The organism is Ihubacter massiliensis, from assembly GCF_024125305.1.
GTDB lineage: Bacteria > Bacillota > Clostridia > Peptostreptococcales > Anaerovoracaceae > Hominibacterium > Hominibacterium faecale.
Map to the genome: position 1 here is coordinate 3,741,092 of NZ_JAMXVH010000001.1, position 57,671 is coordinate 3,798,762.

The 57,671-nt window shown below is 47.7% G+C and carries 41 protein-coding genes and 4 pseudogenes (1 of these 45 cut by a window edge); 34 read left to right on the forward strand and 11 right to left on the reverse strand.

Features of this window, described 5'->3' with window-relative positions; all coding sequences use genetic code 11:
- Nucleotides 1-113 precede the first annotated feature (113 nt).
- Entirely contained in the window at nucleotides 114-1,535 is a 1,422-nt protein-coding gene (hydA, locus tag NIA71_RS17100; RefSeq protein ID WP_253021050.1) for a dihydropyrimidinase, read from the reverse strand.
- Nucleotides 1,536-1,714: 179 nt separating this feature from the next.
- Nucleotides 1,715-3,307, reverse strand: coding sequence for an NCS1 family nucleobase:cation symporter-1 (locus tag NIA71_RS17105; protein WP_148395405.1), 1,593 nt, complete (start codon nucleotides 3,305-3,307; stop codon nucleotides 1,715-1,717).
- Between the two features lie 180 nt (nucleotides 3,308-3,487).
- Here NIA71_RS17105 and nth point away from each other — a divergent pair, with 180 nt between their 5' ends.
- From nth to NIA71_RS17135, 6 genes are all read left to right on the forward strand, one after another.
- On the forward strand, nucleotides 3,488-4,129 hold the full coding sequence (gene nth / locus NIA71_RS17110; RefSeq protein ID WP_148395406.1) for an endonuclease III: 642 nt from the start codon (nucleotides 3,488-3,490) through the stop codon (nucleotides 4,127-4,129).
- Nucleotides 4,126-4,632 carry a prolyl-tRNA synthetase associated domain-containing protein gene (locus NIA71_RS17115; RefSeq protein WP_253021051.1) on the forward strand — a complete coding sequence of 169 codons (507 nt, stop codon included), beginning with the start codon at nucleotides 4,126-4,128 and terminating at the stop codon, nucleotides 4,630-4,632. Before nth ends, NIA71_RS17115 begins: the two co-directional genes overlap by 4 nt.
- 175 nt (nucleotides 4,633-4,807) lie before the next feature.
- Nucleotides 4,808-5,587 (forward strand): molybdate ABC transporter substrate-binding protein, encoded by a 780-nt coding sequence (gene modA, locus NIA71_RS17120; RefSeq protein ID WP_253021052.1) that lies wholly within the window; start codon nucleotides 4,808-4,810, stop codon nucleotides 5,585-5,587.
- 5 nt (nucleotides 5,588-5,592) lie between these two features.
- Complete coding sequence (locus NIA71_RS17125) at nucleotides 5,593-6,396, forward strand: ABC transporter permease (protein ID WP_148395409.1); 804 nt, start codon at nucleotides 5,593-5,595, stop codon at nucleotides 6,394-6,396.
- On the forward strand, nucleotides 6,393-7,109 hold the full coding sequence (locus NIA71_RS17130; protein WP_253021053.1) for an ATP-binding cassette domain-containing protein: 717 nt from the start codon (nucleotides 6,393-6,395) through the stop codon (nucleotides 7,107-7,109). Before NIA71_RS17125 ends, NIA71_RS17130 begins: the two co-directional genes overlap by 4 nt.
- Nucleotide 7,110: 1 nt before the next feature.
- The gene (locus tag NIA71_RS17135; protein ID WP_253021054.1) at nucleotides 7,111-7,854 is read left to right on the forward strand and encodes a Rossmann-like domain-containing protein; all 744 of its coding nucleotides are present in this window, start codon (nucleotides 7,111-7,113) and stop codon (nucleotides 7,852-7,854) included.
- 360 nt (nucleotides 7,855-8,214) lie between these two features.
- Here the strand turns inward: NIA71_RS17135 and NIA71_RS17140 are convergent, their stop codons facing one another.
- Both NIA71_RS17140 and NIA71_RS17145 read right to left on the reverse strand, forming a co-directional pair.
- Nucleotides 8,215-8,709 (reverse strand): SEC-C metal-binding domain-containing protein, encoded by a 495-nt coding sequence (locus NIA71_RS17140; RefSeq protein ID WP_148395412.1) that lies wholly within the window; start codon nucleotides 8,707-8,709, stop codon nucleotides 8,215-8,217.
- A 7-nt stretch (nucleotides 8,710-8,716) separates the two neighbouring features.
- A complete protein-coding gene (locus tag NIA71_RS17145) occupies nucleotides 8,717-9,688 on the reverse strand; it encodes a homoserine dehydrogenase (RefSeq protein WP_148395413.1) in 972 nt (323 codons plus the stop codon).
- A gap of 176 nt (nucleotides 9,689-9,864) precedes the next feature.
- Between NIA71_RS17145 and trmL the strand changes: the two genes are divergently transcribed.
- From trmL to NIA71_RS17180, 7 genes are all read left to right on the forward strand, one after another.
- The gene (trmL, locus tag NIA71_RS17150) at nucleotides 9,865-10,335 is read left to right on the forward strand and encodes a tRNA (uridine(34)/cytosine(34)/5-carboxymethylaminomethyluridine(34)-2'-O)-methyltransferase TrmL (RefSeq protein WP_253021055.1); all 471 of its coding nucleotides are present in this window, start codon (nucleotides 9,865-9,867) and stop codon (nucleotides 10,333-10,335) included.
- Between the two features lie 93 nt (nucleotides 10,336-10,428).
- Nucleotides 10,429-11,868: an RNA polymerase factor sigma-54 gene (rpoN, locus tag NIA71_RS17155; protein ID WP_253021056.1), complete on the forward strand. Its 1,440-nt coding sequence runs from the start codon at nucleotides 10,429-10,431 to the stop codon at nucleotides 11,866-11,868.
- Nucleotides 11,869-11,915: 47 nt separating this feature from the next.
- Nucleotides 11,916-12,932, forward strand: coding sequence for a type I glyceraldehyde-3-phosphate dehydrogenase (gap, locus tag NIA71_RS17160; RefSeq protein ID WP_148395415.1), 1,017 nt, complete (start codon nucleotides 11,916-11,918; stop codon nucleotides 12,930-12,932).
- A 171-nt stretch (nucleotides 12,933-13,103) separates the two neighbouring features.
- Nucleotides 13,104-14,291, forward strand: a complete 1,188-nt coding sequence (locus NIA71_RS17165) for a phosphoglycerate kinase (protein WP_269476810.1) — start codon at nucleotides 13,104-13,106, stop codon at nucleotides 14,289-14,291.
- Nucleotides 14,288-15,034, forward strand: coding sequence for a triose-phosphate isomerase (gene tpiA, locus NIA71_RS17170; RefSeq protein ID WP_253021057.1), 747 nt, complete (start codon nucleotides 14,288-14,290; stop codon nucleotides 15,032-15,034). The genes NIA71_RS17165 and tpiA overlap by 4 nt, the downstream gene beginning before the upstream one ends.
- 15 nt (nucleotides 15,035-15,049) lie before the next feature.
- The gene (eno, locus tag NIA71_RS17175; RefSeq protein WP_148395417.1) at nucleotides 15,050-16,339 is read left to right on the forward strand and encodes a phosphopyruvate hydratase; all 1,290 of its coding nucleotides are present in this window, start codon (nucleotides 15,050-15,052) and stop codon (nucleotides 16,337-16,339) included.
- Between the two features lie 92 nt (nucleotides 16,340-16,431).
- Nucleotides 16,432-17,217, forward strand: a complete 786-nt coding sequence (locus tag NIA71_RS17180; RefSeq protein ID WP_253021058.1) for a response regulator transcription factor — start codon at nucleotides 16,432-16,434, stop codon at nucleotides 17,215-17,217.
- Nucleotides 17,218-17,252: 35 nt separating this feature from the next.
- Here the strand turns inward: NIA71_RS17180 and NIA71_RS17185 are convergent, their stop codons facing one another.
- Nucleotides 17,253-18,656, reverse strand: coding sequence for an MATE family efflux transporter (locus NIA71_RS17185; protein WP_253021059.1), 1,404 nt, complete (start codon nucleotides 18,654-18,656; stop codon nucleotides 17,253-17,255).
- Nucleotides 18,649-19,497, reverse strand: coding sequence for a carbon-nitrogen hydrolase family protein (locus tag NIA71_RS17190; RefSeq protein WP_253021060.1), 849 nt, complete (start codon nucleotides 19,495-19,497; stop codon nucleotides 18,649-18,651). Before NIA71_RS17190 ends, NIA71_RS17185 begins: the two co-directional genes overlap by 8 nt.
- A 397-nt stretch (nucleotides 19,498-19,894) precedes the next feature.
- On the opposite strand from NIA71_RS17190, the gene secG reads away from it, so the two are divergent.
- The 12 genes from secG (at nucleotide 19,895) to NIA71_RS17250 (ending at nucleotide 44,506) form a co-directional block, all read left to right on the forward strand.
- Nucleotides 19,895-20,128 (forward strand): preprotein translocase subunit SecG, encoded by a 234-nt coding sequence (secG, locus tag NIA71_RS17195; RefSeq protein ID WP_148395421.1) that lies wholly within the window; start codon nucleotides 19,895-19,897, stop codon nucleotides 20,126-20,128.
- Nucleotides 20,129-20,242: 114 nt separating this feature from the next.
- Complete coding sequence (locus NIA71_RS17200; RefSeq protein ID WP_148395422.1) at nucleotides 20,243-22,267, forward strand: sodium-translocating pyrophosphatase; 2,025 nt, start codon at nucleotides 20,243-20,245, stop codon at nucleotides 22,265-22,267.
- Nucleotides 22,268-22,761: 494 nt separating this feature from the next.
- Complete coding sequence (locus NIA71_RS17205; protein WP_253021061.1) at nucleotides 22,762-27,594, forward strand: SpaA isopeptide-forming pilin-related protein; 4,833 nt, start codon at nucleotides 22,762-22,764, stop codon at nucleotides 27,592-27,594.
- Nucleotides 27,595-27,605: 11 nt separating this feature from the next.
- Nucleotides 27,606-28,667, forward strand: a complete 1,062-nt coding sequence (locus NIA71_RS17210; RefSeq protein WP_253021062.1) for a Cna B-type domain-containing protein — start codon at nucleotides 27,606-27,608, stop codon at nucleotides 28,665-28,667.
- A 14-nt stretch (nucleotides 28,668-28,681) separates the two neighbouring features.
- Nucleotides 28,682-29,338 carry a TasA family protein gene (locus NIA71_RS17215; RefSeq protein ID WP_148395425.1) on the forward strand — a complete coding sequence of 219 codons (657 nt, stop codon included), beginning with the start codon at nucleotides 28,682-28,684 and terminating at the stop codon, nucleotides 29,336-29,338.
- Nucleotide 29,339: 1 nt separating this feature from the next.
- Nucleotides 29,340-30,083: a hypothetical protein gene (locus NIA71_RS17220; RefSeq protein ID WP_253021063.1), complete on the forward strand. Its 744-nt coding sequence runs from the start codon at nucleotides 29,340-29,342 to the stop codon at nucleotides 30,081-30,083.
- Nucleotides 30,084-30,458: a hypothetical protein gene (locus tag NIA71_RS17225; RefSeq protein ID WP_253021064.1), complete on the forward strand. Its 375-nt coding sequence runs from the start codon at nucleotides 30,084-30,086 to the stop codon at nucleotides 30,456-30,458. It begins immediately after the preceding gene.
- Nucleotides 30,455-30,946 (forward strand): signal peptidase I, encoded by a 492-nt coding sequence (locus NIA71_RS17230; RefSeq protein WP_253021065.1) that lies wholly within the window; start codon nucleotides 30,455-30,457, stop codon nucleotides 30,944-30,946. Before NIA71_RS17225 ends, NIA71_RS17230 begins: the two co-directional genes overlap by 4 nt.
- Nucleotides 30,933-31,433, forward strand: coding sequence for a hypothetical protein (locus tag NIA71_RS17235; RefSeq protein ID WP_148395428.1), 501 nt, complete (start codon nucleotides 30,933-30,935; stop codon nucleotides 31,431-31,433). The genes NIA71_RS17230 and NIA71_RS17235 overlap by 14 nt, the downstream gene beginning before the upstream one ends.
- A 350-nt stretch (nucleotides 31,434-31,783) precedes the next feature.
- The gene (locus NIA71_RS17240) at nucleotides 31,784-37,117 is read left to right on the forward strand and encodes an Ig-like domain-containing protein (RefSeq protein WP_253021066.1); all 5,334 of its coding nucleotides are present in this window, start codon (nucleotides 31,784-31,786) and stop codon (nucleotides 37,115-37,117) included.
- A 570-nt stretch (nucleotides 37,118-37,687) separates the two neighbouring features.
- Entirely contained in the window at nucleotides 37,688-41,959 is a 4,272-nt protein-coding gene (locus NIA71_RS17245) for an Ig-like domain-containing protein (RefSeq protein ID WP_253021067.1), read from the forward strand.
- A gap of 135 nt (nucleotides 41,960-42,094) precedes the next feature.
- Nucleotides 42,095-44,506, forward strand: coding sequence for a fibronectin type III domain-containing protein (locus tag NIA71_RS17250; RefSeq protein ID WP_253021068.1), 2,412 nt, complete (start codon nucleotides 42,095-42,097; stop codon nucleotides 44,504-44,506).
- Nucleotides 44,507-45,092: 586 nt separating this feature from the next.
- Here the strand turns inward: NIA71_RS17250 and NIA71_RS17255 are convergent.
- From NIA71_RS17255 to NIA71_RS20110, 4 genes and pseudogenes are all read right to left on the reverse strand, one after another.
- Nucleotides 45,093-45,452 (reverse strand): recombinase family protein, encoded by a 360-nt coding sequence (locus NIA71_RS17255; RefSeq protein WP_253021069.1) that lies wholly within the window; start codon nucleotides 45,450-45,452, stop codon nucleotides 45,093-45,095.
- A gap of 93 nt (nucleotides 45,453-45,545) precedes the next feature.
- Nucleotides 45,546-45,758 (reverse strand): hypothetical protein, encoded by a 213-nt coding sequence (locus tag NIA71_RS17260; protein ID WP_148395432.1) that lies wholly within the window; start codon nucleotides 45,756-45,758, stop codon nucleotides 45,546-45,548.
- A pseudogene (locus NIA71_RS17265) lies at nucleotides 45,742-46,068 on the reverse strand (plasmid recombination protein); the annotation flags it as partial. The gene NIA71_RS17260 and the pseudogene NIA71_RS17265, both read right to left, overlap by 17 nt.
- A pseudogene (locus NIA71_RS20110) lies at nucleotides 46,054-46,351 on the reverse strand (cysteine-rich VLP domain-containing protein); the annotation flags it as partial. The pseudogenes NIA71_RS17265 and NIA71_RS20110, both read right to left, overlap by 15 nt.
- 352 nt (nucleotides 46,352-46,703) lie before the next feature.
- Between NIA71_RS20110 and NIA71_RS17275 the strand changes: the two are divergent.
- The 4 genes and pseudogenes from NIA71_RS17275 (at nucleotide 46,704) to tnpA (ending at nucleotide 49,243) form a co-directional block, all read left to right on the forward strand.
- Nucleotides 46,704-47,195 (forward strand): nucleotidyltransferase domain-containing protein, encoded by a 492-nt coding sequence (locus NIA71_RS17275; RefSeq protein ID WP_253021070.1) that lies wholly within the window; start codon nucleotides 46,704-46,706, stop codon nucleotides 47,193-47,195.
- 53 nt (nucleotides 47,196-47,248) lie between these two features.
- Nucleotides 47,249-48,016 (forward strand): annotated as a pseudogene (locus tag NIA71_RS17280) (helix-turn-helix domain-containing protein).
- Nucleotides 48,017-48,063: 47 nt separating this feature from the next.
- On the forward strand, nucleotides 48,064-48,567 hold the full coding sequence (locus tag NIA71_RS17285) for a hypothetical protein (protein WP_148395434.1): 504 nt from the start codon (nucleotides 48,064-48,066) through the stop codon (nucleotides 48,565-48,567).
- 252 nt (nucleotides 48,568-48,819) lie between these two features.
- A pseudogene (gene tnpA / locus NIA71_RS17290) lies at nucleotides 48,820-49,243 on the forward strand (IS200/IS605 family transposase).
- Nucleotides 49,244-49,786: 543 nt separating this feature from the next.
- Here tnpA and NIA71_RS17295 read toward each other — a convergent pair.
- Nucleotides 49,787-50,386 carry a TetR/AcrR family transcriptional regulator gene (locus NIA71_RS17295; protein WP_253021071.1) on the reverse strand — a complete coding sequence of 200 codons (600 nt, stop codon included), beginning with the start codon at nucleotides 50,384-50,386 and terminating at the stop codon, nucleotides 49,787-49,789.
- 178 nt (nucleotides 50,387-50,564) lie between these two features.
- Between NIA71_RS17295 and NIA71_RS17300 the strand changes: the two genes are divergently transcribed.
- From NIA71_RS17300 to NIA71_RS17320, 5 genes are all read left to right on the forward strand, one after another.
- Nucleotides 50,565-52,637, forward strand: coding sequence for an efflux RND transporter permease subunit (locus NIA71_RS17300; protein WP_148395436.1), 2,073 nt, complete (start codon nucleotides 50,565-50,567; stop codon nucleotides 52,635-52,637).
- The gene (locus NIA71_RS17305) at nucleotides 52,630-54,279 is read left to right on the forward strand and encodes a hypothetical protein (protein ID WP_253021072.1); all 1,650 of its coding nucleotides are present in this window, start codon (nucleotides 52,630-52,632) and stop codon (nucleotides 54,277-54,279) included. The genes NIA71_RS17300 and NIA71_RS17305 overlap by 8 nt, the downstream gene beginning before the upstream one ends.
- A gap of 99 nt (nucleotides 54,280-54,378) precedes the next feature.
- The gene (locus NIA71_RS17310; protein ID WP_148395438.1) at nucleotides 54,379-54,651 is read left to right on the forward strand and encodes a hypothetical protein; all 273 of its coding nucleotides are present in this window, start codon (nucleotides 54,379-54,381) and stop codon (nucleotides 54,649-54,651) included.
- Nucleotides 54,652-55,046: 395 nt separating this feature from the next.
- Nucleotides 55,047-56,978, forward strand: a complete 1,932-nt coding sequence (gene rnr, locus NIA71_RS17315) for a ribonuclease R (protein ID WP_253021073.1) — start codon at nucleotides 55,047-55,049, stop codon at nucleotides 56,976-56,978.
- Nucleotides 56,979-57,671: the 5' portion of a glutamate decarboxylase gene (locus NIA71_RS17320; RefSeq protein WP_148395440.1), read on the forward strand. It continues 690 nt past the right edge of the window; 693 of the gene's 1,383 nt are visible here — the first part of the coding sequence; the start codon lies at nucleotides 56,979-56,981; the stop codon falls past the right edge of the window. It abuts the gene before it with no gap.

Consider the following 57,671-nt stretch of genomic DNA (forward strand, 5'->3'; position numbering starts at 1 on the left):
AGCATAAAGAAGCTGCGAACATTTTTGATTCGCAGCTTCTTGTGTTTTTGCCGGGACCGTTCCATATCAGAAATGCATGCTTGCAGAACCTTGTACGGCTAGCATGATATGGGCTAAAGCATTGGCGTCTTATGTTTAATCTTATTGCACTTCACAAATTTTCCGTCGCCCTTCTTGCCGAGGAATTCGCCGTCTTTGTAAACCAGATTTCCTCTGCTGTAAGTGGCCACAGGATACCCTTTAACCGGTACGCCTTCCCAGATGGTATGATCCGTGTCGCCATGCATAGCTTCATTGGTGATGGTGAAGTTTTTCTTCGGATCGTAGATTACGATATCCGCGTCCAGTCCCACCTGAAGAGCGCCTTTTTGTGTATCCAGTCCGAACAGTTTAGCCGGATTGGAAGCACACAGTTCAACTGCTTTATTGAAGGTAATTCTGCCCTTGTTTGCCTCAGACAGAACATAAGGATACATGTTTTCAATACCGGCACAGCCATTAGGAATGGTGGTGAAGTTTCCTGGAGTACCGTCCTTCTGGGTGATTCCCCAGTCCTTTTCTGCCTTTGTGAACGGGCAGTGATCGGTGGCGATGGTGGAGATATCGCCTCTCTTAATTCCTTCCCACAAAGAATCCTGAGATTCTTTCCCCTTCATTGGCGGAGAGCATACGAAGTCGCGGGCGCGAAGTCCCTGTTCCGGAATGCCTTCCTTATAAACTTTGCTGGTGAAGTACAGATACTGAGGACAAGTTTCTGCAAAAATGGGATAACCCTGATCCCTGGCTTCTGTTACTGCGTCCATGCCCTGTTTGTTAGCCAAGTGAACGATATAGAGAGAAGTTCCGGCCATTTTAGCCAAATTGATGGCTCTTACATCCGCTTCGCCTTCAACAGCCTCGTTTTTAGCCATATAATGCCACCAGGCGTCCGTTTTGCCCTCAGCCAGGTACTGGGCGATGAGAACGTTGTTGACTTCTCTGTTTTCAGCGTGCACGCCGACCAGTGCACCGATGTCTTTGGCTTTGAGCAGAGTTTTGTAGAACTGTCCGTCATCTACGCCGAAATCATATACCATGAATACTTTAAAGGAGGTTACACCAAACTTAACGGCATCCTCCATGGAATCCAGCATTTCATCCGTTGTGACATCACCCACACCAATGTGGAACGAGTAGTCCACTGCTGCTGTTGGAGCAGCCAGATCATTTCTGCGGTTGATTGCATCCAGCATAGGCTCACCCTGCCCCTGGAGGACAAAATCGAATACCGTGGTCGTTCCGCCGCATGCAGCCGATCTTGTACCGGCATAATAATCGTCGGTGGAAATGGTTCCGCCGAAAGGCATGGCCAGATGAGTATGTCCGTCAATGGCGCCAGGAAGTACCAGCTTGCCTTTAGCGTCTACCACTTCCGCGCCCTTTTCCGGCTTCAAGTTTGCTCCGATTGCTGTGATTTTACCGTTTTTTACAGCCACGTCCGCTTTGAAGCTCGACTGTGCTGTTACGACGGTGCCGCCCTTGATTAATAAATCCATAATACAACCTCCTTTTACTTGGATAAGAGTAGAAGCCCTTGGTTTCAAAGGCTTCTACGGTATCATTATTACGTAGGAAATATCCTCAGGATATTTCCGAAGTATCAACAAAGTCTACTTCTTTAAACAATCGGCGAAGCCGACTTTGTTCTTTAAGTCTTTGTGAAAACTAATCCTTGTTATGCTTCTATTTTTTCGATAGTTTCAAACTCTTCATCAGAGATATTGGAATCCTTGGCCATGCTGGTTTTCATCAGCAGTACATATACGACGAAACCAACGATGAAGGACCAAATGTAGTTGATGGAGTTGATGTAAGTAATTAATGTCCAGAAGCCATTGCTTGCAGTGGCCGGCTGGAAGTAAGTGATCAGCGGAATGATGAATGCTACGACCCAGGCGATGATAGCGGCCTTGTTAAAGCCGTTGCCATACCAGTATCTGCCTTCTTCTCCCTTGAACAGTGCTGCGATTTCCACCTTCTTTTTCTTGCAAACGAAGTAGTCTGCGATAAAGATAGCGGCGATCGGTGAGAGGATTGTTCCGTAAGCGTTCATCCAAGTGAAGTATGCTCCGCCGGAACCATAGATCCACCAAGCCTGCAGGATGAAGAACGCGATCAGGATGGTAACAACAACGCCCTTCTTGTAGCTGATCTTCTTCGGGTTGATGTTGGAAATTCCGTTGGCCGGCGCTACTACGTTGGCCGCTACGCAAGTGGTTACGGTAGCTGCTACTACAGCCAGAGCTGCGATAAATACGATGAGCTTGTTATCGATCCGATAGAATACGGCTGTCGGGTCGAACATGGCCTGGCCGTCAACCAGCTCAGTTGCTCTTGCAAAGAACGCACCTACGAATGCGCAGAATGCCATTGGAATCGGCATGCCGTACAGCTGGCCTCTGAACTGATCCTTCTGGGATCTTGCATATCTGGAAAAGTCCGGGATATTGAGAGCCATGGTCGCCCAGAAAGCGATGTTGCCCATCAGGCCTCCCAGGTAAACGAGAGCAAACCCGCCGCCCTTTTCAATCAATGCATCATTGTTCGGTGAATTCAGTACGTCGGAGAAGGAATAGCCTGCTTCTCCCGCATACATTGCGGCCCAGATCAGAAGAGCGATCATAACTGCGATGAGCAGCGGTCCGCCGATGTTCTGGACCCATTTGATCTGATCCATACCTTTATAAGCTACCCAGCCGATAAAGATGATGAAAATGATGTAACCGATGAACTGACCGGCTACAACGGTCTCCATGCCGCCCCAGGAAGGAAGGCTCATTGTCCAGTCTTCATGGGCAAACTTGGGAATCACGCAGCCAATGATGGCCGCTACGGCACCGCCGCCTACCCAGGCCTGAACGGAAGTCCAGCCGCAGGCGGTGATCGCCCTCAGGATTGCCGGTATCTGGGCGCCTCTGCCGCCGAAGGTCAGTCTGGCAAAGAGCGGGAACGGGATACCGTATTTGGTTCCGACCTGCGAGTTCAGCTGAATCGGGATCAGAACGATGATGTTACCTAAGGCTACATTGATGATAGAAAGCCATGGGGATACACCCATACCGATAAGTCCGGATGCCAGGGAAAGGGATGGGATACAGATCGACATACCAACCCATAACATCGAAATGTTGTATGTAGTCCAGGTTCTCTGGGATACTGAAGTGGGAGCCAGGTCTTCATTGTAATACTTGGAAGACAATAGTTCCGCTTTGGCAGTATCCGTCAGTTCGTATAGTCCGTTGCGAACTACTTGTGTGTGCGTTGACATTTAAACACCTCCATATTAAATTTTTACAAAGCGTAAATTATTTCATAACCAATTATACTATAAATTGTCAGAAATGTAACTAGTTTTTTTTAATTTTTTAGAAAACTCAAAATATTGGTTGGAGTTGAAAACAATATGTTATCCATGTATAATCATACCCAGACGTAGAGGAGGTATCGTATGAGCTTTACGAAAAAACAGGTAAATGAAATACTGGATAAGTTGGAATTGCAATATCCGGACGCTGATTGCGCATTGGAGCACGGCAGCGTTTTTCAGCTTTTGGTGGCGGTCGTTTTATCGGCGCAGACCACAGATAAGAGTGTTAATCTGGTAACAAAAAAACTTTTTGAAACCTATCCGGACGCCCATGCTTTGGCGCAGGCCTCACAGGAAAATCTGGAGGATATCATCAAACGGATCGGCATGTATAAGAACAAATCGAAGAATATTCTGGCCCTGGCGAGGATGCTGGTTGAAAAATATGATGGACAAGTTCCAGAAGATTACGACCTGTTGATTGAACTGCCAGGGGTGGGGAGAAAAACCGCCAATGTGGTGCTGGCAGTGGGATTCGGCCATCAGCGGATCGCCGTAGACACCCATGTTTTCAGGGTTTCCAACCGAATTGGTCTGGTCGATGAAAAGGACGTTTTGAAGACGGAGATGGCGCTGATGAATAGCTTGCCGGAAGAGCGCTGGTCCCGCTCTCATCACAGCTTGATTTTCCACGGACGTTACTGCTGTCACGCTAGAAATCCAGACTGTGAAAATTGTGTAATCGGTTACATATGTAAAAAGAAGGGTGTAAGTGTAAAATGACAAAGCAGGACGCTCGGCTGGGGGTATACAAAGTGCTGGATGACTTGGGGGTTTCTTACCAGATTCATGAACATCAAGCTTTTTTCACAGTGGCGGAAGCAGATGAAAAGGGCTATGTGCTGCCAGGTTTAAATCTGAAAAATCTTTTTATAAAAAACAAGAGGGGACCGGAGCGGTACCTTGTCATATTGGACGACCATCGCAAGCTGGATTTTAAAGCATTTGCCAAGTTTACCGGCTGGGGCAATAAGGTCACATTTGCGGGAGATGATGAGCTAATGGAATACCTTGGTCTTACTCCTGGATCAGTGAGCCCTTTTGGACTGATTAACGACTTGCAGCATCGGGTGATTGTGGTGCTGGCAAAATCGATCGGCCAGGCAGCCGGTGATATGACGGTCAATTTTCATCCCAACGATAATACGGCAACGCTGTCACTGACTAAAAACGATTTTCTCAAGTTTCTGGAGCATATGGGAAATACCGTGATTTTCGAAGTATAATCGTTTAAATCTGAGCTTGGTCAAAGGGATACATGGTATAAACGGATTCCCGTCTCCATGTATCCCTTTTTGATCAATTTTTTTTGGAAAATGTTGCCTTGACAACATACTTTTCTCGTAATCCTTGGTACACTGGGTGGTGTTATTAAGAAAAAAGAGAAAGGATGTTTACACCATGAAAAAACTAGTTGCTATTGTTATGATGCTGACGATGACGGTCGGTTTGCTTGCTGGATGCGGAAGCGGCGACGGAGACAATCAGGAGACAGGCGGAAGCAAGAACCTTGAAGGCAAAAGCCTGATGATTTACTGCGGCGCGGGAATGAAAGAGCCGTTTCAAAAAATCTCCGATACCTTTCAGGAAAAGACCGGATGTCAAATGAAGGTTACCTTTGCCAATGCGGCACAAATTCAAACACAGATCAACACTTCCAAAGAAGGTGATATGTTCATTGCCGGATCAGCGGAAGAATTAAAACCGGTAAAGGAAACAGTCAGCAAAAGCGAAGATTTGGTAAAACATATTCCAGTGATCGCTGTTCAGAAAGGAAATCCGAAAAACATAAAAAGTATCAAAGATTTAGCCGGCCATTCCGTGCGCGTACTAATTGGAGATCCGGATTCCACCCCGATTGGAAAGATTGCGCAGAAAGCCTTTGCTGATGCCGGAATTAAGGATCAGGTCAAGCTGGCCGCTACAACAACAACTGCTCCGCAGATGACTACTGCCCTTTCCGCAGGCGAGGCGGATGCTGCCATCGTCTGGAAGGAAAATGTCAAGGGCGACAACGTCGAGATCGCAGAGGTACCGGATATGGAAGCTTACATAAAAACCATTCCCGCCGCGTCTCTTTCAACGACAAAGGATGCGGATACGCTGAAAGCGTTCGAAGCGTTTCTTGGAACTAAGGAAGCAAAAGACATCTGGACCGAATTTGGATATGAGCTGGTATAACCCTTATGAAACGCAGATTCCAATTATTTGAATGGTTTGCCATTGGCGTTTTGATTTTGGTAACTGCATTTATTACGATTAGCTTGCTGGCGGTGATTTTAGGGGGATTTTCCGCTCTCAGGGAATCCCTCTTTTCTGATGAAGTCCAATTTGCTGTCAAATTGAGCTTGGCCACCGCAACCATATCCACAGTAGTATGTATGCTTTTGGCGCTGCCCTGCTCCTACGTGCTGACTAGAAAGCGTTTCCCGGGAAGGCAGCTAATTGAAGCTATTATTGAAGTGCCGTTGTCGCTTCCATATCTTGTTCTGGGGCTATGCCTATTAATTGTTTTCTCCTCTCAAGCAGGACAGCTCTTAAAGGCGGCTGGATTCCGGGTTGTCTTTGACGCTGCAGGAATTGTGATTGCCCAGATCATGGTCAATCTGCCTTTTGTGATCAAGCTGGTGACATCCGCCTTTTCTGAGGTAGACCTTCGCCTTGAATTCATTGCAGGGACACTGGGCGCAAGCAGGTGGAAACGCTTTTATACCATTACATTGGGATTGTGCCGGAACGATCTGCTGTCCGCTTGTATTTTAGCCTGGTCCCGGGGACTGGGTGAATTCGGGGCAACCCTCATGCTGGTAGGGGTAACGCGAATGGTGACGGAGACATTGCCGGCTAGTATTTATCTCAATATCTCCACCGGCGACAACGATATGGCTATGGCTTCCGCAACCATATTGATCGCTATATCTATGGCAACTCTGATCTTCAGCAGCAGGCTGGAGAAAAAGAACAAAAGAGTAACGAGGAAAGAAGTATGAACAGAGTAGAAGTCAGGAAGTATCACATTCGGCGGGGCGATTTTTCCCTCAAGTCCATCGATCTTGCGGTGGATGAGGGGGAAATCTTTGCGGTTGTGGGCAAAACCGGTTCTGGCAAGACGATGCTGCTGGAATCGATTGCGGGTTTCTATGAGGACGGGACAGGCGAGATGCTCATAGATGGTATTTCGGTAAGCTCCATTCCGGTGGAAGAACGGCGAATTGGATTTGTTTATCAGGACTACGGACTGTTTCCTCATATGAGCGTATTAAAAAATATTGCCTACGGACTGACGATGCAGAAACAAAAGAAATCGGAGACTCTGCAAAAGGTTCAGCAAATTGCCGGACTCTTTTCCATTGGACATATTCTGCACCAATATCCGGGAACATTGAGCGGCGGCGAAAAACAGAGAGTAGCCATGGCCCGGGCGTTAATTACAAATCCCAGACTGCTGCTGCTGGATGAACCTTTTAGTGCATTAGATCCAGAAACAAAGAAAGCCCTATACAAACAAGTGAAACATATAAGCGCTCATTATCAATGTCCGATTATTTTTGTTACCCACGATTTTGAAGAGGCAGCATTTCTCGCTGACCGTATCGGAATTATGGAAGCAGGAAAGCTGTGCGCCGTCAGGACCCCGGATACGCTTTTTTCTTCCTATGACAGCGAGTCAATCCATCGATTTCTTGGAATTAAAGGAGAGTAACATGGAACAAAGAGAATTTTTTGAATATCTAAAAGCTCGTTTTGAACAAGTGTTAGAGAAATATGAGCTGAAATCAGAAACCATTGTCATCCGTTCAAAAGCCTTGTCTCCGCTGGAGGCAATCGGTAAAACCCAAAGAAAAGATTATCCGATCCTGACAGGAAAGGAGGTTATGCTGGAGGCTGACTATAAAGGCGCCAAAGGACAGGCCTTCACCGATGCTCCGGCACAGTTTCAAGGGTCTTTGAAAGAGATTCTGAGTCTGGGGCTGGCTGATGATTCCCACGCAAGAGGACTGTTCATCGCTGCAATGAATGCAGTGATGCGTTATTTGGGACTTGCAGAAAAGACGGTCCATTGTAAAGAACAGGAACCGGAGGAATGTGCAAAGCAGGCTGCATGTTATATAAAAGAGCATTACGGAACTCCCAAGATCGCACTGGTGGGATATCAGCCGGCCCTTTTGGAAAATCTGTCAAAGGAATATCCGCTTAAAGTGCTGGATTTGAATCCGGAGAATATCGGGCAGCTGCGTTACGGGGTAATGGTGGAGCATGGAGTTGAGGACTTTCAGGCGGTTGTAAAAGATTGGGCGGAACTGGTACTTTGCACAGGCAGCACCCTTTGCAATGGTACGATCCTGAATTTTTTGAATTTGGATAAAGAGGTGCTTTTTTTCGGCACGACCCTGGCCGGTGCGGCTGAGCTTTTAGGCTGCAAGCGGATGTGCTTTTGTGCGAAGTAGGGTGATGGGGACTGCTTCTTGGCGGGCCAGAAGTTTACCGCGGGTTCTCGGTTTTGGCCGATTGGGGCCGCCAAGCCCAAGGAGCTTTTGCTGCTGTAGAGCAGAGTATCGGTATTTAAATAAAACGGCTTCGTTTTTAATACTCTTTCTAAAAACCAATTAAAAAAGTATCAGAATCCAATGATTTAAAGATGGATCCTGATACTTTTATCTGCGCAGAGCCCTAAGCAGGTGCATAAAAGGCTGAAAACTATCAAAGTCAAACGATTTTCTCAGCTATTTTGATAACACTGCTTCTAGCAGGGCACTCCCCTCTTGGAGTGGGAGATCCGGGAAAAAGACCGGCATTTCTTATGGCCGTTATCTTCCGCAGCACTTCTTATACTTTTTGCCGCTTCCGCAGGGGCATGGGTCGTTGCGGCCGATTTTTTCACCTTTTACAACGGTCTTTGATTTTTTATATGCCTTAACAATTTCCTGCCGTTTTTCTTCTGACAAGAGCTTTTCCCACTGAGGCAGACCATACAAATAATCGGCGTCAGCTGCCAGCATATTATAGTAAAGCTTTTCCAGATCAATGTCCAGTTCCACCTGAGAATCTTCGCCGTAGTTCTCAAAATCGTTGCCCTTACGAAGGCTGGAATTGATTCCGTCTAAAAATCCCATGAAGATAACTGGACGAACCTGATACTTGTCCGCAAGTTCTTTAAGTGGAGCGGATATTTTTTCCCCAGGGTTGTCCAACAGATCACTGTAAATCTTTGTTTCCGCCTCACTGTATTCTGTCCAAAAATCTTTGAATGAGGCATCTGTCTGATTCTCAATCAGATCGCGCCATTGTTCGTACAAAGTCATGTTCCTGTTACCTCCCGCATAATTTTGCTATTTCCAGCACATCGCCCATCACAGCACTGCCGGTTGGCAGCGGGCCGGCGCCTTTTCCATAAAACATCAGCTCGTCCACCGCGTTTCCGCGTACAAAGACAGCATTGAATTCATTATTGATCGTTGCCAGAGGATGTGAATTGGGGATGCGTGTAGGTTTAACGCTGTATTCCAAACCATTTTCTGTTTTTTTAGCAGAAGCAATCAGCTTGATTTTGCAGCCGTTGACTGCAGCGTCGGTAATATCGGCTCTGGTAATGTCGGTGATGCCGGTAGTTGGTATATCTTCTGGTGCGACATAGGTATCGAAAGCAAGTGCCATCAAAATCGACAGCTTGTTAGCCACATCGATGCCTTCCACGTCAGCCGTGGGATCGGCTTCGGCAAAGCCTTTTTCTTGGGCCTTTTTCAGCACATCGCCATAGGGCAGTCCGTATTCGGTCATCTGTGTCAGAATATAGTTGGTCGTCCCGTTGAGAATACCAAGGATTTCCTCGAACTGATTGGAACGGAGCACAGTGGTGATGGCGTTGAGAATCGGGATACCGCCTCCCACACTGGCTTCAAATCGGAAGTCCACATGGTTTTCTTTAGCTGTTTTCATCAAGCGGTCAAAGTTAGCCGCTACAGCCGCCTTGTTGGCCGTAACCACATGCTTGCCGTTTTTCATTGCGGAAAGCATGAAGGTGGATGCAGGCTCAATACCACCCAGGAGTTCGATGACGATATCTATTTCAGGATCCTGGAAAATCGAATCCGGGTCCTGCGTGAACTGTTCCGGTACAACCGTTATGTCGCGCTTGCGATCCACATCCCGCTCTAGGATTTTGGTAATTTCAATTTTGCATTCAGCAGCAGCTTCAATCTGCGCTTTATTCATTTCCAAGGTTTTATATGTGCCGGTTCCAATGTTGCCCAGACCCAGCAAACCAACCTTTACTATTTTCATTCAGAATACCTCCTACGATCTCAAAATGCATTGACTAAAATTATATAACAAAAAAGACGATTTGTCTTTAGAAAATTAGAAATTTTTGCGATTGGTTACAAAGTCATTGACTTTTATCAATCGAGCCGCCACAATGAAAGGAGTTGCGCATAAAAATCTTGAATAGGAGGAACAATATGGCAATACACATCGTTCTGGTAGAACCGGAAATCCCGCCTAATACGGGAAACATCGCCAGGTCCTGTGCGGCGACGGGCAGTGTGCTGCACCTGGTAAAGCCGCTGGGGTTTTCCATTGATGATAAAAGCTTAAAACGGGCAGGACTGGATTACTGGCCTTTCGTAACCCTGAAAGTCCATGAGAGCCTGCAGGTGTTTTTAGACACATATAAAGGAAGGAATATGTACTTGGCTACCACCAAAGGCCCTAATCTTTATACAGAGGTGGAATACCAGGATGAGGATATGATCCTGTTTGGAAAAGAGACGGCAGGACTGCCGCGGGATTTTATCAAAGCCAATGAATCCCGGGCCATACGTATACCTATGAGTGAAGACACTAGACTGCGATCCTTTAACCTCTCCAACTCAGCGAACATCATCCTATTTGAAGCACTGAGGCAATTAGGTTTTCCTAATTTAAGCTAAAAGCTCTAGAAAAAAAAACGTGGTTATGGTATAATTATTGCGTAAGTGTTGTGAAAAATAAAGTGAATTTCTTGATTTGACAGAGGTGTATGAATGAGCATGAGACTTGGATATGATCTGACAATTGAACAAACACAAAAACTGGTGATGACCCCTGAATTGATTCAGGCAATTCAAATTCTGCAGTTCAACACCCAGGAGTTGGATTCGTATGTGCAGGAACAATTGCTGACCAATCCTGTTCTGGAACAGGGAGCATCTGCGCCGGGGGAATCACAGGAGCATGGTGAACAGGAAAGCGGATCCAGGGAAGATGCCGCACCGGAAAAAAATGACCAGGATGGTGAAATCGATTGGAAGGAATACCTAAAAGACCGGCAGTACGATGATATCAGTTACCGGCAATGGGAGTACAAGGATCCGGAGGAAAAAGAAAATTCTTACGAGCAGTATACCACCTATGATGTCACCCTGCCGGAGCACCTGATGTTCCAGCTGCAGTTTGCTTCCCATAAAAGGGGCTGCCGCAATGTCGGCAGGTATATCATTGAGTCGTTGGATGAAAACGGATATATGACGCTGTCGGTGGAAGAGATCGCTAAAGTTACCAGTGTTCCGGAGAATAAAGTTGAGGAGGTCCTCGATATCATACACACCTTTGATCCGGCGGGAGTAGGGGCGAGGAATCTAAAAGAATGTCTGCTGATTCAGATGGAGCATAAGGGGCTGCTGACTGAAGAATATGAACTTGTAATCAATGAGCACCTGGAGGATTTGGCGGCTAACCGACTGGGAGCGATTTCAAAATCCATGGGCATTCCTGTTAAAGAGATTCAGGAAATGGCGGATGTGATTAAATCTCTGGAACCAAAGCCGGGACGCCAGTTTGCCAGTCAGACGGATACCAGATATATCGTGCCCGATGTTTTAGTGGAACGGGTGGATGACGACTACGTGGTAACGGTCAATGACAGCAGCACGCCTCATTTGATGGTCAGCTCCTACTACGAGAAACTGCTGACAGAGGCGGAGAAGGACTCCAACCTGTCCAAATATCTTACAGATCGGCTCAATTCAGCAGTCTGGCTTATCAAGAGTATCGATCAAAGAAAACAGACCATCTATAATGTGGTCAAAGCCGTAGTCAAATACCAGAAGGACTTTTTCGACAAAGGGAGCAAATACTTGAAAACCCTGACGCTGAAGCAGATTGCCGAAGAAGTGGGCATCCATGAATCAACGGTAAGCCGTTCCATCAACGGTAAGTACCTGCAAAGTCCAATGGGCGTTTTCGAAATTAAATACTTTTTCTCCGGGGGCGTTTCAGGCGACCAGGGAGAAGGCATTTCCTCAAAAAGCATAAAAAGTTTTATTAAGGAAATTGTGGACAACGAGGATCCAAAATCGCCTCACAGCGACCAGGATATGGTTAAGATGCTGAAGGATAAAGGTATTGATATTTCCCGAAGGACAGTGGCAAAATACAGGGATGAGATGAACATATTGTCCTCATCCAAACGAAGACGGTATTAATTAATACATTTAAATATATTTTTTAGTTAATCGAGGAGGATTACAAAATGGCAATTAAAGTCGGTATTAGTGGTTTTGGTCGTATCGCAAGAGTCGTGATCCGCGCAGCTATGGATGATAAAGATATTGATATCTGCGGAATCAACGTACGTAACGCGGACAAGGAGTACATGGTGTACATGCTCAAATATGACACTATCTTCGGCCGTTTTCCAAAAGACCTGGCTGTATATGAAAACGGGATTGTAATTGATGGCAAGAAAGTTCCGGTATACAGCGAGAGCGATGCCGCTAATATTCCGTGGAGCGAATGCGGGGCAGAGTATATTGTAGAAGGTACCGGAGCATACAACACGACGGAAAAAGCAATGGTACATATCAACCAGGGGGCAAAAAAAGTAATCATCACAGCACCGGCAAAGGACAAGACTACACCGACCTTTGTAATGGGCGTTAACCATGAGAGCTATAAAAAGGATATGCACATTGTATCCAACGCTTCCTGTACCACCAATTGTCTGGCACCGCTGGCGAAAGTCATTGAAGATAACTGGGGAATCGAACAGGGGCTCATGTCAACGATCCATGCAGCTACTGCAAAGCAGAAAGTGGTAGACGCCCGTTCTCTGAAGGATTGGAGAACTGGAAGATCTGCCTTTAACAATATCATTCCGTCCACCACAGGCGCGGCCAAAGCCGTAGGTCTGGTTATCCCGTCTCTGGTTGGCAAAATGACCGGTATCTCCTATCGTGTGCCAACAGCCGACGTTTCGGTAATCGACCTGAATATTATGACAAAAAAATCCGCTTCCTACGAAGCGATCTGCGCCAAGATCAAAGAAGCTTCCGAAACGACCATGAAAGGTGTCATCGAATATATCGATGATGAAGTGGTATCCAGCGACTTTATCGGCGATCCGCACACTTCCATCTTTGATGCCAGAGAAGGAATCCAGCTCAATGATAAATTCTTTAAACTAATTGCATTCTATGATAATGAATATGGATATTCCAGCAAAATCCTGTCGCTCATAAAACACATGAACAGTGTAGATACTAAATAGAGGAAAAGGGACTCGATCCCATGCAATACGACAGCCGATGAACAATCGGCTGTTGTGCTATAAGAGCGCCTCACGGCCCGTCAAAAGATCCGCTACCAAGGGCCGAGACACGGGCAGCACGGCCAAACAGGCCCATAGAAGATTGATTTACATTTGAAAGGGAGTAGAATTATGAAAAAAACAGTAAGAGATGTGGAAGTAAAAGGAAAGAAAGTTCTGCTGAGATGCGACTTCAACGTACCCATGCAGGACGGAAAAATTACAGATGATATTCGTATCACCGCGGCATTGCCAACGATCGAATACTTGATCGACCACGGAGCAAAGGTGATTCTCATGTCCCATATGGGCAGACCCAAGGGTGAGGCGAATATGGAATATACACTCAAACCAGTGGCAGAACGGCTGGAAGAGCTTTTGGGAAAAGAAGTTTTTTTTACCAGCGTTCCTGAGGTTGTGAGCCAGCAGATCATCGATACGGCAGCGGCTTTAGAAAACGGCCAGGTCATGCTCCTGGAAAACGTCCGCTTCCGCAAGGAAGAAACGAAGAACGAGCCGGGGTTTGCCAAAGAACTGGCCCAGCTGGGAGAACTGTTCGTCAACGATGCCTTCGGCACCGCCCATCGCGCCCACTGCTCCACAGCCGGTGTGGCCGACTACCTGCCGGCTGTATCCGGTTTTCTCATTGAAAAAGAAGTAAAATTCCTTGGAGATGCGCTGGAAAACCCCAAGAGACCCTTTGTGGCCATCATGGGCGGCGCAAAAGTCGGGGACAAAATACCGGTCATTGAGAATCTCTTGAAGAAAGTAGACACGCTGATCATCGGCGGCGGAATGAGCTACACCTTCTTCAAGGCCATGGGACTGGAAATCGGGACCTCCATCCTGGACGAACCCAGCATCGATCTGGCCGGAGAATTGATGAAAAAGGCAGAGCAGGCCGGCGTGAAGCTGCTTCTCCCCGTGGATGTGGTATGCGCCAAGGAGTTTGACAACAACAGCGAAAAGAAAGTCTGCGACAGGGATCAGATACCGGCGGATATGATGGGCATGGACATTGGTCCCAAATCGGTCCAACTAATCAGCGAGGAACTGGCAAAAGCAAAGACGGTAGTCTGGAACGGCCCGGCCGGCGTATTTGAAATGCCCAATTTCGCAGAAGGAACAAAAAAAATCGCAGAAGCCTTGGCAAACAGCCAGGCAGCGACTATAATAGGTGGTGGCGATTCGGCAGCAGCTGTGGAACAGTTCGGCTATGCGGATAAAATGACTCACATTTCCACCGGCGGCGGCGCATCGCTGGAATTTTTAGAGGGTAAGGTATTACCTGGGATTGCAGTATTGGAGGAAAAAGAATGAGAACACCATTTATCGCAGGAAACTGGAAAATGTTCAAAACAGGGAGAGAAGCCGTAACCTTTGCCGAAGAATTCAAAGAACTATACCAGGATACGGACGTAAAGACCGCGATCTGTGCGCCGTACGTGTATTTGGGCCTTTTGAAGAACCTGTTTTCCGGCACAGACATCAAGGTAGGAGCGCAGAATGCGTTTTATGAAGATGAAGGCGCTTTCACCGGCGAAATATCGGTGCAAATGCTGGAGGATGTAGGTGTGGATTACTGTATCATCGGCCACTCCGAACGGAGACAGTATTTTGGCGAAACTGACCAAACCATCAACCGCAAGTTAAAGAGGCTCTTTGCTGGTACAATTACGCCGATTCTATGCGTTGGAGAAAATCTTCAGCAGAGAGAACAGGAAGAACAGTATTTGGTAGTAAGGGATCAGCTGATGGGCGCACTTGCGGGAATCGCTCCCGAGCAGGCTGTAAAACTGGTCATTGCATATGAGCCGGTTTGGGCGATTGGTACAGGAAAGACCGCGACTCCTCAGCAGGCTGAGGATATGTGCGAATTTATCAGAAACGCAGTTGAAGCTCTATATAACGAAGACGTTGCCGATAAAGTGGTAATTCAGTACGGCGGCAGCGTTAAGCCGGCCAATGCAACGGAGATCATGAACATGGACAATATAGACGGCGCTCTGGTAGGCGGCGCCAGTCTCAATGCAAAAGATTTTATGGAAATTATTGATTTTTAGAAGGAGGAGAAGAACATGCCATTTATTGAAGATGTAATCGCACGGGAAGTGCTGGACTCAAGAGGAAATCCTACAGTAGAAGTTGAAATTATGCTGGATGACGGCAGTGTGGGAAGAGCGATGGTACCGTCCGGCGCATCCACAGGCGTTCACGAGGCAGTTGAGCTGCGGGACGGAGACAAGAGCCGTTATCTGGGCAAAGGTACTTTGCAGGCGGTAGAGAATGTAAACACCGTAATTGCCGATGAGGTGATCGGCTGCGACGTATTCGATCAGGTGGGCCTGGATAGACTGCTCATCGACCTGGACGGAACTCCCAACAAGGGTAAACTGGGCGCCAATGCGATTCTCGGCGTTTCCATGGCTGCGGCCAGAGCGGCGGCTGAATCTCTGGGACTTCCGCTGTTCCAGTACCTGGGCGGCGTCAACGGAAAAGTTCTTCCTACTCCCATGATGAATATTTTAAACGGTGGTTCCCATGCCGATAATACCGTCGACATTCAGGAATTCATGATCATGCCTGCCGGAGCTCCTACGTTCAGAGAAGCGCTGAGAATGGGCGCGGAAGTATTCCACAGCCTGAAAGCCGTATTAAAAGGCAAGGGCCTCAATACAGCCGTGGGCGACGAAGGCGGATTTGCTCCAAACTTGTCCACCAACGAGGAAGCCATTCAGGTCATAATCGAAGCCATCGAAAAGGCCGGTTACAAACCTGGCGATGATGTGCGCATCGCACTGGACGTTGCTGCCAGCGAATTCTACAATGCAGAGAAAGACATTTATGCTCTGACTGGTGAAGGCGTGAGCAGAACAGCGGCGCAAATGGTTGAATACTACGAAATGCTGGCGGATAAGTATCCAATTGTTTCCATCGAAGACGGATTGGCGGAAGACGACTGGAACGGCTGGAAGCTGCTTACCGAAAAGCTGGGCAAAAAGATTCAGCTGGTGGGCGACGACCTGTTTGTCACCAATACCGAGAGACTGGCAAGCGGAATCGAAAAGGGAATTGCCAATTCTATTCTCATCAAGGTCAACCAGATCGGAACACTGACCGAAACCTTTGACGCCATCGAAATGGCGAAAAAAGCCGGTTACACAGCAGTTGTGTCCCATAGAAGCGGTGAGACGGAAGATACGACCATCGCCGATATCGTTGTCGGACTCAATGCCGGACAAATCAAGACCGGGTCCCTTTCCAGAACCGACCGGATCGCCAAATACAACCAGCTGCTTCGCATTGAAGAGCTGCTGGGCGACTCAGGCCTGTACGCGGGATTTGATGCCTTCTATAATCTGAAATAAATTGAAGCGTAAAGTAACTTTGCGGGCAGCGTGTGCTGCCCGTAATCTTTTTTCAGAGTACCATTATGATTGAAGAGGGCAGGTGTGTCAGGATGCTGGAACAAAAAGAATATGATATTTTGAACGGTATTATTAAAACTGTATACCAAACAACCAACTCACAGGCCATGCGCAGACAGGTGCTGATGGACTTGAAAAAGCTGACCGGCTGTAAATTTTCAGTATTTAGCCTGGGCCTTCTGCGAAATAAAATCGTCTATCTAACCGATAGTGTGATCGTCAGCGATTTCGAGAAAGAATTTGAAGATTCGTTTATTTATCTCAGCGAAACAAAATATGAGATGTCGGATTATGCTTCCTGGATTTTTCTGATTCCGGAGTCGGTGGTCTATAAAGATTCTGACCTGGTCAATGACCAGCTGCGGAAAAAGACGCCCTATTACAAAGACTATCTGCTTGCCAGCGGACTGCCCCATGTGGCAGGGATCTCCATTGTGGAAAACGGCAAATTTCTTGGAGCGCTGACCCTGTACAAAGCGGAGAAAGCCGGTGATTTTACGGAAAAGGATCTGTTTGTCCTTGAGTTTCTCCGGCCCCATCTGGAAACGCGGCTTTCAACCGATGACCTGCGGGCAGGAAGCAACAAAAATAACATATCCTATCTGCTGAAAAGCAATTATTTCATGACAACACGGGAAATCGAGATCCTGGGCCTGGTCTTTAAAGGAAAGCGCAATGACGAAGTTGCAGATTTACTGGGGATTGCAGAAAACACTGTCAAAAAACATGTGAGCCATATCTACGAGAAACTGGAGGTCTCCAGCCGGTCCCAGCTGGTTCAGTTTGTCCTCGATCATGATATGGCTCACTTGTGGTAGAAACCATCCGCAGAAAAAGGGTGTGAAAGATTTTTCTAGCAGGCGGCTATATCAGGTGCAGCGCCTTCAAGGGTATCCAGCCTGCGGCATTCTCTGCGAATGAAGATCAGGCAGAGGATAAACGCGAGGGCATCGGCTGCCGGCTGTGCAAACCAGATTCCCTTATACCCGAAGATTGCAGGAAGAAGGAAGAGCAGTGGTGTGGAAAAAGCCACACGGCATAAAGCGCAGACCAGCGCCGGCCGGATCATTTCGATGGCCTGGAAGTATCCGCTGGTGACCAGGGCGAGACAACCGAAGGTGAATAACGGCAGGAATACATGCATGATGGCGACGGTCGCATCGATCAGCTCCGGATCTTCGCCGACAAAGAAGGTCACGACCGGTTTTGCGAAAACAAAGATGATTGCCAGCAAGCAGCTCAGGGCCAGAACAGACTGGAAGGTGGAGGTTTTTAACAGCTGTTTTACACGGATGAAATTCTTCATGCCGAAGTTATAGCTGGCAATGGGAAGCAGCCCGGAAATCAGTGAGTTGCAAAGGAGCATGATGATGTAGACAATATAAGCGTTGATCGTTCCAAATGCCGCAATTTCCAGTTCGCCCCGTCCATAGCTGACGATCTGGCGATTGACAATGATCGTTGTCAGAATAACGCACAGTTCGATGAGAAAAGGCGCAAAGCCGATCTTCAAGGCGCTGCCGATGATGGAAAACTTCAGTTTGAAATCGCGCAGATGAATTTTCATACCGCCTTTGGCCAGCTGCAGATAGGGCACCAGTGCAAAAGCAAAGCCTACGCAGATTACCCAGGAATATGCCGAAGCTTCCATACCAAATCCCATCCGCATCAGGAGAATGTATTCGAGGATGGTCGCAACGATCGCAGGAGCGATGTAGGAGATGGCCGAAGCCAGAGGTTTGCCGATGGCCCGGGTATAATAGTATACTGCCGTACCTGTAATGGAAAAAGGAATGCAGATAAAGTACGGAATTGCATACGCTCTGGCATGGGGCAAAATGTCCGGGGTGGAACCAAGGAACATCAGCAGCCGGTCCATGTTGAGCAGGCACAGAGCAGCCAGAACCAGGGAGAAGAGGAAGGTGAAGATGGTGACCATTGCATAAGTTTCCCGGGCACCTTCAGAATCACCTTCGCCCAGCTTACTTGCGATGACCGTTGAACCGCCTATGGCAAACAGTGCGCCCAGGGCGATGGTGACGGTCCAAAGGGAGGTAACGATGCCAATGGTGGCAAGGCCGATCGTTCCCTGGCTGTTTCCAACGAAGAACCCATCGGCAATAACCGATATAGCCTGGGCGATCAGGCCAATCAGGCCCAAAAGGGAGTATTTCCAAAACAGCGGTGTGATTTTTTTGGTGGCAAATTCGTGCGCTTCCGTTTCAGGAACAGCTTGATATTCTTGATCGTTACTCATATTTAGCACCGTGTCCTTTCCCAAGAAGCATTCCGTAGGTTTCCGGGCGGCGGTCTTTCAGCAGGGCATAATAGCCGGCCCGCAGCGGTTCCTTGTCCATATAATTGAAGCTGGCTGAAACGATGGCTTCTTGATCTTCAACAACTTCTGACAGCAGCTGGCCATTGGGGCCGGTCAGCTTGCTTCTTCCGAAAAAGTCCAGAATTTCTTCAGCACCAACCTGATTGCAGCAGGCCGTATAAATAACGTTGTCAAAGGCCCGCGCTTGCTGAACCAGATCCCAATCATGCTGCTGGGGCTTTTCCCAGGCTGCCGGAATCAAAATATAGTCCGCGCCTTTTAAGGCCAGGATACGAGCTGTTTCAGGGAAAGCGCTGTCCCAGCAGATCATGATCCCGATGGTGCCGATTTCAGTTTGGAAAACCGGATAGTCCGAGTTGCCGGATTCCACGCCAGGCTTTTCTTCTTCCACCAGATGCATTTTGCGGTACTGGCCCAGCACCTTCCCGCTGCGGTCGATCAGTGCGGCTGAGTTGTAAACCTTGTCCGTATCCGGATCTTTTTCAATGAATCCAAAGACGAGGAAAACGCTGTGGTCTCTGGCATAATTGGATAATTCTTTAATGGATGGACCCTGCATGGTTTCGGCAATGCTGCGGCAGTCTTCCGGTGTGCATTCACAGCCGGTAGTAGCCAGTTCCGGAAACAGGATCAGGTCTGTATCCGGATATTTTTGCAGAGCCATGTCTGCAAGCTGCTTCATTTTATCCAGATTCTTTCGTTTTTCATTGGTCAGCGAGTGCATCTGCGCACAGGTAATACGGATCGTTTCTTTTTTCATATGGTTGTTCCTCCAAAGGTGATTTATTGGCTCTTAGCTGCTAAGAAATTTGTTAGGTTAATTTTATCGCTCCGTAAAACCCTGTGAAATGTACCTGGGAAGTATTTGTTGCCGAAAAAAATAACACAAAAGTAGTATCTGAAAATTCATACTTGACAGATAACGTGCTTTGTGTTGCTTTAAAAGGAGCCGCCTGAAACCTATTTTGATTACGATAAACCAAAAGGCATGAGCAATCATACTTGGTGCGGCAGCCCCTCTGGCTGAACTTTTCCCAGGATGATTTCCAGCCAATAACAGGCCGCAGTTAGAAAAGAACCATGTTGTGACAAAAAAACTTGAATTCTTTTAGGCCATGTGATAAAATTTAGAAGTTAGTTTACAAGGAGGTAAGAAAATGCAGACAATTCTCATGGTAGTACTGGCCATTGCAAGTGTTATTTTGATCATAAGCATTCTGCTGCAATCCAGTAATAGTGCCGGTTTGTCGGGCTCTATCGGAGGAGGAGCAGAGCAGCTTTTCGGTAAGAAAAAGAGCCAGGGATATGAGGGCATCCTCAACAAAATATCCACGGTGGCAGCGGTTCTGTTTATTGTGCTGTCTCTTATTCTCGTTATGCTTGAGGGTTAGGGTTAGCGGTTAATTCGTTTCGTTTAATTTTATTATTATATTTCACTTTTACATAAGAGGTGTCATTGGCGCCTCTTATAGTTGTGTTAAAAGTGAGAGGGAGGTATCATTTTTATGGACAACTTATCAATTATTGCTCCTATTGCGGCAGTCATCGGGCTAATCGTAGCCTTCGGCCTGTCATCATGGATCAGCAAAGTGGCTGAGGGTAATGATAGGATGAAGGAAATCTCAGGCTACATTCGCGAAGGCGCCATGGCGTTCCTGAGAAGAGAGTATAAAGTCATGATCATTGTTATCATCATACTCTTTATTCTGATTGCTGTATGCATCAAACCGCTTACTGGCGTGCTGTATGTAGTGGGTGCGCTCCTGTCTGTTCTGGCCGGATTCTTCGGCATGAACGTTGCGACAAAAGGTAACGTAAGAACAGCTAACGCGGCCAATGAAGGCGGTATGAACAAGGCTCTCAAAGTAGCCTTCCGGTCCGGTGCAGTAATGGGCCTGTGCGTGTCTGGTCTGGGACTTTTAGGCCTGGGTGTCATCTTTGTTATTATGGGCATTTCTTCGGCAGACGTTATCACAGGTTTTGGTCTGGGCGCTTCTTCAATGGCTCTCTTTGGAAGAGTTGGCGGCGGTATTTACACAAAGGCGGCCGACGTTGGTGCTGACCTGGTAGGTAAAGTTGAAGCAGGTATCCCGGAAGACGATCCAAGAAACCCGGCTGTTATCGCAGATAACGTAGGCGACAATGTAGGCGACGTTGCCGGTATGGGATCCGACTTGTTTGAATCCTATGTTGGTTCTATCATTTCCGCAATTACACTTGCGGTTATTATCCCGCACGTAACTCCAATGTTCGGATCATCCTTTGAGCTGGATCCGGTCGTTGGTTCTGTATTCCCGCTGGTGCTGGCGGCTATCGGCCTGATCGCATCGGTTATCGGTATCCTGCTGGTAAGAGGCAAGGAAGGCGGCAACCCTGCTGCTGCGCTCAATATGGGAACTTATATCAGCGGCGTTATCGTAGTGATCGCTTCTCTGATTTTAAGCAAGACCATGCTGGGCAACTTCAACTCAGCGATTGCGATTATTGCTGGTCTGATTGTTGGTATTGCCATCGGTAAAATTACTGAAATTTATACTTCTGCAGATTATAAATCCGTTAAAAAGATCGCAGACCAGTCTCAGACCGGTTCAGCGACAACAATTATCAGCGGGCTGGGCGTTGGAATGCTGTCCACCGTATGGCCGATCATCTGCATTGCAGTGGGTATTTTCGTAGCAAACGGCTTTGCCGGATTATATGGTATTGCTCTGGCAGCTGTCGGAATGCTGTCCACAACCGGTATGGTTGTAGCAGTTGACGCTTATGGTCCTGTATCCGACAATGCCGGCGGTATCGCTGAGATGTCCGAGCTTCCTGCGGGCGTTCGAGAAATCACGGACAAACTGGACTCCGTTGGTAACACAACCGCAGCCATCGGTAAAGGATTTGCGATTGGTTCTGCGGCTCTGACAGCTCTGGCTCTGTTTGCTTCCTTCTCGCAGGTTGCACAGATCAGCGCAATTTCATTGCTGGATCCAATGGTAATCATCGGTCTCTTCATTGGTGCTATGTTGCCGTTCCTGTTCTCCGCTATGACGATGAACTCGGTAGGTAAAGCGGCGAACCAGATGATCGAAGAGGTAAGAAGACAGTTCAGAGAAGATAAGGGCATTATGGAAGGTACTTCTAAGCCTGACTATGCAAGATGCGTAGATATCTCCACAAAAGCAGCGCTGAAAGAAATGCTGGCTCCTGGCCTGATGGCAATTATCGCGCCTCTGGCAGTTGGTGTTGTTCTGGGCGTTGAAGCGCTGGGCGGCATGCTGGCTGGCGCGCTGGCTGCAGGCGTACTGCTGGCGATCATGATGGCTAATGCAGGCGGTGCCTGGGATAATGCGAAGAAGTATGTTGAAGAAGGACATTACGGCGGCAAGGGTTCCGATACCCATAAAGCTACTGTCGTTGGAGATACGGTCGGTGACCCGTTCAAGGATACATCCGGTCCGTCCATCAACATTCTGATCAAGCTGATGACGATCGTAGCAGTCGTATTTGCGCCACTGTTCGTAAGTATCGGCGGACTGATCTAATTGAAAAACAATTGAATGTAAGTTATTTAGGGCGAGCTCTTCGGAGCTCGTCTTTTTGTGTGGGGAGAGAAGCAGGAGTTGGGGATTTTTGAGTAAACAATGGAAGGTAAGAAAGAGATGGACTTGTTGCGGAAAAAAATGAAACTTTCATGTAAAATTTACGCCATTTTCTACGATAGCGGCCTCTCAAATCTGCCGGGAAGCTGCGTAGGCCGCTTTCTGCCAAGAACAGGCCCCATAACCCTGTAACTTAGAGAAAAGAATGCCGCTTTTTACAAAAGTTTTCCGGAATATGGGGCTTTGGCGGTTTGAAGGTGGGATGTGGATATCCCGGGAAAACTTTCATACTAATCTGGACAATATAATGTGACTGTAAAATCCAATAAAAGTAATAATTTCCAAAAAAACTTGACAAAATATGTAAATTACTGCAGAATGTAAATATATTACAGATTACTGCAAAGAGAGCGAAAAGTTCAAGGAGGATTTTGGAGATGAGAAGAGTCAGGGCGAAAGACGCCGGTCGGATTCATACAAATGCGGGCTGTAACAGACAAGCCATACTTCTGCTGGCACTGATCGCAGTGCTGCTGCTGTCCTGCATGCCGCAGCAGGCCAGCGCCTTTACCATAAACGGCGGCAGCTACAAAGCGCTGATCTCTTACCCAGGGGTGAAAACCTTTAACTACGCAGTCAAGCCGGTTCGGGAAAATCTGATCGCCGCCGACATGGTGGATCCGGAATACAGCTTTAAGACCGGCTCCAAAGCAGTGGATGAATACTTCGGCTCAACGGCCACTTATACAGACCGAAGCGGAACCAAACGCAAAGGCTTTTATCTCAATAAAAACAGCAAAGGAAAATGCGGCGTCCGCTATAACAAGCTTTTTCAATACAACAACACTTGGGTTGACGTTAAGACTACCTTTACCAACTGGTCCCTCAAGGACAAGAAAAAAGCTTTCGCTGCAGGCGGGTTTTGCAAGATTTGGTGGACCAATGTCAAATGGCTGAAGATGAAACACGAATTTTTCCTGTCTGGCACCAACACGCCTGTCCAGGTCAACGGGTTCTTTTCCTTCAGCGATGTGGACGATGCCCAGGGCCTGGCAATCCCCAGCGGCCAGATAAAAAAACTTTGGGTGAACTCCAAAGGAACGATTCTTAAATATAAAAAAGAAGATGACCTGCTGTTAATCCAGTCGGATGATGTTTTGATCCCCAACTTGGGCACAGCAAACTACAGCCCTGCCAAAGCGGCAACAGCCACTTTTTCTTATCAGTTCAGCGGCAACAGCCATACCCAATACGTACTGGACGGCAACGCCGACGGCTCGGATAACGTCATTGGATTTGATGCGGCCAAATACATTCCATCTATGATCCCCCAGCCCAAACCGCCTGCCATCGAAAAAACCGTATCCGATCAGGATGAAAAGGATGTTTCCAACAATATAGTCCCCACCATCCGCGATGCCTGGACCTACACGCTCAATGGTCTGGTGCCCTTGGAGACAGAGCCGGGAAACTTCTATCAAGGCTTTTCCATGAACGATACCTTGGATAGTTGTCTGGAGATTCAGGATGTCCACATATATAAAAATAAAAGCGAGGACGTGTCCGGTCAATTTACCATAAACATCAGCGGACCGACGGTATCTGCGGCAGCTAAAAACTGCAGTACAGCTTCATTTTACGGATGTAATTACCAGCTGCGTATCACTGCAGGCATAAAGAGCGGAGCTACAGAAGAGATATTGAGGAATCATGGCCATTACGACAGCGGCAGAGGCGCAATTCGCTTTTCCAACACCGGCAGGGTGGTGTATCAGGCAGGCGGCAGCCAGACCGTGCGTACCACCAATACAGTAACGACAGAAATTCCTCTGCCGGTTCTCTCCATTACAAAAGAAACCTCGAAAAAAGAATACCGGGTGGGCGACCCCATCGATTATACTGTGAGGGTTACCCAGACCAAGGCCAATTCAGCGGCGCTGGATCTGTATATAAAGGATGATAGCCTTCCAAAGGAGGTCAAAGTGCTGGCCGATACACTGCAAGTCTCCGGCATCACAGGGTATGAACTGACACCTCTGGAAAACGGCTGTCTGCTCAAGGTGAAGCGGCTGAATTACGGGCAGACAGCAGTCATCCGCTATCAAGCCAGAGCAGAAAAGGCAGCCGCCCATCGGGACATCGATAATACGGCGCTCACGGGCGCTCTCCTTGCCCGGGAAAAGACAGCGACAGCAGCTGTTCATATAAAGCCCTACAACATTGAAGGGCAAAAGATTTGGGATGACCATGAGGACCAGGACGGCCTGCGTCCCCAGTCCCTTAAGGTGAAACTGATGGCAGACGGGCAGATGGCAGATACACTTTCGATCAGCGAAGAAACGGAATGGAAATATGTATTTGAAGATTTGGAGCCTTTCGATGAACAGGGCCGCAGGATTGATTACACGGTAGAAGAAGAGCAGATTCCAGGATACACATCAAAGCAATTGGGATATGATATGGTGAATCATCATACCCCTGAGCAGATTACCATTGAAGGCGCCAAGCTTTGGAACGATGCGGATGACCTGGATAAGCTCCGGCCGAAAAGAGTGATCGTCTATCTGATGGCGGACGGAAAAAAATACGCATCAAAAACCATTTCCACGGCGGAAGACTGGAAGTATTCCTGGACCGTGGATAAATACCGGCCCAGAGGCGTACCCATTGATTATAAAGTGGAGGAAAAACCTGTAGAGGGTTATGAGGCAAGCGTATCAAACTATGACTTGGTAAATACCCATGTCCCTTATCAGATACACCTGGTCAAATATGAAAAGCTGGAAAACGGCGAAAAAACAGAAAAGCCGCTGGCAGGCGCAGTCTACCTGGCTTACCGGCAGGGAGAAAAAGATGAGAATGGCAACTTGCTTCCGGACAAATTCCTGGGCAGATACACGACGGATTCCAGCGGCAGCATTATCATTAGAGGACTCAGCCCGGGCAGCTATTACCTTCTGGAAGACAGAGCGCCGCCCGGTTATCGGAAAGAAAAGGACCGCATAGATATTCAAATGGAAAAGGCACAGACCGACGGACCGGTAAAGCAGCCGCAGATCACGACTGTTATCGCATATAACCAGAGAGAATACGGCTTACTGGAACTCGTCAAAAAGGATGACAGAGCAAACAGCGTGGCGGACGCAGTCTTTGGGCTTTATCGAGATCAGGACTGCCAGAGGCAGGAAGGAAGTTATACCACTGATGATAAAGGGCGGATTCGCATTGATTCGCTGCGTTGGGGCATCTACTTTCTCAAAGAACTCCAGGCCCCAGGCGGCTATGAGCGGTCAGAAGAAATTCAAAAAGTGGAGATCGGGCCGGAGAATTTGCATCCGTTAATCGAGGTTTACAATCAACAGAAAAAAGGATCGGTCATACTGACGAAAACCGATGAGACGGAAACCATAAGGCTTGCAGGCGCGGTTTATGATCTCTTTGATGATGCGGGGCGGATCGTTAAAGAAAACCTGACGACAGATGAAAAGGGCAGGCTTCAAGTCGAGGGACTCAAATGGGGCGGCTATTACTTTCTGGAGAAAAAGGCTCCCGAGGGGTATGGGATCAGCAGTGAAAAGATTCGATTTTCCGTCAACAGCACAACAGGAGGAATGACCCAATACGTGGAGGCTGCCGATAAAGCCCGGCGGGGGCAGCTGACGATCGTTAAACAGCTTCGGACCGATGAAATCCATATGGCTCACGGGGTACCGTCTTTCATTTTCCGTCTTACAGGCAAAACGGCGGATGGGGAAGCGATAACCGAATATCAGATGGCGACCTTCAACCAAACCTACGTGGAAAACAACCGGAATCAAGACGGAACTGTAAAAAAATCGGTTGTTTTCAGCGGACTAAAAAGCGGAACCTACCAGGTGGAAGAATTGGAGCATATCCGATATCAGCTGGCCGGGATCACAGACTTGTCGCCAAACGGCAAAAGGGACGGTGATAAGGTGATCTTCCAACTCGAGGGGGAGGAGGAAGGCACGGCCACCTTCCTTAATGAGAAAGAGAAGTGGCAGGACTATTCCCACACTGCGGCAAAAACCAACTTGATAAAACTGAACCGCAGGCTCACTGGACTGAAGCTTCAATATGAAGGCGAGAACATTCTGGAAGGAAACCAACAATTTCCCCGGGAAAAACTCCAAGTGACCGCTGTTTACGACGATGGCACCCAGGCTCCCCTGGGACAAAATCAATTCCAATTAAAGAAAGAGGATGGCGGGGTCCTGACCAGAGTTCCCAAAATTGCAGGAAGCTATACGGCAGCAGTTGAATATGAGGAGGATGGGATCTGCCGCCGGGCCACAATCACTTATCAGGTAGAAGCAGTTAAGCTGCTGACCATCCAGTTTGATACGGGAGGGGGCGGGACCATGGCTCCCCTGATCGCAGAGAAATACAGCTGTCTGGCGGATTACAAAGAAGGGGAATACATTCCGCTGCGCTCGGGATTTTCCTTTGGTGGATGGTACCTGGATAAAGAACTGATTTCCGCCTTCAATACAAAGAAGGAACTGGTCGAGGATTTGACACTGTATGCCCGATGGCAAGAGAAACATCTGAACGACTATACCTGGGAAGAAATCAAGAAGATTGCCGATTCCGGCAAAGCGGAGACCGTGCTTGATGAATGTTTTTCCGCAGTCAAAAAAGACTTGGAGGACGGTCGATTGTCGCAGGAAACGCTGAAACATACCAAGGAGCTTACCATCAATGGAAAGCAGTGCCACGCTGTGATTCTCGGCTTCAATCAGGATCGGAAGGAGGATGGCAGCAGGGCGGGACTCTCTTTTCTGATTTGGGAGCCTGTGGCTGCTGATGTTTTCAACCCGACCCTGACCAACCAGGGCGGCTGGAAGGATTCTCAGCTTCGAAAAAAGACGGCTCCTTTGGCAGCGGAATTACCGCAGGCCGCAGTGCCGGTGCAAAAAGAAAGCTGGGGATTTGCGGACGGCAAGGCGCTGAAAGAAACCACATGGGACAAGCTCTGGCTGCTTTCACAGTCGGAAGTCTGTGGAGCATGGGGGTATGAGGACGAGGAACTGGAGCCATCGATTTACTTTGAGGATTTGGACTTTGGCCGGCTGCGGAGCGGCAGGGGAGAAGGAGCGCAGTACAAGCTTTTTCAAGGCCTGATTCCCGACGGAAAGCCGGATCTGGAAGCTGCCGCCGCGCTGGGAAAACCCTGGTGGCTCCGTTCTGCCAACCTGGAAGGGGAGCAGAGGTTCTGTTTCTTTGACGCTGATGGTGCGGCCAGATAGGGGAGATGATGATGGAAAAAATGAAACATTGCCTCGGACAGCAGGGCAAGTCATGTTTGCTGGTACTGGCTGGAGCAGTCATGCTGTTTTTGCTTCTGGTGGAGCCGGCGCTGGCCAAGACCGTCGCCGGTACCACCTCCAGAAATAGTTCAAAATATGACTTTAACTGCGTGTATACACTGACGGATGATGCTGCCAACAAACGATATGCCCTGGAGGTTACGGCCCAGCTGAAGATTAAAAAATACAAGTTCAGCAGCACCCAAACCCACAAGGTCAATATCAAAATAAACGGGACTACTTATACCAAGACCTTTGACGGTATGAGCGGAGGCAACAATTCCTCCACCGTGACCAAGAACCTTTATAAGAAGACGGTGTACTTTTCCTACGCCTCGGCCGCCAGGAGCATCCCGGTCAGCATTACCACTTCCGATATTTCATCCGGCGGCTACGGGCCCGGCGTTTGTAAAGCTTCGACCAATGTGACCGTTCCGGCGGTGACCACGACAAAAATCTTGTCCGGCAGCGTTATTTGGCAGGACAACAATAATCAAGACGGTCTGCGCAGTACCAGGACCATAACCGTGATCAGGGACGGTCAGGCTTACACAAGCTTTGCGGCCATCGGCGCATGGAATGTCTCTGTTCCAGTCTATAAAGCAGGAGGGGGAGAATCGGCCTATTCGGTAACAGGAAACGGCCTCAGCGGATATTCAGGACCATCCGTTTCCGGATTTAACCTGACTTACACCAGGACAGCCTATTACACCACCGAAGTTTCAGGAAAAATTTACTGGGAGGACATGGACAATCTGATGGGAACCCGGCCCGGGTCCGTAGTTGTGCGTGTTCTCAGAGGAACATCCGTAGCAGCGCAGGGTACCGTTTCCCCTGGCGCAGACGGGAGCTGGAGTTTTTGCTTTTCCGATCTGCCAAAGTATGAGGGCGGTGCGGAGATTCGCTATACAGTCTCACAGAATGCCGATGGATATGGGACAGCATATGAAGGATTCAAGATTATCAATACCTGGATTCCAGCCTTTGATGTACGCATGGGATTCAGCATATAAGAAAGGAACAGAAAATGGGAAAAGAGATAAGATTAAGGAAAAAAGGGAGCATGCTGCTGGCGGCGTTTCTTCTGGCAGTGGCGGCAATCGGCGGAATCAGCGCCTATTTTACGGACGTGGATTCGGCGGCCAATGTGTTTACAATCGGTAAGGTAAAAATTGACCTGACCGAACCGGCGTATGACGCCCATCCGCAGGATCATCAGAATCTGACGCCAAACAAAAGCCTGGACAAGGACCCATACGTGACCAACACCGGAATCAATGATGCGTTCGTCTTTACAGAATTCACCATACCGAAAGCAGAGGTCAAAACAGCGGCGGAAAACGGTTCTCAAAATACGGCGGTCAATCAGGAACTATTCCAGTATCAGATCAGCGGGGGATGGACACAAGTGGTCAAAGAGGACCGGGAAGATGGCTGCCGGTATGTCTATGCCTATGGCTCAAACGAAGCCTGCACGCCCCTTTCTGCCGGCCATACAACGCCGGTACTGTTCGCAGACGGGAAGATCCGTTTTCTCAATGTGATCGAAGGCCAGGGCTTGGAAGAAGAAATGCTGGAGCTGCCGGTAGATGCTTATGGCATACAGACTGTGGATTTGGATGGGGGAAAGACCGCTCCGGCAGATGTCTGGGCTGTTTTAGAAAATCAGCAGGCAGGAAAGTAACATGAAAGGGATGAGGCGGCTGGCGGCTGCGGCCGGGCTGTTTCTCGTGCTGGCCGCGGGAGGACTGGCCAGTATGCTGGCACTGCAGGAGGAAAGCCTGTCCAGCAGATTTCAGACCGGAGGCGTGGACATTTGCCTGGAATCGAAGATGAAAGAAAATGGCCGCGTCAAAGAGTTTGTTCAGCCCCGCGATCTGGTCCCGGGCCAGGAGATTTCCATGATCCCGGTCATTACCAGCCGGGCAGAGGATTGCTACATAAGAGCGCAGATTGAAGTGACCATGGATGAAGAGGGACCGCAGCCTGTAAAGATGCAGGACTTTATTGGTATGAATGCGGCCTGGATTGAGCAAGGCGCCTATTACTATTATCGCTACCCGCTGGCGCAGGGGCAGACCGCGGAGCTTTTTCAAGGGCTGCGTGTGCCTGCCGCATGGACGGACAAAGAGGCATCCGGCTTTGATCTGCACATTACAGCGGAAGCTGTTCAGTCGCAGAACTGGAAGGCCGATTTTCAGAAGCACAACCCTTGGGGGAGCGTGGAAACGGAATTTTCTCAGATCGGAGAATACTATCTGGCCGGAAGGGGCAAGCGGACGGAAAACAAAGGGATTAGTCTGGTTTATCAGGGCGGCGCAAAGGCGCTGGTCAGCGATGCCGATTCGTTCATGGCTCATTTGAGCGACCTTATGCCCGGCGATCATTACAGCGATGTCATGAAGCTGAAAAATGCCGGACAAGAATAAGTGTGTATTTTTTTTAAAGCATCCACGGAGGAAACGAAACTCCTGAAGCAAATTCAGCTTCGCATTGAATCGGAAACAGGACTCTTTTATCAGGGCCCGCTGACTTGTGAAAAGCTGTCGGATTATCGGATGTTGGCAGAGCTTGAAAAAAAACAGGCGGAGAAGGTGAAGTTTTCCATCCATGTGCCGGAAACATTGACGAATCCCTACCAAGTCCTTGCAGACAGGGTAACTTGGTATTTCAAGGTTTGCGATGAGGATGGCAATCCAATACAGGCACAGACGGGTGATGAGCGATGCTTTGGGCTTGCGATTCTGATTATGGCTGTGAGCGCAGCGGCAGGGCTGCTGATAATAAGGAGGAGCAGGAGATGATACGAACTATTTATCATATCATTGAAAACGTGCTGATTTTTTTGATTCTTTTTTTTACGCTGGCCTTGGGCGGCGCCAAGCTGATCGGCCATATCAGCCCATTTATGGTTTTAAGCGGCTCCATGGAGCCCCAGCTTGCGACCGGCAGCCTGTGCTTTGTCAATGAACGAGACCGGGAGGCGAAGGCGGGAGATATCATCGCTTTTTCCAAAGGGAGCACGAAGATTGTTCATCGGGTTTTAAAGGCGGAGCACGGCGCCTATACCACCAAAGGGGATAACAATCCCCACGCCGACAGAGCGCCTGTCAGCCAAAAGGAGGTTATGGGAAAAGTGGTCTTTTCTATTCCAAAAGCAGGGTATGCGGCGGCTTTTCTGCAGACGAAGAAGGGCATGCTCCTGACCAGCGCCGCTCTGGCGGCATTCTTTGTAATGGGGCGTCTGCTGCCTGAAAGGAAAAAGCGGGGAGGCGGCTATGAAGCAGGTTAGATTTAAAAACAGAAGGCTGGCTGTGGTGCTGATGCTTTTGCTGCTTGTTAACAGCAGTTTTCTGGGACTGCTTGCTTATAGTGTTTATCAAGCTCAGGCGGTCAATGCCTTTACGGTGGGTTACGGGGAGATTGAAATTGAAGAGGACTTTGAACCGCCTGCCAAAATGCTCCCCGGCATTACCATCCGCAAGGAAGTGGCGGTGGTCAACACAGGCCCGGTTCCCTGCAGGGTCAGACTGCTGGCCAAGTATACCAGCAGTCAAATGGCCGCCCTCTCTGTGGTGGATTTTGACCGGGAGCATTGGTCGGAAACCGGCGACTATTTTTATTACAAATACGTCCTCCAGCCAGGGGAAAAAACTGCTCCCCTTTTTTCTGAAATCAAGATCAGCGAAGCGGCAAGCCAAAGTGAACTGGAGCCGTTCGACATTCTTATCTATGGAGAAGCAATTCAAGAAAACGGCCTTCTATGGAGTGAGCTCTAAAGTCAAGGGCTGAATGTTACATTAGTAGGACTGTTTATTACAGCGTGACGATGTAACAAATTTCCTGTACGTAAAAACGGTACAAACCATTGACAAAAATGACCGGGGGGGGGGGTAGTATATTTATACGAATAGGGGAGAGGCAAGGATGAATGTATAAGCTATAATGCCATAAAATTGCAATATGATAGTTGTTTGCAAAGGGTGATATTATGAAAAGCTCTCTCCGCCATTCAGAGCTTCATAGCAACGGTCTTTGCGCACTATCATCCTGATGGTGCGTTTTTTTGCGCCACCTGCCCCAAGCTCTATTACGATTTCGTTTTGTACTATTTATTAAGGAGGAAGACATGGAAGCAAGGAAAAAGAAAAGCAGCAGGCTTCTAGCGTGGGTGGTCGTGATCGCCGTGGCGTTTACCATGACGTTCCCGACTGCATTTGTCTGGGGTGCTGAAACCGGCGCGACGCAGGAAACGGTCGCAGCCGATGATCAGACGCCGGGCGAAGATCCTGCGGCGGAGGAAAGCAGTAATAAGGATCCGACTGAGGCTGTGAAGACAGAGCCGGAGACGAAGAAGCCGGCGGCGAAGGCAGCGGCGGCAGAGAAGAAAGAGGCTGCTGATGACAATGTGGCCAAGATTGGTGATCAGGGCTACGCTACGTTGGCAGCAGCGATCGATGCGGCAACCGATGAATCAACGATCGTTCTGCAGAAAGATGTAACCGAAGATGTTGTGGTTCCGGAAGGAAAGACAATTACTTTGGATTTGAATGGTAAGACTTTGACAAATGTCAAGGACCATACAATCTTGAACAAGGGCACCCTAATCATTGACGGCAAAGGAACAGTAGATAATATATCTCATACAAAAGGCGCCGTTTATAATGATGAGGGAGCGACTGCAACCTTAAAGAGCGGAATCTATATCCGCAGCAAAGAGGATGGAAAAAAAGATTCTAATTCTTGGTATAATATTCTTAACCATGGAACAATGACCATGGAAAAAGATGTTGTCGTAAAACAAGGTGAAGCGTTTGGATATTCCAGCTTGGTAGAGAATGGATTCTTTAATAAAGGTGATAAAAAAGGTAGCAATCTTGCGAAACTGACGATTGAAGGCGGAAATTATAGCGGTGGAAAATATACCGTTAAAAATGACGAATGGGGTGAACTGACTATCAATGGCGGGAGTTTTGAAACAAAGATTGAATCACCGATTCTGAATTGGAACAAAGCGGTCATTAATGGAGGAACCTTTAATTCCAGTAATCGTGTGATTACTAATGGAGTATACGACAAAGATTCTTCTATAGGAGAGTTATCCATAAACAACGGCACATTCAATGTAGGCGGCAATTCTGACCTTATAATTAAGGCGGATTCAAACGGCGAATTAGGTAACATTAGTATTACAGGCGGGATTTATAATGTGAGCCCAAAGGCGGATCATATTGCGCAGGGCTATGTTGTAACAAAGAATGCCGGAGCCTATAAAGTAGTAGCTGGCGAAGGAATTGCAGCGGCTATTGGAGATGATGAGTATTCATCATTGAAAGCAGCAATCGATGCGGCAAAGGATGGCCAGATTGTAAAATTGCTGAACGATGTAACAATCAATGAGAAGGTCTTAGTAAGCGGTAAGAAAGCAATCACGCTAGATCTTGGAGACAAGGAAATTGTTGCAGGGGATGACCTTCTTAAGAAATATAGTCAGACACAACCAATTGAGGTAAATGGTGCCGACACCACTCTGACAATCACTGGCAAGGGTGAAATCAATGGCGAAAAAGCGTATGCAGCTATTGGAGTGATGGGTGCTGGAACGTTAATCGTTGAAGATGGCACCATAGTAGGCCAATATTATGGAATTGCCGGAAATGGTCTGGCAAAAAATGCGGGAACCGAGATCACCATAAAAGGTGGAGCGATTAAGGGACTTGCAGCAGATGATAATGCCGCAATCTATCATCCGCAAGATGGCAAGTTATCCATCACAGGAGGAACACTTGAAGGAGCCACAGGCGTCCAGATGTGTGCGGGCGAAGGAAGTATCAGCGTTACAGGCGGAAAGATTATCGCAACAGGGCAGGATAAGAAAGCTGCAAAAGTAGAAGGCGACGGACTAATTTGTGACGGAGCCGCGATTTCCCTGGTCAGCAGAAATTATCCGGGCGGAGATCCATCCCTGACAATCAGCGCGGGTGAATTCACATCCGCACACAACGATGCAGTAGTAGCATATAAATGGAATAGCAATAAGACATGGGAAGCATGGGCAAACGCAGCAGATCATTTGAAGATCAGCGGCGGAACCTTCAGCACCAACCCATCCGCCTATGTTGTAAAAGACTATGCAGTCAATAAAACTGATAAAGGCTACAACGTTGTCAAAGCAACAGACGCAGCCGGCGAAGCGTTGATTGGAAACACATATTATAAAACCCTTGCCGATGCAATTGTAGCAGCAAAAGAAAAAGACACCGTAAAACTGAACAAAGACGTTCAGGTGACCATGACCGCTCAGAACACAGCGGCGATTCTAATCGATAAAAACATTACTCTGGACGGTAACGGAAAGACCATCACAGCAACAGGCGACACAAAAGCAATCGGCCATGTCATTGAAGTTTCCAACGGAGTCAAAGCTGCAGTCAAGAATCTGACTATAGACGGCAACCAGATTGCAAAACATGGCATCCAGGTGTATAGCAAAGAAGAACCACAAAGTGAAGCCAAAGTTACTTCCGTTACAGTGAAAAACTGTACGGGCTATGGATTCATGATCAATGGCGGTAAAATGATCGCTACCAGAATCACAGCGGAAGCGAACGGCTGGGGCGGCGTCAACATTGGACAGGGCACGGATGTAACCGCAGAACCAAGCTTTACCTTTAACAGCGGAACCCTGCAGGAGCATAATCCAATCCAGGCCGATAACGTGGGCGACAAAGCGCCAAGTACAAGCTGGGTTATCTTTGGCGATAATGCTGGAACCTGGTATGCGACAAAGAGCGTCCGCAAGGAGGACAATAAGACTCTGATTCAGTGGAGCAGCCAGTTAGCCGGCGAAGCACAAACTGACGGCGTGACCTATCCGACCTTGAAAGAGGCAATCGAAGCTGCAAAAGCAGGAACAATCGTGACACTGCTGAAAGACGTGACCGTGGATATGGGGACGGAAAAAAATAATCCGGCTATTCTCATTGATAAGGCAATTGACTTTAATGGAAATGGAAAAACCATAACGGCCAAAGGCGACAAAGAAGGGATCGGACATGTGCTCGGCGTACAGAGTTCGAATGTTGAAATTAATGCCTTGACGATCGATGGCAATAATGGGACGGCCAGACACGGTATTCAGACCTATGGAGAAGGCAGTGCGGCAACCCTGACTGAGGTGACGGTTAAAGACTGTTACGGATATGGTATCGTGGCAAACGGCTCTGCGGTAACCGCGAATGGACTTTACACAAGCGGAAACGGCTGGGGCGGGGTCAATGTGACAAAAGGCTCCGGCGTCACAGCTGATCCAAAATTTGAATTCAATTATGGAGATTTACAGCAAGACAATCCGATTCAGATTGATAACGTTGATAAAACTGTGGAAGTAAAGGCTGAATGGGTTGCGATTCATGAAGATATGGCTAGTGATTGGCATTCTGTAACAACGACTGATGATGGTAAGACGATCATCCAGTTTGCACCGGGCGCAGCGATTAAGTGCCTTTCCCTCAACACGAGTGCAATGACCTTGACAGAAGGCAATAAGGGGCAGCTCATCGCAACGATTGAACCGGAAGAAGCATATGATACCAGCATTGAATGGACTGCTAGCAATACCGACAAGATTACCGTCGATGACAACGGCGTTGTTACCGCATTAAAGACAGGCGAGGCAACTGTTACCGCGACAGCGGCAGATGGAACCACGAAGGCTGAATGTAAAATAACGGTAATAGAAAAAGCTGCAGACAAAGAACCGGTTAAGGTCATCGTGGAACCAAGTAAAACAACGGCAACCGACGATGAAGGGACCGAACAAGAGGTTATCAATGAAGCGGACGTTAAACAAGCGATCGACAACGCAAAGGAAAAAGAAGAAGTTGTTGTCAAAGTTCCGGCAGACGTTCCTCCAGTGCTGAGCGAAGATGTCTTTGCGGCGGCGAGTGAAAGCAAGGCTGCCAAACTGATCGTAGAAGTACCGGCAACGAAAGATACCTATGCGGCAACCTTTGAATTCGATACGGCAGCCATTGAAAATATGGTGGCAGTTGATACGAAAATCGAGAAGAAGGATATCACTGACGTTTCTGGCTTGTCTGGCGATGCTGCAAAACTGGGATTAACCTTATCACACGAAGGCGACTTCCCGGCACCGGCGACCATCACCATTGCCATTAATGATAATAGTATTAAAGATGGCGATACGGTATATATCTATTATCTCAACAATGGAAAGCTCCAGCTGATCGACAATGGTCCGCTGATAGTGAAAGATCGCAAAGTGACTTTTACTCTGAGTCATGCATCTGACTACGTGATCAGCAGCGAACCGATTGAACCGGAAACCGCAGCGGATTCCGTGGATGCCCTGATTGGCAAGATTGGTACCGTTGCTTATACAGATGATGTATACCAGGCAATCAAAGCAGCGAAAGAAGCCTACAATGGTTTCGAAAAACAATATGAAGGACAGACCAGCTTAGTTAAACAACACGCGACGATGAAAGCTGCCGATGAGCAGTACACTAAGTGGGACGATCAAGTGAAAGCATTTAAGTCCGATATTGATGACCTTTATGAAGCTGTAGACGGCGCGATGACTTACGCCCAGCAGAAAAAGGTTGAAGCGCTGACAGCAGCCTATAAAGCCTTGAATGCGGATCAGATCGAAGCCTTAGACTGGGACGGCTATGGAAAAGATGGCTACTATGGTGACTTACTGGCCATTCGTGATGCCAGCAAAGATGCAGAAGTTGTTTCTCAGGCCAATCGGGTAAGCAAGCTGGTGGATCAGCTTCCGGCTGCAGCGACCTATTCGACCGCAGACAAGAGCAAGATTGACGCTGCAAGAAATATGTACAACAGCGTGGTTGCCGAAACACCGGATGCCAAAGCATTGTTAACCGCTGATCTGGCAAAGATCGAAAAAGCAGAAGCTGAGTACAAAAACGCCAAGAGAACCGCATACAACAATGCGAGAATCTCCTTGTCAACGACTCAGTATATGTACAACGGCAAGGCTAAGACACCCGCTGTATATGGATTATCCGCCTTTGCCAATGGAACGGATTATACGGTAGCATACAGCAACAACACAAAGACAGGAAAAGCGACCGTAACCGTTACTGGAAGAGGCGACTGCACAGGACTGAGCACCAAGACCGCAACCTTCAGGATTACCCCGGCCAAAGCTGCAATCAGCAAGCTGAAGAAGGGTAAGAAATCCTTCAAGGTAACGATTAAGAGCCAGAAGAGCGCAGGCGTGAGCGGCTATCAGATTTCTTACTCATTGAAGAAGAACAAGAGCTTCAAGAGCACCACGACCACCAAGACCAGCAAGACGGTTAAGAAGCTGAAGGCCAAGAGAACCTACTATGTAAAGGTACGTTCCTATAAGACGATCGACGGTAAGAGATATTATGGTTCTTACAGTAAGATCAAAAAGATTAAAACAAGATAAACAATTCCTTGCAATTACATACACAAAAAGAAACAGGCTTTGCCATTGGGCAGGCCTGTTTCTTTTTGCATGGAATTAGGGTTTTATTAAAGCATTTTTTATGGCTTCCGCCCATGCAACCGCTTAATGATAAAACTTAATTAGGAAGCCTTACACCAAAATTAAAATCGAATGGTTTCATTTTGTCAATAACATACGATTACATTAAAAAGTCTAATTGTTACAAGGTTGCAATGTAACATTTTTGTAGCAAGGCAATACCATGAAAAGCGTTGACAAAAGTTGGTGGGGGGGGTAGTATATTTATACGAAATAAGGGGATTGGGCTGCGTGGGGACAATTAAAAATCCAACAAAAAATTGACAGCCAAATAATTTGTGCAGCAAATAAAAATGAACATTTGAAACAGATTCGAAGCATACGTTCTGGAATGTTTTAATACGATTAACGTGTTATTTAAACGAGGGTGCTGTCAACAGGCGGCGTTTTTTTGTTCGGGAGGGCTTAAAGCGGGGATGCTGGATTGATGATTGGAAGGTAATTGTTTGGAATTGAATGGAGAACGGAAAGATGAATGTAAAAGAGCGTAGTTATGGAAACTCTTTCTTAGCGGTGCTGGTGATCGTGCTGATGATTCTTGCAGCGCAGAGCGCCAGTGTGTTTGCAGAGGATATTGATGCCAGCAAGTTGTCGCCGGATGGGAGCGTGACGGGATTTTCCAATCCAGGTGGATGGATATACGATGACGCCGCGAAAGCATATACAAAAAGCGGTGTGGAATATAATGGCGCAATGTTTCAAACAGAAACAATTACAGGACCGGCAGTGTGTTCCTTTCAGTATGAAGTAAAAGGCGGAAACCTTGATTTTTTCGCATTACTCTTAGATGATCAACAGCAGGGTGACTCCTATAATACAGAGACGAACGGCTTTAAAGAAATCATGGTTCCCATTCCAGAAGGTTCGCACACACTAACCTTTATGTATATGGGATTTGGAGGCACGGGTTCTGTTTCTATAAGAGATTTTTCATTGATACGTGGTCTTGCAGACATTACCATTAGTAGCGGAACTGCTTCCAAAGCATATAAGTTCCAGGACGTCAATGAGGAATATTTCCCCTCAAGAGGAGATGTTACATACACAATAGAAACAAAGATCACAGATAAAGTGAGCGGTCTTCAGTTGTCGGCGAGTCTGGACGGCAATGAAGTTGTTATTTCAAATGGGAAAGTAGAAATTCCTATGACGGAAACCAGCAGCGAACGTAAGCTGGAACTGACCATCAACAATAGCGGCAAATCATATACAAAAACGATAACCATCACTCCTGCTCAGACAGAAAATGCAGGGGTCGCCATTGAAGGTGATGCTGCAAAGGGGCAGGTAACGGCAGAATACGCAGGCGCTTTCCTTCAAACGGACGGAACGATAAATGATATTAAAAGAAATAGTACAGTAATGATCAAAGCAGCTCCCAAGTCAGGAGTGGATTTCCTGGGGTGGGTTGACGGCGCGGGCCAGTTCTTGTCAGCAGAAAAGGAGTATTCTTTCCAGGTTGAAAAGAACGTTAAGATTAAAGCCGTTTTCAGCCAGAATGATTATGCGGCGAGGAACGACGGAAAGTTTTACGCCTCATTAGAAGAGGCTCTTGCTGAAGCTAAAGCAGGCGATACGGTAATTTTGACAGGAGACACGACCCTTAAAAACAATGCAACGGTTCCTAAAGATGTTTTTCTTCTGCTGCCGACCGATGCCTTGGACACAAAGGGATATGCTTCGAGCGGTTACTGTCCGGACGGGACAGATAAAACAACGCCATACACTGGAATTGGAAAGAACGCTAAACTGTATCATATCTTGACAATCAGCAAGGATGCCTCCCTTTTTATCAACGGCAGAGTTCTTGTCAACGCAGTAGTCGGCCGCCCGGCTGCCGGTTATTACGATCAGGATATTACAGGCGGTTATTCACAGATTAAGCTAGAGGGAAATCTTATTGTTAAAAATCAAGGTTTGTTGGACGTAGGCGGTTATATAACAGGCACGGGACAAATACGTGGAGAAACTGGCAGTGAAATTAGAGATTTATATGTTGTTCGACACTGGAGGGGCGGTACGCAAGCTAGTAATATGCATTTTGCCAAAGTCTATCCAATGAACGAGTACGACTGTCATAATATACAAACGACAACGCGGATTGATTACGGCGCTTCGCTGGTGGGAACTGTGAAAATGTATGCGACATCTCTCTTTGGCGGAGGCGGAAAGTTTTATTGTACCCGTTTCCCGCAGATTAATAATGAAAATGGACTTTTCAGATTAAGTGATGAAAGCAGTTATGCGGAAAAGTCATATGAAAACGGGGTTGAAATCATTAAATTGTATGGGGGAGCAGCATTTTCAAATTCATCGCTAAAAATAACCACTTTAAATCTTTCTACAAAAGATTATATTTATCCGATAGACGGTGACTATTCCTTTGAATTTCATAACGGAGTATACTCCTTTGACAATGATTATAAGTTCATGCCAGGAGCAAAAGTTACAGTAGCAAGGGATGCCAAACTGACTATTCCTGAAAAGAAAAAAGTGGTTTTCTATGATAAATTTGAAGACCCTTTGAATACCGGATATGCCGGAGATAATACCCAATATCCGCAGGATCGGTCTCCTGCACAGCTGATTCTCAACGGAGCTCTCGATTTAAAAGGGACCTTGGCCGGACAGGTTGTCTGCGGCAGCGAGTACTCTGTCAGCAGAGAGTGCGATGCAGGCCTGATGCTGACAACGAAAGAGGCCAATGGATATAAAGGAAACCCGAAGACAAAGGACTACTCCTTCCAGCTAACCTGGCTCAATGAAAATGGAGAGTCCATTGGTGCACCTGCTGCCAAGCCTCACGTAGGTGACTGGATAGCTGATGCAGATGGACTGAATCATACCAGAACATGCACAAAGTGCGGAACGGTTGAGACGAAGCTTCATGAATATGACGCATGGAGCAGTGTTGATGAATCGCAGCACAAACACACCTGTACATTCTGTGGACATGAAGAACAAGCAGACCACCAATGGAGTACTGGAGTGGAAAATCAGGACGGAACAGAACTGGTTTACACATGCAAGGATTGCAGCGTAAAAAGAACAGAAAAACTGGTGACTGCTTTCAACTTAAATAAGCAAAGCACAGAACTAGTAAAAGGGAATAAAGAACAACTGATTGCTTTGATTGAACCAGAGGATGCAGCAGACAAAACTGTAATCTGGATGTCGACAAACGAAAATATAGCAACAGTTGATGAAAACGGCCTTGTGACAGCTAAAGCTGTCGGGAACACCTTAATCGAGGCCAAAAGCAGCAATGACAAGTTGACGCTTGCAACTTGTGCAGTATCTGTCACAGAGGAACAGGGCGAGGAGATTCCAGGGGTTGGAGATAACCCTGTTGTAGCAATCCAGCCGGAAACAGACGAACAGGGGGCGCTGAATGCGGAACCGATTGTCCAGCTGATCCAAAAGGCGGAACAAAATGAAACCATTGTAATTCTGCTGGAACAGAAGGACGATGAGGCTTTGCCGACCATACCGGCCGATGTCTTTAAACAAGCAAAAGAAAAGACCGGAGAGCCAATTGTGATTCAAACCGTTACCAAGGACAAAGATAAAATTGATGCAACCTTTGTGTTCCAACGTTCAGAGCTTACCCGAGAGGATCTTCCTGTAAACGTGGATATTTCCAAGACTTTGGACACGAAAGGACAGACCTTGCTTGCAGCTTGTCTGCCTGCTGATGCAGTGAATAAGACGCTGCGATTAGGACACAGCGGGGCTTTCCCCGGAACGGCAACGCTTATCCTGGATGTCAGTGATCGATTCAAGGCGGGAGAGCGGGTTCACCTCTATTATCTGGATACGGATAAAAATAACCTGACCCTTACGGCGAAAGACTTGGTCGTTGATACAAACGGGCGCATTACGGTAAAGATGACTCATGCATCCAGCTATGTGCTGACCAGCGTGGTTTACAAAGGCAAGAATATCACAGGAATCACTCTGGATAAAACCAGCTTGTCCCTGGAAGCTGGACAGAAGTCTAAACTATCGGCATCCGTGCAGCCGGAAGATGCGGCCGATAAAACTGTGACCTGGAGCGCTTCCAATGAAAAAATCGCGAAAGTGAACCAGTCCGGTGAAGTAACTGCTATTGCTCCGGGAAATGCGAAAGTCTATGCCAAGACCGCTGATGGAAGAACAGCAGTCTGTGCGGTTGAAGTAAGACTGGGCCAGCCATCAGGGCTGAAAGTGACGTCAAAAGAGTATAACAAGACCAGGCTGACCTGGAAGAGAGCAGCCGGAGCCAAAGGATACAAGGTATACCGAGCCACTTCGAAAAAAGGCAAATATAAGGTGGTTAAAACAACAAAATCGACTGCTTATACGGACAAAAAATTGAAAACAGGAAAGACCTATTACTATAAGGTGAAGGCTTATGCGGCGATCGACGGGAAGACGGCCTACAGTGCCTATACGACGATCAAGAAGGTAAAAGTCATCCCGGCAGCGCCAAAGGGCGTTAAGGCAAAAGCAACAGGCAGCCGCGGCGCTAAATGCTACTGGAAGAAGGTGGCGGGCGCCAGCGGATATGAGGTCTATCGCTCCAAGGGCGACACCAAGCATTTTAAAAAGATCCGCACCGCCGGGAAAAATTCGAGAAGCTATAAGAGCCAGAGCTTGAGCAAAAAAACCAAGTATTACTATAAAGTAAGAGCTTACCGCAAGGCGGCCGGCAAAAAGGTTTATAGTCAATACTCAAAGACAACAGTAGTGTTTGTAAAATGATAGCGGCGACGCTGTCTTACAAAATATGCCGTTCTGACCGCTTAACGCAGCGATGCCGTAAAGGGCGGAATGGTGCGAGGTGCTTCACGCCTCTGATCATTATCTCATTAACACTTATTTAAGAAGGAGTTTGTTATGAAGAAACAAGGAAAAACCAAAAAACTTTTGGCCTTTCTTCTGTCGCTGACCGTATTATTTACCATGTCAGCGCCGGCGGTATGGGCCGACTCGTCAGACAGTACAATTACAGGTATAGATGACAAAGTAAAACTTTCCATCAAGTCAGGCGAGACGATCGTTTCGGCCTTTGTCCGTGACGACTATTCAGCTTACCTGCAGATCCCTAAAAATGCCAAAGTAAATGCGGGAAATGCAGAAATTGACTTGACGATGAAAAACATTGAGAGCCTGGGTATGGGGGGTATAACAAAGTCCCATAAGATTACCATAAACACCGGAATAGAAGGTAAGGATCAGGTTGATCTGGAAAATTACATTGGATCAATTAAAGATTTCCAGAAGGCAAAAATTTCGGGTAAGATTGGTGATAAAGATTATTCTTATGCGGTAGAGACTGTCACAACAGATACCGATTATCTTGTTAAAGCATCCACAAACACAGAACAGACTAGAGCTGCCTGGATGGAACTGGCATCCCATGTTGCCACGACTACTTATGATAAGGATGACAGCTATATGGTGATTCCGGCTAATGCGTATATGCAAATTGGAAGCGAACGATTGAGCTTTACCGATCCGAAAGGAACACCGTTAAAATTGGATAATGCCGGTAATTTAACGGAACTGCAGAAGTCAATTCGCGATGCGGTTGAATTGAACACCCAAGCAGCGAACTTAAAAGACGGCAGAGATGCAGAAGCCTACATCCCGGCAGGAACCATTCTGCGGGTTGGTGCAACAGAAGCCAAATTACTGCAGGGCGCGACCATCGATATGAGCGGTCTCAATAATTTGAGTTCAAATTCACTGGCCAATTTACGCGATGCGGAGACGAATGCAGACATGATCACTGCATTGATTAATTTTGTAATGAATCCAATCACCGCAGCCAGCGAACAGCAGGATATCAAATGTAACGTCATTTTTGACAAGCAAGTCGCTGTAGATAAAGACAAAGGTGAAAACAAAACAACCATTGATACAACAGCAACCGACCAGGAAGCGCTGGACAGCACGACAGTAGACACAATTACCAATCTGCTGGCTGCCGCCGGTGAAAATGAGACCGTCGAAGTTGTAGTTCCCCAGAAGGCTGACGGAACAGCTCCAGAAATCAGTAAAGAGATAATCGAGGCAGCAAAAGGCTCACAGGCGGAAACTCTGGTAATCAAAACAAAAGATCAAGATACAAACATCGCTGCCACCTTTGAATTTAAAACAAGTGAAATTACAGACGCATCCATCGCTGTTAAGCCAGGAATCAAAGCAGCCGTAACGGCAGATTCTGAAAAGCTGGCTGCAGAAGCCCTGCCGACAGGAGCCAAGACAATGGGTATTACCCTGGACCACAAAGGCGATTTCCCGGCTCCTGCTACCATCACCATCGGCGTTGATCAAAAGACTTTCAAGCCTGGCGATGCTGTATATCTCTATTACATCAACAGCAAGACCAAAAAGCTGGAACTGGTAGGGGATAAAGCCCTGATCGTAAGCGATGCTCACACGGTTACCTTTACCCTGGATCATGCATCCGAATACGTGCTCTCCAGCGCAACTGTAAAAACAGCCGTAGATGTTACAGGCATCACACTCAACACCACAAAGACCAGCGTAAAGACAGGCAAGACCGTAGCCTTAAAGGCAACCGTAACACCTGCTGACGCAACCGACAAGACTGTAACCTGGACATCTTCCAACACCAAGATCGCTGCAGTAGATGCAAACGGCGTTGTAACCGGTAAAGCTGTAGGATCAGCGACCATTACCGCTAAGACAGCCAATGGCAAGACAGCTGCCTGTGCAGTTTCCGTAAGCCTCTCCGCTCCGGAAAACGTGAAAGCCGCTTCCGCCAGCAACACCAGCGTCAAAGTTTCCTGGAAAAAGGTAGTGGGCGCACAGAAATATCAGGTTTATCGTGCAACATCCAAAAAAGGCAAGTTCAAGAAAGTTGCCACAACCTCCGGTGCCAGCTACACAAATAAGAAGCTGACGACAGGCAAGACCTACTACTACAAGGTAAAAGCAATTTCCGGATCAGCGACGAGTGCATACACGAAAGTTGTCAGCGCAAAACCGGTTCCCAAGGCTCCGACTCGCGTAAAGGCAAAGAAGGTAAGCAAGACCAGCATCCGGGTTTCCTGGAAAAAGGTAAGCAAAGCGAACGGATACAAGGTATACCGCGCTACTTCACAGAAGGGCAAGTACAAGGCAGTTAAGACCATCAAGAAGGGCTCAACAACCAAGTACACCAACAAGAAGCTGAAGAAAAACAGAACTTACTACTACAAGGTAAGAGCTTATCAGAAAGTAAAAGGCAAGAATGTTTATGGTACTTACTCAAAAGTTGTAAAAGCCAGAACAAAATAAGTTGAGATTGACCACAATCACACATTAATAAGAGGGCGCGGCCGTATGAAGCGATTTGCTTTATGCGGCCGCCCGTCTTTTATCTGGGCGGCTCGTAGGATTACAGAGCAAAACCGGAGGCTGTCAAAAGCCAATAGGCGATCAATAAAAGCTAAGAAAATGGTCAATTTGTTACGGAATCAGTCTCATTTGTTACATGGTTGCTATGTAACAAAATAAAAGTACCTAAAAATGGTCAAACCCCTTGACAATGCTTGCTTTCAGAGTTAGTATAATAATACAAACAAACTTCGAAATAAGAAATTCCTTACAATAATTACATGCACCAATAGAGCGGGCTTTGCGAAAGCAAAGCTCGTTCTATTTTATTGTATGAACGAAAACCACAGGCTATGCCTGTGGTTCCGGAGAGCTTCCAGCGGTGAGCAGAAAAAAGAAAACCTCCATTTGTTACAATAAGACTAGGTCTGCCAACCAAAGTAACAAAGGAGGTATCCAAAATGGATAAAAATAGTCTAGCACACACCAAAGTACAGTTTACAAGGGACTACACAAGGTAACGGTCTGACGGGAGATGTGCCGCCCATCAGATTTTCCATGTAATGTTTAAGCTGTCGCTTGTGGCGGCTATGGTGGTAATCATCAAATCCACCACCCGCCGCTTGCCGTCAAAGGATACGCTGTCCCAAGTGTCGAGATAGCCGGAAATCTGGCTGATCTGTTCCGGGCTGATGGCTTCCACAGTCAAGCCCCGCTTAATGTTTCGCACCAACTCTTGAAACTTCGGGCGGTCTGTGTTCTTGCCGCTGTACCCTTTGTCTGTGTATTCCTTGCAGTTACTGCCTTTCAATTCGTATTTGCAAAACTCAATCTGGCTTTCAATGGAAATGCTGTCCTTCTTGTCCACCGACTGTCTTGCATAGATTGCGTCTATCCGATTGTTCATTTGTCGCTCCGTTTCTTCAAAAAGAAACGGAGCTGCTGACAGTTTTATTATACCGCCAGCAGCCCCGCAAATCAATGTTGTCGTTGGAAAACCTTACGCCCCGGCTTCCTCCTCCTGCCGCTTGTCGGCGTACTTGCGGAACACGTCATAAAGCTGCTGCTCCAATTCCCGGCGTTTCGCCGCTTCCTGTTCCGGGGTGAATACTGGGGAGAGATTTTCCAGCGTGATTTCCTTTCTCTGAAAAGTCACGACCTCTGTTTCTTTTCTGCACCTGATACCGCTTATAAAATCACCTATCCTTCCCATATTGCTGTTGCCGTTTCAGTTCTGCCAACACATCGGGCGGAATACGGTCAAGTACCCGCTGGATATTATGTAATTCGCTTTCCAGCTTCGCCCGTTCCATCGTGTCTTTCGTCTTGCCGTTTTCGCAGGCCTTTGCCCTTGCTTCCAGCTTGCGGTTTTCTTCCAAAAGGTCATTTATCGTGACCTTGTACTTTTTCAGTTGTCCGGAGAAATTCTCCATCTGCGGGAACCATTTTTTCAGCATGGCGAGGGCTTCCTCTTTCTTCCTTCCGGCGTTCAGCGTGGTCTCAATCGCCCTTGCCTGTTTGGAACGGGGAACGAAAGCCGCCCCGCACTCGGCGCACCGCTTCACGCTGTCGCTATGGAAAATCTCCGCTTCCAGCGCCTTGTCCTGGGGTAGCACCGCCCAGCGAAACCACTTGCAGCAGATGGAATAGGAGATAGTCTGGGTGCAGACACATTCCTCCCCATCATCCAGTATCAGGCAGTTGCCGTTCTCATAGTTGCAGCAGGTTTTCCGAATAAAGGCGTTTGCCCGTCTGCGCTGCGCCGCCGCCCGGTGTGCGCTCTATCTCTGGTAGTTTTTTGCTCATGCGTTCCTCCGTTCTCCCGAAAGCCGTTCCTGCCCCCTCCCGGCGGCGTGTTCCGGCATTGGTACGCTGGCCTGCTTCGGGCCAAGTTAACCCGAAGTGACTTCTGGACATTTTGTCCAGAAGTGGCGGCGTTATGGCGTACTTCCCTAGCCGGTAATATCTCTTTCGGACGGTCATTCACTTGTGCCTGTCCATCGATGAACTAACACAAGTCTACACTTTTTTGACCGCCCGTCCCGTATATCCGAAAGGTTGGAAATACGGCTGAAAAACGCACTATTTCCACGCTCCCGGAATTGTGGTAGAATAAAGATACAGAAAGGAAAATCGGAGCTTGTAAGGGAGAAATCGTATGAGGAGAAAAGAAGTTACAACAAAAGAAGATTTAATGAGTGTTGTCAGTCTATTAGAAAATGAGGGCATATCATATTGGATTGACGGCGGGTGGGGTGTTGATATATTGGCAGGAAAACAAACAAGAGTTCATCGGGATATTGATGTAAATTTTGATTCTCAACATACAGAGAAATTGTTAAATCTGCTTTTTGAGTTTGGATATGAAGTAGATACTGATTGGAAACCTGTAAGAATAGAGTTATATAGCGAAAAACACGGTTATTTAGATATACACCCATTTGTCCTGAATAAGGACGGAACTGCGAAACAAGCGAATTTAGAGGGCGGTTGGTATGAGTTTGAAAAAGACCTTTTTGGTAGCGCTGTTTTTGAAGAAAAGACAATTCCATGTATATCTGTAAAGGGACAAAAAATCTTTCATAGAGGCTATGATTTGAGAGATAAGGATAAGCACGATATTTTAATTCTCGAAAGTATTTCAAGATAATTTGTAGTATTTCAGCTCCCCATTTGTCGAGTGTTCAAAGTAAGGGGGATAGCATGGCTTTGACAATACAGGAACGCATAAAAGATCTGCGCGTGGAGCGCGGGCTGACGCTGGAACAACTTGCAGAGTAGACCGGGCTTTCCAAGTCCGCGCTGGGCAGCTACGAAGCGGATGAGTACAAGGACATCAGCCACTATGCCCTTATCAAGCTGGCAAAGTTTTACGGCGTGACCGCTGATTATCTGTTAGGGCTGACCGAAACAAAAAATCACCCAAACGCCGAGCTTGCAGACCTGCGTTGAGTGAGGCGATGATAGACCTGCTGAAAAGCGGACGGATTGACACCGGTCTGCTTTGTGAGTTGGCGGCGCATCCGGATTTTGTCAAGCTGCTGGCAGATATACAGATTTATGTGGAGGGTAACGCCGCCACACGGATACAGAACTTGAACGCATGGGTAGATGTGGCGAGGGCTGAAATCGTGGAGAAGTACCAACCGGGTGAGCATGACAAGACTGCCGGAGTGCTGCAAGCCGCCCATGTGCGGGAGGGCGACTATTTCATCAGCCGGGTACATGACGATATTGACGCTATCATGGAGGACATACAGCAATACCATTGTGGACGAACTCAAACGGGATTTAGAGGAAGTGGCGAACTTCAAGGGCAGCCGGGCGGAATAACTGTTGATGGTATTCTGCAAGCAGACAAAGTTACGTTATAACAAGCAGACAGAGGAAGAAAAACAATGGCTGACCCGGATTGTCCAAAAATCCGAACTGGCGAAAAGCTATGTGCCGCAAAGGGGTAAAAGAAAATGACAAGTACGCCTTTGGCAAATAAGGCGTACAGCTTAGAGGAGAGATCGATGGAAGATTTATTAAAAGAAGAAACCTATAGTTTTGTCAGTCCTAAGGACAAGAAATTTATAATAGCCTTTGAAGCTGAAATGGATAGGCTCGGATATACCAGCAACCAGACAATTGGGGACGGATATTGTTGGGGGCGGAAAATGATAATCTACACGAAGGCGAACGTGAAAAGCAAAAAATCCTTCGCCCGGATTTATTTGCGCGAAGATGACCTTATTCTTCGCATGTATTTCAGCAATATAGACAAACATAGACAGGCTATTGAACAGGCTCCCGACTATATACAGCAAGCCTTTACTGGTGCTTACGGAGCTTGTAAGCATTGCCATAATATGAAAGAGGACGGTTCATGTAACCACAGGAAAAGCTATACCCTTCACGGAAAACAATACGAATTCTGTGACGGTTTTGCTTTTTGGTTTTTTTCTCCCGACCTTGCAAGAATACCAGATTATATCAAGCTGTTTCTCGCCTTTTACCCTGAAAAGAGGAAAAAGTGATAGCTGTGCCTTATTGGTATAAGCCGCAATCGCATAACAGGCTCGACTGGCTTTGCCGGGTGTCTATACACAACATCGGGCCAAGTTGGCCCTAAGTCCAGACGAAGGACGGAGGGACGGGGGCTCCATATACGCCCTGTCTGCTGACGAAAACAGCCTTGCGCTTGCGGCCTTCGCCCTACAAGCACAGCCTGTTTCACGGTCTGCGTGTAGTCTCTTGTAAACTGACCTAAATGGAATTGCAAATATCACATTGTGTTTGCACCGAAGTATCGTAGGAAAGTGATTTATGGAACAATCAAAGTGGACATAGGAAAGATTTTGAGGAAACTGTGTGAGCAAAAAGGGGTGGAGATCATCGAAGCAAATCTATGTCCGGACCATGTCCATATGCTTGTGCGTATTCCACCGAAAATCAGTATTTCAAGTTTCGTGGGGTATCTCAAAGGAAAGAGCTCGTTGATGATTTTTGATCGGCATGCGAATATGAAATACCGCTATGGAAATCGGAAATTCTGGTGCAAAGGGTATACAGGTAGATACCGTGGGAAGGAACAAGAAAGCCATTCAAGAATACATAAGGAACCAATTGCAGGAAGACATAGCCAACGACCAGATCAGTAAAAAAGAATACATCGACCCATTTAAAAAAGAAGATCCGGAAGAGGATAAATAAAGAACCCCTCTTGGAGGGGTAGTCTGAGAATGTAATGCGATTGGCAGACCTTTTTCACAATGCATCTTGAGATGCTCGCAGGCAGGGGTGCCTTTCAGGCACAGTGCAAACCACCCGTTCACACGGGTGGTGCTGGTTAATACGTAGGAATACACACGTTTATTATCGCATTTGCCGCGAATCTGCTATATGGATTTTTCGAAAAAAAGCTGAATGGAATTTGAGTTTTTACGCAATTTTCAACGATTGCGGCCCTTCAAACTGCAACTTTAAGCCGCTCTGCCAATTTCTGCCAGAATCAGGCCCTGCAACCCCACAACTTTGCGAAAAAAATGCCGGTTTTTACAAAAGTTTTCCGCTGCCTGGTACCTTGTGGTCTTAAAGCGGTTTCCCCAATCTGGCGCCTAACCGGTTTGAAGTAATTTTCCCCAATCTGAAATCTCATCGGCTTCCCCTGCTTTTCCGCAATCTGGCGCCTGTTCAACGAAGCGCAGCATACAGCAAAAAATGCCTCTTTCCAAACACCCCGACTGTAGCGTTTCTTCATACTTCTCCTTGTGCTGAAGATTCCAGCGCTGCGGCGCCGTGGAGCACCATCTCTTCCGCCAGAGCCGCGATTTCTTCCGGCGACTCTTTCATGCCAGATGCCAGCCAATCCTGGATCAAGCCGATATGACCGCTGACAACAAAGGCGTAAAAACATTCAAAGGTCCGCGAATCCGCCTTATCATATTTCACAGCCCAGGTACGAAAACACTTATCCCGCACCAGACCCTTTAGCTTTTCGACAAATGCGATATCTCCGTTTTCCCCTAAGAAAGCGGCGCACAAATCTGCGTGATCCGCCAGATAGGTATAGATCTCCGTAAAGAGAAACAGCGGCGATTGCTGGAGCTGGGATGTGGGATAGGCATCCAAAATTATGCGGAATTCCTCCATGATTTCAGATTCGATCTTTTCCACCATATCGTAAATATCCTTATAGTGCAGATAAAACGTTCCCCGATTGATATCCACCAGCTCCGTCAGCTCCTTGACGGTGATCTCCTTAATACTTTTTTTCAGCATCAGCTTGGACAGACCCTGGCGCAGCAGCAGCCTGGTTTTGCGGATCCGGCGGTCCGCTGTCTTTTTTTCATTCATAATCAGTTTCCTCATGGACGCGAATAATGAACGAAATCTGGGGACTTTGTTCATTAACGCACATTTTTTCCCCTAGTTGCTTATTGAAAATTGAGCAAGACCTATTATAATAAAAGATAGCATTAAAATCAACAGCCTGTTCATTACTTAAAATTCGTCAATATAAGGGGGATCATAAATGGAACGCTTTTTCCGGGCAATACTAAGGCATAAAAAGACAGTGGTCGTTCTGTTTTTAATCTGCGCCGTTGCGGGAGCAATTCTTTCCACAGGCGTTAAGGTCAATTACACCTTTGCAGACTATCTGCCTGCGGATACGCCCTCGACCATCGCGCTGGATACCATGAAAGAAGAATTTGGAAGCGGCGCGCCCAACGCCAGGCTGGTGGTAAAGGACGTGTCCATTCCCCAGGCTTTGGCCCTGAAAGAAAAAATTGCTGCCATAGAAGGCATCCGGGATATTACCTGGCTGGACGATGGGGCAGAGGTTAAGGGGCCGTTGGAGTTGATCAGCCAAAGCGTTCTGGACCAATACTATAAAGATGAAAAAGCCTGCTTTATTCTCACCATCGACCCTGACCGGATTCTGGAGACGTACCTGCAAGTGCAAAAACTGGCTGGCGAGGATGCGGCAATGGCGGGAGCGGCGGTCAATACGGCCGCGGCCACTGCTACAACGGGCATTGAAGTAGGAAAAATCATGATGCTGGTCATACCCCTATGTTTTATCATTCTCCTGCTGACTACCACATCCTGGTTTGAGCCGGTCCTCTTCATGGTGACCATTGGCATCGCCATCTTGATCAACCTGGGGACCAACCTCTTTTTCGGCGAAATTTCCTTTGTCACCAAAGCGGCCTGCAGCATCCTCCAGCTGGCAGTTTCTATGGACTATTCCATCTTTCTTCTTCACCGGTTTTCAGCCTACCGGCAAGAAGGCGTGCCGGTTCAGGATGCAATGATAAAAGCCATCCGCAAATCCTTTTTTACCATTACTGCCAGCGGTTTGACAACGGTCATCGGATTTGCGGCGCTGATCCTCATGGAATTCCGCATTGGTCCCGATATGGGAACTGTCATGGCCAAAGCCATTGCCCTTTCCATGGTCTCGGTGCTGATTCTGCTGCCAGTGCTGGCACTGATGAGCTACCGATGGATCGATAAAACTCAGCATCGCCCGCTGATGCCAAAGTTCGAAGGCTTTTCCAAATTCGTAAACAAGATTCGCATTCCGGCGCTGATCGTCTTTCTGCTGGTGATGATACCGGCCTTTCTGGCTCAGAGCAGCAACGATTTTCGATACGGCGCGGGAGACATCTTCCGTGAGGGAACTCAGACCTATGCGGAAAGCGTGCAAGTGGAAAAAGATTTCGGAAAGACCAATCAGCTGGTGCTGATGGTGCCCAAAGGCGATACGGCCAAGGAAAAAGAGTTGAGCTCAGCTATCCATCAAATTCCCCAGGTTATAGAGGTTCTTTCCTTTGTGGATGCAGCGGGGCCCCAGGTACCGCCAGCCTATCTGGATCAGAAAACCCGCAGCAAGCTTATCTCAGAGCATTATAGCCGGATGGTAATTTCCGTAAGCACCAGTCAGGAAAGCCGGGAGGCCTTTGCAGTTGTTAAAAAGCTGCGCAAGCTGGGGGACCAGTACTACGGCAGCAAATATCTGCTGGCAGGGGAAAGCGCCACCACATATGACATGCGGGATGTGACTACAAGAGACATGGAGCGGGTCAACTTTATCGCCATCGGAGCCATATTTTTAATCCTGCTTATAACCATGCGTTCCATCATCATTCCTGTGATTTTGGTGCTGGTCATCGAAACATCTATCTGGATCAACCTGTCGGTTCCCTATTTTGCCGGTGAGCAGCTCCAATATATCGCTTACTTGATTATCAGCGCCATACAGCTGGGGGCGACGGTGGACTATGCGATTCTGATGGCAAGCCGCTATATGGAAGAGCGGCATCTATATACGAAAAAGGAAGCCCTGCTTTCCACTGTGCGCCATACGGCGCTGTCGATTCTGACTTCGGCTTCCATTCTCACATTGGGAGGCGGCATGCTGGCGGCGATTTCCACCAACGGCGTGCTGATCGAGCTGGGCACGCTGGTAGCCCGGGGAGCGGTCTTATCGGCGGTCCTGGTGCTGCTGGTTCTGCCGGGGATCCTCTACAGCCTGGATAAGATCATCGGCAAGCTGACTTATCAATCAAACTTTGCACAAGGGGGTAAAACACATGTATAGAAAAAACAGAACGGGAAAAAAGCTGAGGATGTTGACGGCAGGACTGCTGATCCTGCTGCTGGCCGATGTGGCCGCGGTTCCGGCTTTCGCTGATCAGCAGCCGTCCCCAAAGGACGAAGTGGTTTATGCGGATCTGGGCGGGGACGGACATATGGAGCAGATTTATGTGGTCAATATCTTTGAGGGGCAGAAATCCATTCTGGACTATGGAACCTATGAGCGTGTCCGCAACATGACCTCCACTGATAAAATCCGTGAAAAGGGCGATCAGCTCCTTATAGACACCGATCAAGAGATGCTCTATTATCAGGGTAACTTGAAAAAAGGCAGCCTTCCCTGGAACATCGCGCTCAAATATACCCTTGACGGCAGGGAAATAAGTCCGAAGGAACTCGCCGGAAAAAACGGAGAGATGAAGCTGGAAATCGCCATATCCGAAAACCCTCAGGCAGAAAAATCCTTTTTTAACCAATATGCCTTGCAGATTACGGCTGCTTTTCCGACCGATAAGTGTGAAAACATTCGTGCTCAGGGCGCGACCGAAGCCAATGCGGGAGCCAATAAGCAGCTGACCTGGACTTTGCTCCCTGGCACAGAGAAAACCCTTCAGGTGGAGACAGAGGTAAAGGACTTTGAAATGGAGAGCATCTCCTTCAACGGGATTCAGCTAAATATGGATGTGGACGTGGACAGCAGCGAGATGACAAAAAAATTCGGCCAGCTTTCGGCAGCGGTGAAAGCCATTGATCATGGCGCGAAAGCCATGGATAAAGGGGCCGGAGAACTAAAGAGCGGGGCGAAAAAATTAAAAAAAGGCAGCGATGATTTGGAAAACAACGTGAAAACTATTTCCAAACAAGTGAAGCAGGCCGGTAAGCTGGGGAGCGCATCTTCGGAAATCAAAGGTGCCGTTTCAGCATTGGATCAGGGTGTTGAAAAAATCAAAAGCTCTGTCAGCTATGACGCCTATAAAAAGGTCATGGCTGAAAACGGCCTCAATATCGACCAGTTGAAACAGCAGAACGCCCAAATGCTGGAGCTGCTGAATCAACTGAAGGTACAGGCCGGTATGTTGAATGAACCGCAGAAGAGCCAGTATCTTGCCCAGATCAGCCAGGGCCAGAAGCTGATCCAAGGGAATATAGCGGCCATTCAGGCAACCGAAACCTATCTGAACAGCACGGCGGCGGGAATTACCGAGGCCCAAAACGGTGCGGCTGCTCTGGCAGAAAACTATCAGACCTTTGATCAGCAGCTGCAGGGAGCGGTCAATCAGCTGAAGGAGCTGGATCTTTCTCAGATCAGTAAGCTAACCCAGGGTGCAGAGGCCCTTTCAGACGGAACCGGAAAGCTGAAGAGCGGCAGCAGCGCTCTGGCTCAGGGCACTGCTAGTCTTACCAGCAAGACCTCCGGCATCAGCGGCCAGGTAGAGGAACAAATCAACGACATGCTGGAGGGAATAAGGAGAACCGATGGAGAGGTAACATCTTTTGTTTCGGAAAAAAATACCAATGTGCGCAGCGTGCAGTTTGTGATTAAGAATGGGCCGATCGAACTCCCAGACAAAGAGCCTCCTGCAGAATCACCAGTTCAAAAGCAAAGCTGGTGGCAAAAACTCTTATCCCTCTTTGGCATCGATTAAGCATCTTTCTTCGCTCAAAGAAAAAAATCTTTTTTTCTTTGATAAATTTGCGGCAATAGGCAAATAATATGTTAAGAAAAAAAGAGAGGAGTGAAGACATTGAAAAAAGCAAGAATCTTATTAGCAATGCTGCTGGCCGTATCTGTATTTTCATTTGCAGGCTGCGGCGACAAGGATACATCGGAAGGTCAGGTCAACGATGGCACAACAGTCGAACAAACGACGGAGAAAGCCTCCGATGCAGGCGAAGATTTGAAAAACGATGCTAAAGATCTGGGCGACGATGTGAAAGACGGAGCCAAAGATTTAGTCGATGGTACAGACAACACAGACGATGCACAGAAGAATAATACCAAAGAAACTACAAAATAGGCGGCTTTCCGAAAGTTAGGGGCTGCCGCGTGAAAAGCGATCTGCTTCATGAAGCCCCTTGGCATCTGGGATTGCACTAATTTTGATAAAAGCTACAAAATTAGTGCAATTTTTCAACGTTTCCGGGGGTCGGATTTAGCAAAAACCTCCTTAAGTGTGGATCTTGGAGAATTTACAGCCCGCAAACCCACAAAATTTAGTCAAAATATCCCGATTTCATTATGGTAAACCAAGGCGTCGTACAAAAGAGCTCGACCAAGGAGCCTAACCAACCCTTTCATAACAGACACGAACCTTTAACTTTGGTGCGGCAGCCCAAAGCCCAATTTGGCTTCAAACGGGTTTAGGGTGCGTTTATTGCCGGGATATGGTAAACTATACATATGAGAAAAAAGATGAAAAGACCTGAGACCATAGGCACATTGTCAAAACACAGAAAAGGGTTTGGCTTTGTTATAACAGAAGACGAAGAACCGGATATCTATATTTCCGCGCGCAGCATGGGCGGTGCCATGAACGGAGACCGGGTTCTGGTAGAATTAAATCCCCAGAGCCGCGGAAACTCCAGAGAAGGCGTGATTGTCAAGATTGTGGAACGCTGCACAAAAGAACTTGTCGGCACCTTTGAGAAAAGCAAACGATTTGGCTTTGTTGTGGCCGACGACCCCAGAATGGGCGAGGATATTTTTGTGCGCAAAAAAGATTTCCGCGGCGCACAGAGGGGCGATAAAGTGATGGTGCAGATCACCCGCTATCCGGATAAAGAAAACAGCGCGGAAGGAAAGATCACGGAGATCATCAGCCGCAGCGGGCAGGCCGGCGGCGACATCAAGGCGCTCATGCGGGGCTGCGGACTGCGGGAAACTTTTCCCAGCCGGGTTAACGCGGAAGCCAAAGCCGTCAGCAAGGCAGGCGTGGAAGAAAAAGATCTGGCGGGCCGCCGGGACCTGCGGGAAAAAACCACCCTTACCATAGACGGGGCGGATTCAAAGGATTTTGATGACGCGGTTTCCATTGAACTGCTCCCAGGAGGCAATTTCCTGCTGGGGGTTCATATTGCCGATGTGGCCCACTATGTCAAAGAAGGCGGCTATCTGGACCAGGAAGCGCTGAAACGGGGCAATAGCGTTTACCTGATCGATCAGGTGGTGCCTATGCTGCCAAAGAAGCTGTCCAACGGTATCTGCAGCCTTAACCCGGATGTGGGTCGACTGACCCTATCGGTTGATATGGAAGTGACGCCCCAGGGAGATGTGGTTAATCACGATATTTATGAAAGCGTGATCCATTCCAAAGCGAGGATGGTTTATTCGGAAGTCTCCGACATGCTGGAAACCAATGATCTGGATCTGATAAAAAAACACCGGGAGGTTTATGAAGATATTCTGATTATGGATAAGCTGGCTAAAATTCTCCGGCAAAAGCGGGAAGCCAGAGGCAGCTTGGACTTTGATTTTGATGAAGCTTATATTACCTTGGACGAATCGGGGATCCCGGTCAGTGTGGACATTGCCGAGCGGCGAACGGCCAATAAGCTCATCGAGGAGTTTATGCTCTTGGCAAATCAGACTGTGGCAGAGCATTTTTATTGGATGGAAATCCCCTTTGTCTACCGGATTCACGAATCGCCCTCTCCGGAAAAAATGGAAGAGTTCCGAACTTTTTTAAGAGGGTTCGGCCTTACGCTTAAAGGTGCTTCTGATTCCATCCATCCCAAGACACTCAACGATATTTTGGATAAGGTGTCGGGAAAGACTTATGAAAATGTCATCAATACCGTGATGCTCCGTTCCATGCAAAAGGCCTTTTACGGAACAGAATGCGGCGGTCATTTTGGGCTGTCCCTCAAATATTACTGCCACTTTACCTCACCCATCCGCAGATATCCTGACCTGATCATTCATCGGATCATTAAAGCTTGTCTCCGGGGAAAGCTGGACGGAAAGACGATGAAGCATTTCAAGAAAAAGACATTGGAGGCTGCGGAAATTTCATCAGCCACCGAGCGCCAGGCCATTGAGCTGGAGCGGCAGGTGGAAAAGCTGAAAAAGGCCGAATATATTTCTTATCATGTGGGTGAATCCTTTGACGGAGTCATCAGCGGCGTGACCAGCTACGGAATCTATGTACAGCTGGCCAATACCATCGAAGGCATGATTCGGCTGGATTCTTTGACCGACGATTATTATATCCATGAACCGGAAAAATACCGGGTAATCGGGGAGCGGACCCATAAAGCTTACATGCTGGGGGAACGGATCCGCGTCACGGTGGATTCGGTGAGCATTGAAAATCGCGAAATCAATTTTGTGATGGAGGAGGTTTAAATGAAAAAGGATTGTATGGAACATATGGCCGCCTTTCCAGGCGGGACCATTGAAGAACTGCTGCCTACTAAAAAGCTGATGAAAGACCCGTTGGATCCAGACATAGCGTACCGCCTGGTTTTGGATGAACTGCTGGATGAAGGCGTGGCCAGGCAGAATCTGGCCACGTTCTGCCAGACCTATATGGAGCCGGAAGCGACCCGCCTGATGTCCCTGACTCTGGAGAAAAACGCCATCGATAAATCCGAATATCCCCAGACTGCCCAGCTGGAAATGCGCTGCGTCAATATCATCGCCGACCTGTGGCATGCCCGTAAAGACGAAAGGTTCATTGGAACCTCCACGGTGGGCTCTTCTGAGGCCTGCATGCTGGGCGGCATGGCCATGAAATTCCGGTGGAGGGAAAATGCGGCTTCCCATGGTCTCGATGTCAACGCCAGAAAACCCAATTTGGTCATTTCCGCAGGCTATCAAGTTTGCTGGGAAAAATTCTGTGTATACTGGGACATTGAACTGCGCCGGGTGCCGATGAAATGGGATCGCCTCAGCCTGGATTTGGAAAAGGTCATGGATTACGTGGACGAATACACCATTGGAATTGTGGGCATCCAGGGGAATACATACACGGGCAAACTGGACGATATCCAGGGGCTGGATCGATTGGTGGAGGCGCACAATAAGACGACGCCATAT

Excerpts from the sequence above, each read along its gene's own strand:
- NIA71_RS17210 (WP_253021062.1), top strand. The coding sequence starts at position 27,606 with ATGGAAAAAATGAAACATTGCCTCGGACAGCAGGGCAAGTCATGTTTG.
- nth (WP_148395406.1), top strand. The coding sequence starts at position 3,488 with ATGAGCTTTACGAAAAAACAGGTAAATGAAATACTGGATAAGTTGGAA.
- NIA71_RS17185 (WP_253021059.1), bottom strand. The coding sequence starts at position 18,656 with ATGAGTAACGATCAAGAATATCAAGCTGTTCCTGAAACGGAAGCGCAC.
- NIA71_RS17255 (WP_253021069.1), bottom strand. The coding sequence starts at position 45,452 with ATGAACAATCGGATAGACGCAATCTATGCAAGACAGTCGGTGGACAAG.
- tpiA (WP_253021057.1), top strand. The coding sequence starts at position 14,288 with ATGAGAACACCATTTATCGCAGGAAACTGGAAAATGTTCAAAACAGGG.
- NIA71_RS17220 (WP_253021063.1), top strand. The coding sequence starts at position 29,340 with ATGAAAGGGATGAGGCGGCTGGCGGCTGCGGCCGGGCTGTTTCTCGTG.
- NIA71_RS17180 (WP_253021058.1), top strand. The coding sequence starts at position 16,432 with ATGCTGGAACAAAAAGAATATGATATTTTGAACGGTATTATTAAAACT.
- NIA71_RS17285 (WP_148395434.1), top strand. The coding sequence starts at position 48,064 with ATGGAAGATTTATTAAAAGAAGAAACCTATAGTTTTGTCAGTCCTAAG.
- NIA71_RS17240 (WP_253021066.1), top strand. The coding sequence starts at position 31,784 with ATGGAAGCAAGGAAAAAGAAAAGCAGCAGGCTTCTAGCGTGGGTGGTC.
- NIA71_RS17130 (WP_253021053.1), top strand. The coding sequence starts at position 6,393 with ATGAACAGAGTAGAAGTCAGGAAGTATCACATTCGGCGGGGCGATTTT.
- NIA71_RS17215 (WP_148395425.1), top strand. The coding sequence starts at position 28,682 with ATGGGAAAAGAGATAAGATTAAGGAAAAAAGGGAGCATGCTGCTGGCG.
- NIA71_RS17190 (WP_253021060.1), bottom strand. The coding sequence starts at position 19,497 with ATGAAAAAAGAAACGATCCGTATTACCTGTGCGCAGATGCACTCGCTG.
- NIA71_RS17135 (WP_253021054.1), top strand. The coding sequence starts at position 7,111 with ATGGAACAAAGAGAATTTTTTGAATATCTAAAAGCTCGTTTTGAACAA.
- gap (WP_148395415.1), top strand. The coding sequence starts at position 11,916 with ATGGCAATTAAAGTCGGTATTAGTGGTTTTGGTCGTATCGCAAGAGTC.
- hydA (WP_253021050.1), bottom strand. The coding sequence starts at position 1,535 with ATGGATTTATTAATCAAGGGCGGCACCGTCGTAACAGCACAGTCGAGC.
- secG (WP_148395421.1), top strand. The coding sequence starts at position 19,895 with ATGCAGACAATTCTCATGGTAGTACTGGCCATTGCAAGTGTTATTTTG.
- rpoN (WP_253021056.1), top strand. The coding sequence starts at position 10,429 with ATGAGCATGAGACTTGGATATGATCTGACAATTGAACAAACACAAAAA.
- NIA71_RS17260 (WP_148395432.1), bottom strand. The coding sequence starts at position 45,758 with ATGGGAAGGATAGGTGATTTTATAAGCGGTATCAGGTGCAGAAAAGAA.
- modA (WP_253021052.1), top strand. The coding sequence starts at position 4,808 with ATGAAAAAACTAGTTGCTATTGTTATGATGCTGACGATGACGGTCGGT.
- NIA71_RS17205 (WP_253021061.1), top strand. The coding sequence starts at position 22,762 with ATGAGAAGAGTCAGGGCGAAAGACGCCGGTCGGATTCATACAAATGCG.
- NIA71_RS17235 (WP_148395428.1), top strand. The coding sequence starts at position 30,933 with ATGAAGCAGGTTAGATTTAAAAACAGAAGGCTGGCTGTGGTGCTGATG.
- trmL (WP_253021055.1), top strand. The coding sequence starts at position 9,865 with ATGGCAATACACATCGTTCTGGTAGAACCGGAAATCCCGCCTAATACG.
- NIA71_RS17140 (WP_148395412.1), bottom strand. The coding sequence starts at position 8,709 with ATGACTTTGTACGAACAATGGCGCGATCTGATTGAGAATCAGACAGAT.
- NIA71_RS17200 (WP_148395422.1), top strand. The coding sequence starts at position 20,243 with ATGGACAACTTATCAATTATTGCTCCTATTGCGGCAGTCATCGGGCTA.
- NIA71_RS17115 (WP_253021051.1), top strand. The coding sequence starts at position 4,126 with ATGACAAAGCAGGACGCTCGGCTGGGGGTATACAAAGTGCTGGATGAC.
- eno (WP_148395417.1), top strand. The coding sequence starts at position 15,050 with ATGCCATTTATTGAAGATGTAATCGCACGGGAAGTGCTGGACTCAAGA.
- NIA71_RS17305 (WP_253021072.1), top strand. The coding sequence starts at position 52,630 with ATGTATAGAAAAAACAGAACGGGAAAAAAGCTGAGGATGTTGACGGCA.
- NIA71_RS17300 (WP_148395436.1), top strand. The coding sequence starts at position 50,565 with ATGGAACGCTTTTTCCGGGCAATACTAAGGCATAAAAAGACAGTGGTC.
- NIA71_RS17105 (WP_148395405.1), bottom strand. The coding sequence starts at position 3,307 with ATGTCAACGCACACACAAGTAGTTCGCAACGGACTATACGAACTGACG.
- NIA71_RS17275 (WP_253021070.1), top strand. The coding sequence starts at position 46,704 with ATGAGGAGAAAAGAAGTTACAACAAAAGAAGATTTAATGAGTGTTGTC.
- NIA71_RS17295 (WP_253021071.1), bottom strand. The coding sequence starts at position 50,386 with ATGAATGAAAAAAAGACAGCGGACCGCCGGATCCGCAAAACCAGGCTG.
- NIA71_RS17230 (WP_253021065.1), top strand. The coding sequence starts at position 30,455 with ATGATACGAACTATTTATCATATCATTGAAAACGTGCTGATTTTTTTG.
- NIA71_RS17250 (WP_253021068.1), top strand. The coding sequence starts at position 42,095 with ATGAAGAAACAAGGAAAAACCAAAAAACTTTTGGCCTTTCTTCTGTCG.
- NIA71_RS17125 (WP_148395409.1), top strand. The coding sequence starts at position 5,593 with ATGAAACGCAGATTCCAATTATTTGAATGGTTTGCCATTGGCGTTTTG.
- NIA71_RS17245 (WP_253021067.1), top strand. The coding sequence starts at position 37,688 with ATGAATGTAAAAGAGCGTAGTTATGGAAACTCTTTCTTAGCGGTGCTG.
- rnr (WP_253021073.1), top strand. The coding sequence starts at position 55,047 with ATGAAAAGACCTGAGACCATAGGCACATTGTCAAAACACAGAAAAGGG.
- NIA71_RS17145 (WP_148395413.1), bottom strand. The coding sequence starts at position 9,688 with ATGAAAATAGTAAAGGTTGGTTTGCTGGGTCTGGGCAACATTGGAACC.
- NIA71_RS17165 (WP_269476810.1), top strand. The coding sequence starts at position 13,104 with ATGAAAAAAACAGTAAGAGATGTGGAAGTAAAAGGAAAGAAAGTTCTG.